Below are 57,671 nucleotides of genomic sequence, written 5' to 3' on the forward strand. Positions count from 1 at the left end.
ACAGCAGCGTGATCCGCACCTTGCGGGTGACGCCACCGGCCACGGAGTACTCGTGCGGCCCGGCGCCGCGGATCACCGGCTGGTCGACCGAGCCGTTGTCGGTGGTGATCCGGATCCGGGTCGGCGGCCAGCCCACCCGCAGGTCGTCCACCATCTCCAGCTGCACGGAGTTCACCAGCCGCGGGGTGTCCAGCTCCACCTCGAGCCACTGGCCGATCGGCCCGGTGAACGACGACGAGTGCCACGCCGTGCGCGGGTCGCCGTCGATCGCCGCGAACGGCTGGTGCGAGGGGTCGGAGCCGCCGAAGGCGTCGGCGAACGACGCCGCCGTCGACGCCGTCACCGAGCGGATGCCCCGGTAGGCGGCCACGGTCTGGTGCTCCTGCCCCGGGAAGGGCAGCAGGTCGCCCGCCGCGCGCTGCTGGCGGTAGGCCTCCCCCGCGGTCAGGGTCTGGCTGAGGTTGTCGCGGACGCCGCCGACGTTCCGCTCGGCCCGGCGCAGGCCGTCGGTCACCAGCCGCGGCCCGCCGGGCGACCCGCCGTCGCCGGTCAGCACCGTCGGCGTCGCCGGGTCGAGCTGCCCCGAATCGATCAGCGGCAGCAGGTTCTCCGGGCCGCCGCTGACCGTCGGGACGTCCGTTGTGGACGTCGCGGTGGCCCGTGGCACCGGCTTCCGCACTTCGTAGACTTCGAGGGGCCCGAACGCGGCCGCCTTGGCGATGCCCGGCGAGCCGGCCAGCCCGGCGCGCAGGGTCGCGACGGGCGGGGCCGCGGTGCGTTCGCGGTCGATGTCGTTGCGCAGCAGCAGGAACCGGTAGCCGGACCGCGCGAGCAGCGCGGCCAGGCCGGGATCGCCGCGGCCGTCGGCGAGCGCCGCGTCGACCGAATCCATCAGCCGGGTGTTCCCCTCGGACCCCAGCGGCACCTGGTTGCGGACCGCCCACGGGCTCCGGGCGATCGCCTGCGCGGGCTCGTCGACCGTGCGGCCCCAGTCGTACTCGCCGAAGCCGGTGGCCGGCAGCAGCAGCGTCCGCGCGTCCGGATCGGCCTTGGCGACGTAGCCCATCGCGTCGTACCAGTAGCCGGGAACCGCGTCCCAGCCCGGGCCGGACCGCAGGTTCAGCAGCCACGCCGGTGCGGCCATCACCAGCACCAGCAGCAGGCCGAGCGCGGGCCGCAGGAACCGGCGCACGGACCTGATCCGGACCGGGCTGGAGATGCCGTGCACGAACGCCAGCATCAGCGGCAGCCGCAGCACCGGCTCGAACTTGTGGACGTTGCGCAGCGGCGCGAGCGGCCCGTCGAGCAGGTGGCGGACCTGCTCGGCCAGCGGGCTGTCGAGCGAGCCGACGTAACCGATGGTCAGCAGGGTCAGCCCGGTCACCACGCCGAGCACGAGGAACCGCCGCTCCGGCAGGCCCCGCCGGGTCAGCCCGAACAGGCCGACGCCGGCGACGAGCCCGGTGGCGAGCATCAGCACCGGGTTGTCGATCAGCGACCAGCCGCCGGGCCACCACGGCGTGCCCTGCACGACGTAGGCGACCCACTGGTTGGTCCCGCGCAGCACCTCGAACAGCGACATCGGCGCGGTCGTGTTCGTCGCGGACTCGATGTAGTCCAGGAACGGCAGGCTGTACTCGCCGAGCAGCAGCAGCGGCAGGATCCACCACAGCGTGGCGCCGATGACGAAGACGAACCACCACAGCACGAGTTCGACGTGCGCCCGCGTCCAGCGGCGGGTCAGCAGCCACAGTCCCGGCAGGACGAGGGCCATCACGACCATCGCGCCGTTGACGCCGCCCATGCACAGCACGGCCAGCGCGGACAGCCCGGCGGCCCGCCGCGGCGAGCCGATCGCCCCGGCCCGCACGAGCGGCACCAGCACCCACGGCAGCAGCACCGCCGGCAGCATTTCCGCGGACAGGCCGCCGATTTCGGTCAGCATGCGCGGCGCGAGGGCGTAGCCGAGCGCGCCGATCAGCCGGGTGCGCTCGGTGCCGATCTTCATCGCCCGGGCGAGCAGCAGGGCGCCGCCGAACGCGGCCGACAGCAGCACCGCGCCCCACAGCCGTTGCGCGATCCACGCGGGCACGCCCACGGCCTGGCACAGCGCGAAGAACGGGCCCATCGGGAAGAGGTAGCCGTACGCCTGGTTCTGCAGCTCCCCCGCGGTCGCTTGGGGGTTCCACAGGTGCAGGGCGCGCCCCAGGAAGGCGATCGGGTCGACGGCGAGGTCCAGTTTGGTGTCGAACGTCGTCTTCCCCGGCATCTGCAGGAACGACAACGTGGTCAGGGCCAGCACGATCCAGGTGCTGGGCCGGCGTAGGAACGCGCCCACCGAGAACTTCCGGGCGCCGCCGGAGGGCGGGGCGTCGTCCCGGGTCCGTTCGCGGGTGGCGGTTACCATCCGGTAGATACTAAGCCGAAACCTGGCTACCATGTGCCGACGATTTTCCCCGGCCCCCGACTTCCCTGGGCAGGTGCGCCATAAACACCGAATTGAGCACGGACGGCTTCGCCGACGCGTGGGCACTGGCCGAGCCGGTCAAGGGCTGGATGACGCGCGCGCAGGGCGAAGCGCTGTGGCAGGCCGCGTGCCGCCTCGAAAAGGGTGACGTCGTCCTGGAAATCGGCAGCCACCAGGGCCGATCCACGATCGTGCTGGGCGCCGCCGCCCGCACGGTGGGGGCCACGGTGATCGCCGTCGACCCCTTCGTGGCCGGCCGGCTGTTCGGCGGATCGCCGACGCGGCAGCTGTTCGAGCGCAACATCCGGCGGGCCGGGCTGGACGACGTCGTCGAGCTCGTCGCCGGTTACAGCACGAAACTGCGCCCTGACTGGACTCGGCCCATACAGCTGCTTTACATCGACGGCAAGCACGACTACTGGACCTACACCGACGACCTGCGCTGGTCGGCACACCTGCCACCGGGGGCGGAAATCCTGGTCCACGACTGTTTTTCCTCCATCGGCGTCACGCTCGGCACGATCGCGAAGGTCCTCTTCGGACGGCGCTACACCTATCTGGACCGGGCCACGTCGCTGGCGCGGTTCCGGCTGGCGCCACCGTCCACGGCGGACCGGATCCGGGTGCTGGCGCAGCTGCCGTGGTTCCTGCGCAACGTCGTGCTCAAGGTGCTGCTGCGCCTGCGGTTGCGGCCGCTGGCCCGGCTGCTGGGGCACGACAGCCCGTACGACCCCTACTGAGTCACCGGCTTCCCGACCTCGACCCTGGGAACGCACACGGGCGCGCCCGGGCTCGACAGCTGCACGCCGATGTGGTCGAACAGCCCGTCCACCGGCAGGTACAGCGAGTGCAGCCCGGCCTGGAACCACACCGGCGTCCGCTCGACCAGCCCTTCGCCGCCGTCGCGGGTGAAGTAGTCGATCTTCAGCAGGTGCCTGCCGAGCAGCGGTTTGTCGAGCGGGACGCTGACCGGCGTTTCGCCGACCGTGTACCCGCAGTCCGGCACCGGTCCCGGCGCGCCACGGGACTCCACGGCCACGCCGGTGATCAGGTGCGGCGTGCCGGTGGCGTCGAGCAGGTGCATGCGGTTCGTCGGCTGGTCGAAGTGGGTGCCGGGGACCAGGCCGGCGACCCGGGACGCCTGCGAGTCCGCGCCGAACCACTCGTGGACCACGTCGTTCGGCACGAAGTTGTCGTAGAAAACGAGATCCGGGTCCTCCGCGACGGCCGCCCGCACGTTTCCGAGGTACTGCCCGGAATGGTCGAACCGCATCGCGGGGGCGAGCCGGGAAAACCCGGCCACGGAACTGGCGAGCAGAAGCACGCACACGATTAGGGCGATCGGCCGTTCCCGCTTGCCGCCGGACGGCGCAACCCCGCCTGGCGGCAGGAAGGCGAACGCTCCGCACAGCGCGGCCACGAAGGCCAGCTCGGCGAGGTACCTCGGGTCGTCACCGGCGGCCGGGCCGACTTCGCGCAGCCGCGTCGCCGCCAGCAGCCCGACGTCCACGGCGAGCAGCAGCCCGAGCAGCGCCCACGCCCGCCAGGCCCGGCGGCCGCCCACGCGCGCACCGGCCACCACCAGCGCCAGCGCGGCGGCGAACAGCAGGACCACGACCGCGAACGGCGACGGCGCCCAGGTCGCGCCGGGCCCGGGCCCCGACCACGGGCCGCCGGCCAGCCCCGGCAGGAAGGTGTCGCCGAGCATCCGGCCGGTCAGGTCGGCGACGGTACCGGCGGTCATCGGCGGGCCGCCGGGCGTCACCTGGCTCGACGTCAGCGCGAGGTAGCCCACGACGAACGCGGCGAGCAGCGCCGCGTGTCCCGCCCAGTAGCGCCACCGGTCCCGGAAGGACTGTCCGAGCAGGACGGTCACCCCGGCCAGCAGCACCGGGACCACCACGGTCTTTTCGTAGAACGCGAACCCGAAGAGCGTCCAGGCGAACGTGCCGATCCGCCACTGGCCGCCTTCGCGCAGGTAGCGGACGTGCCAGTACAGGGCGCCGGCGGCCGCCAGCACCACCGGGACGATCTGGGAGCCGTACGCCCACCACAGCGTCGGGGTCAGCAGCAACGTCGACGCCGTGAACACGGTGAACGGGATCAGGATCGCCCAGCGGCGGCCGAAGCAGCGCACCAGCAGGCACCAGAACAGCACCGTCGCCGCGGCCCGCATCAGCAGCAGCGGCGCCATCATGAGCGGGAAGTTCAGCGGCGCCCACCACGTCAGCACCGCCGCCAGGAAGAACCCGCCGGGCATCAGGTGCCCGTGGTAATCCTGGAAGAGGTAGCCGAGGTCGAACGGCCCGGCCAGGGCGGCCCGGTAGGTCATCACGAAGTCGTCCTGCGCGAAGTTCCCGTGCAGCGCCGCCCACGCGTGCAGCGCGAACGGGAGCACCCCGGCGACGAACGCCGCGAGCACCAGCGCGGACGGTCTTCGGGTCACCCGTGGCGCGGGCTTTTCGATCTCCACCAACACGGGGATTCCTCACTTCTTGCAGGCGGGCGGCTGGCACATGAGCTTGCTCAGTGCCTGGTAGAAGACGTCGGAGATCTTGCGCGGGTCGGGCGTGGTGAAGGAGTCGCCGCCGGTCGCGGCGGAGATCTGCTTCAGCTCGCTCGAATCGATGTCCGGCCCGATGCCGATCCCGATCACCGGCAGCGGTTTCCGCGGGTCCTGCAGCCGGCCGAGCTCGGCGAGCAGCCCGGGCAGCCCGATCGAGTCGTCGTCCTCGTTGCGGCCGTCGGTGAGCACGACGACGACGTTGATCCGGCCGAGCTGCCAGCTCTGCCGGGCGTTCTGGTACGCGGCGAGGATCGAGTCGTACAGCCCGGTCGCGCCACCGGGCTTCGGCTTCACCGCCTGCAGCGTCGCCACCCCGCCCGCGGCCAGCTGCTCGGCGATCGACCGCATCGGCAGCAGTTCCTTGTAGTCCTTCGCGCCGTCCAGCTTGGTCGAGAACAGCCAGAGGCCGATCTCGCTGGTCGGCTTGAACAACCCGAGTCCCTGCGTCGCGGCTTCGAGCGTGAGCGACATCCGGCTGCGGCCGGTGCCGGGCACGGTGGCGGCCATCGAGCCGGACACGTCGAGCAGCACCTGGACGCGGGCGCTGAGGTTCGCCCCGGCCCAGGCCTGCAGCACGCCGTACATCGCTTCGGGCGCGGGCGGCCCGGCCGGGCGCGGCGCCGCGTCGGTGCGGGTGTCGCGCGGCCGGTCGCCGAGCAGCTGACCGGACGGCGTCCGGAACCCGCCGTCCGCGAACGCCTTGGTGGCGGTCTGGTCCAGCAGCAGGCGCAGGAACCGCTCGGCCGCCGAACGCGAGGCTTCCGAAGCCCGCGGCAGCACGACGTACGGGTAGTCGAAGCTCGGGACGCCCGCGGCGGGATACGCGGCGACGAGCTTCTTCGCCAGCACAGACTGCTCCGACGCCGGCCACGCGGTGTACGGCTGCTTCACCGCCGAGAGCGTGCGAATCTCCTCGGTGAACGCCGCCGCCGGATCGGGCGCGTCCTTGGTCAGCTGCTGCAGACCGATCAGCGCGCCGATGGCGGCCGGGTCCCGGCCCGGGTCGGGCAGGCCGACCGGGCTCCGCGCGAGGACGTCGGCCCAGGACGGCGACTTCGCCGGCCAGCCGGCCTGCTTCGCGACGTCTTCGGTCAGCGCCAGCACCACCGGCGAGCTCGCCACCGGCTGGCCGGACTCGGGGAGGTTCCACGCGCCGCCGTCGCGGGCCTGCAGCAGCCAGGTGCTCGACTCCGGCACCCAGACGTCCGGGCCGTTCGCGCCGTTGGCTTCGAGGGCGGTCGCGGTGGCCGTCGACGGGCTCGCGGTGACCTCGACGGTGTAGCAGTCCCGCTCCGGGACTGTCTTGGCGAGCTCCGCCAGCACCGGCGCGATGTCCGGCGCGGCGGTGACGTGCACCGGCGTGGTGGTGTCGCAGCCGCCGCCGGCCAGCCGGTTCTTCAGGTAGTCGACCCCGGCCCACGCGAGCAGCGCGACCACCAGCAGCGCGCTCAGGACGACGACCCGCGCGTCGATCCGCCGGGCCCGCGCCGGGTGTGCCGCCAATGCACGTCCTTCCCTCATGAGGTGCTGGCAGCTTGCCAGCCGGGTGGGCGGGAAGCCAGTACCGGAAACGGAACGTGACCATCGGTGCGTGAGCCTGCGGTGAAGGAATGGCGGAGTGCCATCGTTTCGGTGAGCCCCTCACGCGGGCGGCAGGGCTCGGCACAGCGCGTCGATGGCCGCGGGGTAGGCGTGTTCGGGTGGGGTCGCGTAGCCGACCACCAAGCCGTCCATTGTGGACATCGAGCTGTCCGGGTGGCGGAAGGCGGCCAGGCCGTCGAGCGCCAGTCCCTGCCAGGCCGCGGCTTTCAGCGCGGCTTTCTCGGTGCCCGGCGGGAGCCGCAGCACGGCGTGCAGGCCGGCGGCGATGCCGGTGGGCGTCACGTGCGGGGCCCGCTCGGCGAGCGCCGTCACCAGCTGGTCTCGCCGGCGACGGTAGCGTCGGCGCATCCGGCGGACGTGCCGGTCGTACGCCCCCGACGTCAGGAACTCGGCCAGGGTGAGCTGGTCGAGCACGCCCGCCCACGCCTCGCGTTCGCCTTTCGCGGCGAGCACGGGGTCCACGAGGTGCCCGGGCAGCGCCAGCCAGCCAAGGCGCAGCGCGGGCGAGAGGCTCTTGCTGACCGAGCCCACGTAGACGACGTGCTCGGGGTCGAGGCCCTGGACCGCGCCGACCGGCTTGCGGTCGTAGCGGAATTCGCCGTCGTAGTCGTCTTCGAGGAGCACGCCGCCGGTCGCGCGGACGTGCCCGACGACCGCCGCGCGGCGGTCGTGGTGCAGCGGGCCGCCGGTCGGGAACTGGTGGGCGGGCGTCAGCAGCACCGTCGGGACGTCGAGGTCTTCGACACGCGCGCCGTGTTCGTCCAGGGCCAAGGGGATCGTCCGCACGCCGGCGGCGGCGAAGATCGAGCGGTGGAACGCGAGACCGTAGGACTCGACGGCGAGCGGACCGCGCAGCACGGCCGGGAACAGCAGCCGCAGGGCGTGGGCGAACCCCGAGCACACGACGATCCGCTCCGGTGCCGTCCGCACGCCCCGGGCGCGCGCGAGGTACTGGGCGAGCGCTTCCCGCAGTTCCGGGCGGCCGCGCGGATCGCCGGGGCCGAAGGCGTCGTGCGGCGCCACGTTCAGCGCGCGGCGGGCGGCGGCGAGCCACTCGGTGCGCGGGAACGACGTCGCATCCGGCTGGCCCTGCCGGAGGTTGTACACCGGTTTCGGGGCCCCCGGCGCCTTTTTCGGGATCCGGACCGGCTTCAGCGGCTCGGCGCGCTCGGCGACGCGGGTGCCGGAGCCCTGGACGGCGGTGAGCCACCCTTCGGCGACCAGCTCGGCGTAGGCGTCGGCGACGGTGTTGCGGGCCAGGCCCAGGTCGGCGGCCAGTGACCGGTAGGGCGGCAGCCGGGTGCCCGGGGCGAGCCGTCCGGCGCGGACGGCGTCCCGCAGCGCGGCGATGAGCGCCGCCCGCTTGCCGCCGGGCGCCAGCTCCAGGTGCAGGTCGCGGTCCCCGGAATTGACCCAGTCTGCTGCCACGGAAATGCACCATACATGTGGGTCAAACCGGCCGTAGATTTCTGGTCATGACGAACTCCCGCATCAACTTCGCCAAGACCGCCCCGAAGGCCTTCAAGGCCCTGATCGGCTTCGACGCCGCCGCTCGCGCCGGGCTCGACCCGGCACTGGTCGAGCTGGTCCAGATCCGCGCGTCACAGCTCAACCGCTGCGCGTACTGCCTGCACATGCACACCTCGGACGCCCGCAAGGCAGGCGAAAGCGAGGAGCGGCTGCACATGGTCGCGGTGTGGCGCGAAGCAAGCAGCTTCTTCAGCGCGAAGGAGCAGGCGGCGCTCGCCCTGACGGAGGCGGTGACGCAGATCGCGGGCGGCGTCCCGGACGACGTCTACGCCCGCGCGGCGGCGGAGTTCGAGGAGGCGGAGCTGGGGCAGCTGCTGGCGCTGATCTTCACGATCAACACGTGGAACCGCATCGCCATCACGACGGCGAAGGTCCCGGGTACGGACGAGCGCGTGGCCCGGTGACCCTGGTGCGGGCAGTCGTGGTGGCTGTCCGCACCGCCCCCGATCTCCGGGCTGGGTGCGGTACCGCGGCATCTCCGGGCTAGGTGCGGTACCGCGGCACGTCGTCGTGCCCGTGCAGCAGCAGGTGTACCGGGTGGGTCACCTTGGTCTGCTGGGGTAGCAGGCTCAGTTCGAGACGCAGCACCTCGCCGAGCGAACGGGCCAGCACACCGTCGACCCAGATCCGACGGGTCTCGCGCAGAAGCCGGGCCCGCAACCGGTCCAGCCGGGCCTGGGTCAGGTCGGCGCGGCCCGCCGGCCTGGCGCGGATCTCCCACACGACGTAGGAGCCGGTGGCGACGAGACCGACCAGCGCGCGCAAGACGCGCCGACCGCTCACCGGATCTCCCCACCGAAGCCGATCTTCTTCCCCATCTCCCGGAGCGGCCGTGACGGTGTGTGCGGCCCCGTGACTGAGCGAGGCGGATTGTCGATTGACCGGAAAGCTGCGTCAATCGCCCGAACGGGCATCCGCGGCGACGCGGAAGGACCACCATCCCCCTCGGTGATGGTGGTCCTTCCGCTTCCCGATTTCAGTCCGCGAGGGCGAGCAGGTCCTCCTGCGCCACGACCGGCTCCTCGGCCGGCCGCTTCCGGGCGACCAGGCCGCTGATCGCGATCAGCAGACCCAGCACCGCGATGCCGGTGACCACGCTCAACGCCGGCGTCAGGCCGGTCAGCAGCGCCGCCGGTGAGGCTTCGCGGCCGCCGTTGGCGGTCAGGACCGCCGTCACCACCGCCAGGCCGATCGCGCCGCCCACCTGCAGGGACGTGTTCAGCAGACCGCCCGCCAAGCCCTGCTCGCCGTCCGAAATCCCCGCCGTCGCCTGGATGTTGAGCGACGAGAACGCCAGCGTGAAGCCGATGCCCAGCAGGATCATGCTCGGCAGCACCGAACCCCAGTAGCCCGAGTGCTCGTCGATGCGCAGGAACAGCGCGTAGCCGATGACGTGCGAGACCACGCCCGCGAAGATCGTGCGGGGCGTGCCCACCCGGTCGATCAGCGGCTCGATGCGCGGGGAACCGAACGCCACGATCAGCGCCGCCGGCAGGAAGCCCAGCGCCGTCTGCAGCGCCGACCAGCCCAGCACCCGCTGCAGGTACAGCATCACGACGAACTGGAAGCCGATGTAGGCGCCGAAGAACAGCGCGCCACCGAGGTTGGCGCGGGCCAGCGGGCCCGAGCGCAGGATGCCCAGCCGCAGCAGCGGGTGGCGGCTGCGCTTCTCGATGACCACGAACGTCACCAGCAGCGCCAGCGCGACGGCGAACGTGATCAGCGTGCGCGGGGCCGCCCAGCCGATCTCCGGCGCCTCCACCACGCCGAACACCAGCAGCAGCGAGCCGGCCGCGCCGGTGATGGCGCCCGGGAAGTCGTACCCCTTGCCTTCCTCGGCGCGGTACGACGGGATCAGCTTCCACGCCGCCACCAGCGCGACCAGCGCGATCGGGGCGGGCAGCAGGAACGTCCAGCGCCAGCCGACCTCGGTCAGCAGGCCGGAGAACACCAGGCCGGCGGAGTACCCGCTCGCCCCGAACACGGCGAAGATGCTGATCGCCTTGTTGCGGGCCGGGCCCTCCTGGAACGTCGTGGTGATGATGGACAACGCGGCCGGCGCGGTGAAGGCCGCCGCCAGGCCCTTGATGAACCGGCTCGCGATGAGCAGCGCGCCGTCGTCGACGAGGCCGCCGAGCAGCGAGGCCAGCGCGAACACGGCGACCGCGACGAGGAACACGCGGCGGCGGCCGAGCAGGTCGGCGGTGCGGCCGCCGAGCAGCAGCAGGCCGCCGTAGCCGAGCACGTAGCCGCTGACGACCCATTGCAGCGCGTTGGTGGACAGGCCGAGGTCGGCCTGGATGGCCGGGAGCGCGACCCCGACCATCGACACGTCGAGCGCGTCGAGGCCGATCACGATCGAGACGGTGAGCAGGACACCCCAGAGACGTGCGTCCCACCGCGTTGAAGAGGTGGACAAAGACACGGAAGAGCTCATGGCGGCGACAGTACATGCACACGCATCTAATGTCCAAGCATTTAATGCGTTTGCATCTGATGCCCGTGCATGCTAGGTTGGTCGCCGTGAGCGATGTCGCCGAGAAGGAACTGGTCCAGGAGTGGCATGACCTGCTGGCCCGCTACTCGGCCGTGTTCGGCAAGCTCGAGTGCCGGCTGCAGGAGCGCCACGGCATCGGCGCGAACGAGTTCGAAGCCCTCGAACGGCTCGCGACCTGCGACTTCAAGTGCCGTTCGGCCGATCTGATCAGCACGATCCACCTCAGCCAGAGCGCCACGTCCCGGCTGGTCGCCCGCCTGGAGAAGGAGGGCCTGGTCGAGCGCGCCCTGTGCGAGGTGGACCGGCGCGGCATCTTCGTCACGATCACCGACGCCGGCCGGGAGAAGTACCTCGCGGCGAAGCAGACGCACCGCGAGGTACTCCGGGAAACCCTGCGCTAGCTAGCCCACCGGGCCTTCCACGGCCTTGACTTGGAGCTGCCGCTGGCCACCGGCCGCGCCGGTCACCGTCAGGGTGAGCTGGTCGCCGGGGTGGTGGGTGTCCATCACGTTCGTCAACGACGTCGCCGAGTCGGTCGGCCTGCCGTCGATGGCCGTGATCACGTCCCCGGCCACTAGGCCACCCTTCTGCGCCGGCCCGCGCTGGACCACCTCGCGGACCCGGGCCCCGCCCTGGCCGTCGGTCACCGAGACCCCGATGAACGCCGTCTTCCCGATGTGGATCTTGTCGGACGCCTGCCCGGCGACGATCTTGTGGGCGATGTCGATCGCCTGGTTGATCGGGATCGCGAAGCCCTGTCCGGCGCCGCCGCTGCGGCGCCCGTTCAGCTGGTAGCCGGTCGATGCGGCCGTGTCGACGCCGATGACCTGGGCGTTCGCGTTGACGAGCGGGCCGCCGGAGTCGCCCGACTCGATGTTCGCCCGCACCTGGATGAGCCCGGTGAGCTGCTCGGACGACCCGCTGGACTCGTCCGAGGCGGTGATCGCCTGGTCCAGTGCCGTCACCGTGCCCGGCGCGGGCACCGGGTCGCCGCCGCGGCCGCCGGCGTTGCCGAGGCCGAGGATCTGGTCGCCGACCTTGACCGTCGACGAGTCGCCGATGGCCGCCGTGGGCAGCCCGGACGCGCCCTGCAGCTGCAGCACGGCCACGTCCTCGGTGCGGTCGTAGCCGACGACTTCGGCCTTGTAGGTGTCGCCGGTGCCGATGCTGGTGACCTTGATGCTGGTCGCGCCCGCCACGACGTGGTTGTTGGTCAGCACCTCGCCGTCGGCGGTGAGCACGATGCCGGTGCCCGCCGCGGCCGCGCCCTGCAGGCCCAGCTCGGTGTTGATGTTCACGATGGCCGGGTTGACCTTCGCCGACACGGCGTCGACGTCGAGCACCGTCTTGGCCTCGCTGGGCTGCCCGGAGAAGCCGAAGTTCTGGTTGCCGCCCGCGGTGGGCGCGTTCGCCCCGGAGATCAGGTGCCCGATCCCGAGCCCGGCGACCACGGCCAGCGCGATCGCGACGACCGCGACGGTCAGCGCGCGCAGCGGGTGGCGCCGGCGCGGCGGCGGCTGGTAGGCGGGCGGCGGGTAGGCGTAGGCCGGCTGCGGGTAGGGCTGCTGCTGGTACGGCGGGTACGGCCGGCCCCACTGGTCACGCGGCTGCTCCTGGTGGCCCTGCTCCCCGGGCTGCCGGTAGAAACCCTGGTCCTGGGGCTGCTCGTAGTAGCCGTGGTCGTGCGGGTAGCCGTTGCTGCCGTAGTACTCCGGCGGGTACCCGCCCTGGCCGTAGCCGTACGGGTACTCGCCGCCGCGTCCTCGGTCGTACTCGCTCATGCACAGCTCCAGCTCTCGACAAGCCTCCGGCTCGTCCCAGGAAACGCCCCTTTCCTGAGAATTTCCTGGTGCGCTTCCGTGGACTTGCTGTGGATTGCCCGCTCGAGAGCCGGGGCCGAGCCGACGTGACCGACGTTACGCCGGCCTCACCGCCGGATCCGCTCCATGCCGGGGTCGACCAGTGGCTCGGCGGCCACGGTGGCGGCGACCCGGCGGCCGAAGTACCCGATTTCCACGCTGCCGCCGATCTCCGCCGACGCCGGGAGCCACGCGTAGGCGATCGGCCGCCCGACGGTGTACCCGTACGCCGCGCTCGTGACGTACCCCGAGGCCACGCCGTCGACGAACACCGGCTCCTTGCCCAGCACGACCGTGCGGCCGTCGTCGATCGTCAGGCACCGCAACCGCCGCGACGCCGTGTCTTCGCTCCGGCCTTCGATGGCGGCGCGCCCCAGGAAGTCCCCCTTCGCCGGACGTACGGCGAAGGCCAGCCCGGCCTCGTACGGGTCGTGCTCGGTGGTCATGTCGGTGCCCCACAGCCGGTAACCCTTCTCCAGCCGCAGGCTGTTGAACGCCGCCCGTCCGGCCGCGATGACGCCGAGGGGCTGCCCGGCCGCCCACAGCGCGTCCCACAGCCGCAGGCCGTTGTCCGCGCTCGTGTAGATCTCCCAGCCCAGTTCGCCCACATAGGACAGTCGCATCGCGACGACCGGGACACCGGCGATCCTCGCGTGCCGCGCCCGGAAGTACTTCAAGCCGGTGTGCGAGAAGTCCTCGCCCGAGAGCGGCTGCACGAGGTCTCGCGCCAGCGGCCCCCAGACGCCGACGCAGCAGGTGCCGCCGGTGATGTCCCGGACCCGCACCCCGGCCGGCGCGTGCTTGACGAAGTGGTCGACGTCGATGTTGCCGTTGATGCCGACCTGGAACACCTCCGGCTCGAGCCGCGCGACCGTGACGTCACTGCGGATGCCACCGGCGGTATCGAGCATCAGCGTGTAGGTCACCGAACCGACCGACTTGTCCAGCTGGTTGGTGGTCAGCGACTGCAGGAACTCCAGCGCCCCCGGCCCGCTGATCTCCACGCGCTTCAACGGCGTCATGTCGTACAGCGCGACGCCGTTGCGCGTGTGCCACGCCTCGGCTGCCGCGATCGGCGAGTGGAACTGCGCCGACCACGCGTCCCGCGCCGGCGGGAGCCAGTCGTGGGGCAGCCGCTTCAGCAGCGGCGCGTTGGCCTCGAACCAGTGCGGCCGCTCCCAACCGCCCGCTTCCAGGAACACCGCACCCAGCTCGCGCTGCCGCGCGTGGAACGGCGTCACCCGCAGGTCGCGCGGCGACAGCTTCGGCTGCAGCGGGTGCAGGATGTCGTAGACCTCGACGAAGTTCTGCTGCGCCGTCTCGCTGACGTACGAGGGCGCGAGCTGGACCTCCTCGAAGCGGTGCACGTCGATGTCGTGGGTGTCCACTTCGGAATGCCCGTCGACGAGCAGTTCCGCGACCGCCTTCGCGATGCCCGCCGAGTGCGTCACCCAGATCGCCTCGGCCAGCCAGAACCCGCGGACGTCGGCCGACTCGCCGACCAGCGACTGGCCGTCCGGGGTGAAGGAGAAGATGCCGTTGAAGCCCTCTTCGACCTTGGTCCCGCCCAGCGCGGGCAGCAGCAGCTTGCTCTCGTCCCACGACGGCGCGAAGTCGTCCTCGGTGAAGGGCAGCATCGACGGCATGGCGGTCCCGGTCACCGAATGGTCCAAAGTGGACTCGTCCACCGGCATCGGGCGGTGGGCGTAGGAGCCGATGCCGATCCGGTCGACGTGCTCGCGGAAGTAAAGGTCCTGGTCCTGGTGGCGCAGGATGGGGAGGCTCGCCTCGACCTCCTCGGTGTTGTGGCCGACGAGCTCCGCGACCTGCCCGGTCTTCACGTACTGGTGGGCCAGCGGCAGCAGCGGCACGTCCATGCCCACCATCGCGCCGATCTCACGGCCCCAGAACCCGGCGCACGACACGACGACGTCGGCCGGGAAGTCACCCTGGTCGGTCCGGACGCCGGTGACGCGCCCGCCTTCCTGCAGGACATCCGTCACCCGCGTGGCCCCGATGAACCGCGCGCCCCGCGAAGTCGCGCGTGAAGCCAGCACCTCGACGGCCTTGGCCGCCCGCGCGAGCCCGTCGGTCGGCACGTGCAGCGCCCCGAAGATCCGCGACTCGTCCAGGAGCGGCCAGCGCTCGACACATTCGGAAGCGTCGATGAGCGAACCGGGCACGCCCCAGGACGTCGCCCAGCCGTGCTTGCGTTTGAGGTCCTCCCAGCGGGCCGGGGTCGTCGCGACCTCCATCCCGCCGACCTGGAGGAAGCAGTCCAGCTCCTTCAGCTTCGAAACGGTGTAGCGGGCGAAGTCCGTCATCGCCTTGGAGGGGTTCGTCTGGAAGACGAGCCCGGGCGCGTGCGAGGTGGACCCGCCGGTGCGCGGCAGCGGGCCCCGGTCGAGCACGGTGACGTCGGTCCAGCCGCGGGCGGTCAGCTCGTCGGCGAGGTTCGCGCCGACGATGCCGGCGCCGATGATCACGACCTTCGGTGCACTCATGGCGGAACTCCTTCTACCGGAACACAACAGTGCTGTTGCCGTTGAGCAGGACGCGGCGTTCGCAGTGCCAGCGCACCGCGCGGGAGAGGGCGAGGGCTTCGGCGTCGCGGCCGACGGTCACGAGCTCGCGCGGCGAGTACGTGTGGTCGACGCGCTGCACCTCCTGCTCGATGATCGGGCCCTCGTCGAGGTCGGGGGTGACGTAGTGCGCGGTCGCGCCGACGTACTTGACGCCGCGGTCGTAGGCCTGGTGGTAGGGCTTGGCGCCCTTGAAGCCGGGCAGGAACGAGTGGTGGATGTTGATCGCGCGGCCTTCGAGCTTCTGGCACAGCTCGTTCGACAGGACCTGCATGTACCGGGCGAGCACGACCAGGTCCGCCTCGTACACCCCGACCAGGTCGAGGAGCCGCTGTTCGGCCTCCGGTTTGGTCTCGGGCGTCACCGGGACGTGCACGAACGGCACGCCGGCCGCCTCGGCCATCGGCCGCAGGTCCTCGTGGTTCGACACGACCACCGCGATCTCGGCGCCGAGGCCGCCCGCACGCCAGCGGAACAGCAGGTCGTTGAGGCAGTGCCCGAACTTCGACACCATCACGAGGATCCGCGGTGGCGTGCCGTCGGAGAACTCGAACTCCATGCCGAAGTCGCCCGCCACCGGGGTGAACGCGCGGGTCAAGTCGTCCACAGTGGCCTGTTCGGTGCAGGTGAAGGACGTGCGCAGGAAGAGCGAGCCGCGGACGTCGTCGTCGAACTGCTGGTGCTCGACGATGTCGCAGCCCTGTCCGACGAGGAACGTCGTGACGGCGTGCACGATGCCGGAGCGTTCCGGGCACTTGAGGGTCAGGGTGAAGGTCACGAGACGTACTCCAGGCTCGCGTCGGCCAGCCAGGCCGTGAAGTAGTCCGAAAAGGACTGCCGCACGAGGATCGTGTAGCCCTCTTCCCGGACCATGAGGACGATCCCGGTGCGCGCCAGCAACGTCTGGACGCAGGTACCCGGCGGCGAGACCTCCAGGTCGATCGAGCACCCGTGGGCCAGCACGTCGGTCGCGTGGGACCCGCTGAGCCGATAGACGTTGCGCTGCGCCGAGACGTCCACCACGGCGTCGCATTCACCGGAAAGGGCCGCCTCCAGCTCGGCTTGGCGGCCGGGCTCGGCGAGCACGAGGTACTCGTCGGGGCCCATCCAGAGGATGTCGACCCCGCTGCCGCTGGTGAAGGTGCACGGGCCGGGCAAGGGGACGCCGAGGAGCGACTCGCCCTCGCGGAGGCGGACGGTGAGCTGGGTGCGGAGCTTCTCTTCGGCGATGTCAACCGTCACGGCGGGCTCCTTCCTTGTCGAAGAGCACGGATTCGGTCACGGTCACCGGCACCACCTGGTCCCCGACGGGCACGTACAGCGTCTCGCCGATCCGCTCCCGGCCGGAGCGCACCAAGGCGAGGGCGAACGTGCGGCCGAGGGCGGCGCTGTCGTAGCTGGAGGTGACGTGGCCGAGCATCCGCACCGGCGGCTCCGGCACGACCTCGGCTGTGTTCGATGCGCCCTCGGCGGTAAAGAGTGCCTCGGGCGAGATGATCTGCGAGCCTTCGGGCAGCAGCACCGCCGGGTCGATCGGGAGCAAACCGACCAGGTGCTTGCGGTCGGGGCGGTTGTTCTCGGCGCGGGCGAAGGAGCGCTTGCCGATGAAGTCGGCCTTCTTCTTCGACACCGCCCAGGACATGCCGAGGTCCTGCGGAGTGACTGTGCCGTCGGTGTCCTGGCCGATGATCGGGTAGCCCTTCTCGGCCCGCAGGACGTGCATGGTTTCGGTGCCGTACGGCGTGACTCCTTGGTCCACTACGGACTGCCAGAGCGCGGGCCCGTGCCACGACGGGACGTTGATCTCGTACGCCAGTTCGCCGGAGAAGCTGATCCGGCAGACACGCGCCTGAAGACCGGCGACTTCGGCGTCCTGCCAGGTCATGAACCCGAAGGCCTCGTTCGAGACGTCCAGGCCCGGCGCCAGGCGGCCGAGGACCTCCCGCGAGCGCGGGCCGACCAGCGGGATCGTGGCCCAGTGCTCGGTCACCGACGTCGCGAAAACCCGCAGGTGCGGCCACTCCGTCTGGAGCCACTCCTCCATCCACTCGAGGATCTTCGCCGCGTTGCCGGTGGTCGTGGTGACCAGGAACCGCTCCTCGCCGACGCGGATCACCGTGCCGTCGTCGAGCACCATGCCGTCGACGCCGCACATCACGCCGTAGCGGATCCGGCCGACCTTCAGGTTGCTCATCATGTTCGTGTAGAGCATGTCGAGGAACCAGCCGGCGTCCGGGCCCTGGACGTCGATCTTGCCGAGCGTGGAGCCGTCCATGCACGCGACGTCGTTGCGGGCCGCCCGGCATTCGCGCCGGACGGCGTCGTGCATCGACTCGCCGGGCCGCGGGTAGTACCACGGCCGCCTCCACTGGCCGACGTTCTCGAACTCGGCGCCATGCCCGACGTGCCACGGGTGGATCGTCGTGACGCGCACCGGGTCGTGCAGCTCGCCGCGGTTCCGCCCGGCCAGCGCGGCGAAGGACACCGGCGTGTACGGCGGCCGGAACGTGGTCGGGCGCCGGTCGGCGAGGTCGACGCCGAGGGCTTCGGCGGTGATGCCGGCGGCGAGCATGCCCGACGTCTTGCCCTGGTCGTGCGCGGTGCCGATGGTGGTGTAGCGCTTGACGTGCTCCAGCGAGCGCAGCCCGGCGCCGGTCGCGCGCAGGACGTCGGACACGGTCGCGTCCCGCTGCTGGTCTACGAACCGGGTGTCCACTTCGGACTCCGGCGCGGGCACCTGCCAGAGCACCTTGGTCTCCGGCAGACCTTCCCCCGCGGCCGCGCCGACGACGGTCACGTTCGGGAGGTCACCGGCCGGGACGTAGGCGCCCAGCCGAGGGTCGTAGCGGAGGGTGCCGCGAGCCTGGCTGTAGAGGTGCACCACCGGGTTCCAGCCGCCGGAGACGAGCAGCAGGTCGCACTCGACCCGCTCGCCCTGCGTCTCGCCCAGTTTCGCGACGTGCGCGGCGGTGATGTGTTCATCGCCGTCGGTCCCGATGACGCCGTAGCCCTCGCGGGCGTCGACGATCCGCACGATCTCGGCCCCGGCGCCGGCCAGTTCGGAGGCGGCGTCGAGCGCGGAGTCGTTGGTGGTGAACACGACCACCCGCCGCCCGGCGAGGACGCCGTAGCGGTTCAGGTACGTGCGCGCGGCACCGGCGAGCATGATGCCGGGGCGGTCGTTGTCCGGGAACACGATCGGCCGCTCGTGGGCGCCGGTCGCGATGACGATCCGCTTCGCCCGGATCCGCCACACCCGCTGCCGCGAGATCCGCTCCGGCGCCGCGGGCTCGCCCCGGCGCTCCAACGCCAGCACGAACCCGTCGTCGTAGACGCCGAACGCCGTCGTGCGCGAGAGGAACCGGACGCCCTCCGGAGCTTCGCCGCCGGGCTGGTCGTCCACGAGCAGGACCCGGCCGGAAGCGGCGGCCGCGGCGGCGCGGCCGGCGGGACCGGCACCGATCACCAGGACATCGCAGTGCGCGTGCTTGGCGTCGTACCGCGCCGGGTCCGGTTCGGTGGCGAGCCGGCCCTGACCGCGCAGGCCACGGGCTTCGAGGCCGTCGTACAGCTCGACGGTGGTCGCGCTGAGCATCGGCTCGGGAAACGGCTTTTCGATCTGCACCAAGGCGTTCGAGTCCTCGACACCGGCGCCGACGATCCCGCGCGGCCGGCCGTACTTGATGCTGGTGGCGACCCGGTGGATGCCGTTGGCCAGCAACGCGGACGCCAGGGTGTCGCCGAGGTAACCGGTCAGCTCGCGGCCGTCGAAGGTGAACTTGAGCGGGATGCCGGAGAGCCGGGTCATGAGAGCACCGGCCTGGGCTCGTCGAGGCGGTAGACCGCCAAGAGGTCGTGGGTGCGGGTGTCGCGAACGGCGTTGAACCACCGGCGGCAGCCCGCCGAGTGGCTCCAGCGCTCAGCGAACGGCCCGCTCGGGTTGTCGCGGAAGAAGACGAACTTCGCCCACTCCTCGTCGGACAGCGCCGAGGGGTCCGCCGGGTAGGCGAGGTGCGCCTGGCCGCCGTAGTGGAACTCGGCTTCCTCGCGTGGCCCGCACCAGGGGCAGGGAATCAGTTGCATCGGGACTCCTGCTTTCGAATGATTCAGTGCGCGACGGCGGCGGCGCCGTGCTCGTCGACGAGGGCACCGGTGGTGAACCGGTCGAGGGCGAAGGGCTCGGCGTACTCGTGGGGTTTGCCGCGCGCGATGGTCTGCGCGAAGACGTCCCCGACGCCGGGAGTGGCCTTGAAGCCGCCGGTGCCCCAGCCGCAGTTGAGGAACAGGTTCTCCACCGGGGTCAGGCCGATGATCGGCGAGGCGTCCGGGCTGGTGTCGACGATCCCGGCCCAGGTCCGCAGCAGGTGTGCCCGCGCGAACACCGGGAACAGCTCCAGCGCGGCGGCCATCTGCTGCTCGATGATGTGGAACGAGCCGCGCTGGCCGTAGCCGTTGTAGCTGTCGATGCCGGCACCCATCACGAGTTCGCCCTTGTGCGCCTGGGAAACGTAGACGTGCACGGCGTTCGACATGACGACCGTCGGGTGGATCGGCTCGAGCAGCTCGGACACCAGCGCCTGCAGCGGGTGCGAGGTCAGCGGCAGGTCGAGACCCACCATCTTCGCCAGCACCGAAGTGTGCCCGGCCGCGCACAGCGCCACCTTGTTCGCGGCGATCCGGCCCCTCGACGTCTCGACACCGGTGACCCGGCCGCCGCTCGTCGTGATCCCGGTGACCTCGCAGTTCTGGATGAGGTCGACGCCCATCCCGTGCGCGGCGCGGGCGAAGCCCCAGGCCACGTAGTCGTGCTTGGCGATCCCCGCGCGCGGCTGGAAGGTGGCGCCGAGCACCGGGTAGCGGACGTCCGGGGAAGTGTTGACGATCGGGCAGATCTCCCTGACGCCGTCGGCGTCCACCCACTCGGCGTCGATGCCGTTGAGCTTGTTGGCCTCGACGCGGCGGACGCTGTCGCGGACGTCCTGCAGGCTGTGCGCCAGGTTGAGCACCCCGCGCTGGCTGAACAGGATCGGGTAGCCGAGGTCCTCTTCGATGCCTTCCCACAGCTTGAGGGAGTGCTCGTAGATGCCGGAGCTTTCGTCCCAGAGGTAGTTCGAGCGGATGATCGTGGTGTTGCGGGCCATGTTGCCGCCGGCGAGCCAGCCCTTCTCCAGCACGGCGACACCTCCGATGCCCTGTTTGGCCAGGTAGTACGCGGTGGCCAGGCCGTGCCCGCCGCCGCCCACGACGACCACGTCGTAACTCTTGCGAGGCTCGGGGTTGTCCCAGAGGAAGTCCGGGTGCTCCGGCAGATCGGTCATCGAGCGTCCTCCGAGGACTGGTCGACTTCTGATATATCAATCGTCGATGTAGGCTAAGCGCCATGCACCCGCAGGTCAATCCCCCGTCGCTGGCCGAACAGGCGTACCTGTTCGTCCGCGATCGCCTGGTCATGCTGGACATCCCGCCGGGCTCCCCCATCAACGAAGAGGAGCTCGGCACCGCGCTCGGCATGGGCCGGACGCCGATCCGCGAGGCGCTGAAGCGGCTGGAGTCCGAACGCCTGGTCGTCGCCTACCCGCGGCGCGGTACGTTCGCCACCGACGTCAACATCTCCGACCTCGCCCACATCTCCGAGGTCCGGCGCACCCTCGAACCGATGGCCACGGCCGCCGCGGCCGAGCGCGCGACCGCGGCCGACCGGGCCACCCTGACCGAGCTGCGCGCGCAGCTGGACGCCGACGTCCCGGGCGAGGACAACGCGGAGCTGCTGCGCACCGACCTCGCCCTGCACCGGGCGATCTACCGGTGCGTGCACAACCCGTTCCTCGAGGACACGCTGATCCGGTACGACAACCTGGCCACCCGGATCTGGTGCGTGTTCGTGCCCCGGCTGTCCGGGATGGCCGGCCACGTCGACGAGCACGTCCCGCTCCTCACCGCGATCATCGAGGGCGACGCCGAGAAGGCGGCCGCGCTGACGCATGCGCACGTCACCGGGTTCGAGGCCGCCATCCGGGCGTTGATCTAGGCCAGCCTCGCCCGGACCCAGTCGTGGAACGCGCCGATGTGGTGCTCGCTGGGCACGAGCACCCCGCCGTTGGCGTAGGAGCGCGAGTCCATCGCCAGCTGACAGCGTTCGCAGGCCTCGAAGTCCTGCAGGTTGACGCGGTGGAACAGCTCGACCGAGCGGCTCAGGTCCTTGCCGGATTCGACCACTTCGGGCAGGTAGAGCCAGTCGCAGCGGACCAGCGTCCGGTCCGGCGCCAGCGGGAACATCCGGTGGATGATCACGTGGTCCGGGACGAGGTTCACGAAGACGCCCGGTTTGATGGTGATCGCGTAGTACCGGCGATCCTGGGCCTCGGTGACACCGGGGAGGCGGTCGACGCCTTCGCTGCCGTCGACGGTGAAGCCCTTGATTTCGCCGCCGAACTCGGCGCCGTGGCCGACGTAGTACTGCGCGGCGTAGCCGTCGGCGAACTCCGGGAGCACCTCGGTGAGCTCCGGGTGGATCGTCGCGCAGTGGTAGCACTCCATGAAGTTCTCGATGATCTGTTTCCAGTTGGCCTTCACGTCGTATTCGATGCGCTTGCCCAGCGCCAGGCCGTCGATGCCGTAGGCGTCGATCTCGGTCGGCCCGCCGAGCCGCTCGGTCACCGCCCCGATCACGGTCTCTTCGAACGACGGCGGCTCGTCCGCCAGGCAGACCCAGGCGTAACCCAGCCACTCGCGCAGGTGGACCCTGGTCAGGCCGAACTCGACGCGGTCGACGTCCGGCATGCCGGTGAGGTTCGGGGCGGCGATCAGCTTGCCGTCGAGGCCGTACGTCCAGGCGTGGTACGGGCACTGGAAGGCCCGCTTGACCGTGCCGCTTTCCGACGTGCACAGCCGGGCGCCGCGGTGGCGGCAGACGTTGAGGAACGCGTTGAGCTGCCCGTCCCGGCCCCGCGAGACGAGCACGCTCTCCTTGCCGATCTGGACCGTCTCGAACGCCCCCGGCCCGGCGAGGTCGGCGCTGCGCACGGCGCAGAACCAGTCCGCCTCGAAGATCTTCGCCTGTTCGGCCGCGAAGATCGCCGGATCGGTGTAGGAGCTGCCGGGCAACGTGGCGAGCAGGCTCGGCGGGAGATCGATTGCGGTCACCGGCGTGGTCCTCTCCGCGGATCAGTTCGGGAGTTGCGCAGAACGCGTCTTGTTGCTCACTCCGGAACAGAGTGACTGCCGCCCCGACCGCCTGTCAACCGGCTCAGGCCGGCGGTCCCTCGATCGCCCGCCGGAACAGCGTTTCGATCTCTTCGCGCGTCGGCCGGGGGTCGGCCAGGGCCGCCTGCATCAGCAGCCCGCAGAACAACCCGGCCAGCAACCGCCCGGTGAGCGGGTCGGTCCGGGAGCCGAAGAACGCGATGAGCGCTTCGTCCCAGGCCGCGCTCGCCTTGCGCAGCGCGGGCCGGTGCAGGGCCGCGACGTACAGGTCGTACTCGACCACCGTGTCCCGGTACTGCTCGTTGATGTAGCCCATCACCAGGTCGGCGAGGGCGGCGGCGAAGTCGGCGTCCGGCGGCAGCGCCGACTCCCACTCCTTCAGCGCGTGGACGTTCCGCTCGGCGGCCTCGTGCAGGGCGACCTCCAGGAGGTCGTCCAGGGTCGCGAAGTGGTAGGTCGTCGAGCCGAGCGGGACGCCGGCCGCGGCCGCCACCGACCGGTGCGTGACGCCGTCGATCCCCCGCTGGGCGACGACCTCGATCGCCGCCTTGGCGATCCGCGCCCGCCGCTCGGGGTCGTTCGGACCGCGGCGCCGCGTCGCGCCGGGTTCGTCGTTCGCCATCGAACCCCCTTGTGGACATCTGTACATGTTTCGCGTACAAATGTACGCACTCTCGACGCCGAGCAGCCACTACCGATCCGGGAAGGGCCGCATGTTCGATGTGCTGAACCCCGCCACCGGCCAGGTCATCGAGACCGTGGCCGAAGCGAGCCGCGAGGAGGTCGACGCCGCCGTACACGCCGCGAGACGGGCGTTCGACGACGGCCCGTGGCGGCGGACGACGGCCACCGAACGCGGCGCCCTGCTGCGCCGGACGGCCGAGCTCCTGGTCCGCGACCGCGAGGAACTCGCCCGCACCGAGAGCCTCGACACCGGCAAGACGCTGGGCGAAGGCCGCATCGACGTCGACGACGTGACGAACGTCTTCCGCTACTACGCCGACCTCGCCGACAAGGACGCCGGACGCCTGGTCGACGCCGGCAGCGCGACCGTCGTCAGCCGGATCGTGCACGAACCGGTCGGCGTCTGCGCCCTCATCGCGCCGTGGAACTACCCGCTGCTGCAGATGTCCTGGAAGGTCGCGCCGGCGCTGGCCGCGGGCAACACCGTGGTGCTCAAGCCCAGCGAGGTCACGCCGCTGACCACGATCAAGCTGGTCGCCCTGCTCGAGGAGGCCGGTACGCCGCCCGGCGTCGTCAACCTGCTGCTCGGCGACGGCCGCGTCGGCGCGGCGATGGTCGAGCACCCGGGCGTCGACCTGGTCTCCTTCACCGGCGGCTACGCGACCGGCGAGAAGATCATGACGGCCGCCGCGAAGGGCGTCCGCCGGATCGCCCTGGAACTCGGCGGCAAGAACCCGAACGTCGTCTTCGACGACGCCGACTACGAAACCGCCCTCGACTACGCCCTGATGGCGGCGTTCGTCCATTCCGGACAGGTCTGCTCGGCGGGTGCCCGGCTGATCGTCCAAGATGGAATCCATGACCGGTTCGTCGCGGACCTCGCCGCGCGCGCCGACCGCATCCGCGTCGGCGACCCGCTCGACCCCGCCACCGAAACGGGCGCGCTCGTCTCGGCGCAGCACCGCGCCAAGGTCGAGGAGTACATCGAAAGCGCTCTCAAGGAGGGCGCGACGCTGCTGGCGGGCGGCGAACGACCCGAGGGACCGGAGTACGGAAACGGGTTCTTCCTGCGCCCGACCGTGTTTTCCGGGTGCACCCGGGAGATGGCGATCGTCCGGGAAGAGGTCTTCGGCCCGGTCGTCACCGTGGAACGCTTCACGCACGAGGCCGACGCGATCGCGCTGGCCAACGACACCGAGTACGGGCTCGCCGGAGCCGTGTGGACGTCGGACGCGTCCCGCGCCCAGCGCGTCGCCGGGGCCCTGCGCCACGGCACCGTGTGGATCAACGACTACCACCCCTACCTGCCCCAGGCGGAGTGGGGTGGTTTCGGCAAGTCGGGCATCGGCCGCGAACTCGGGCCGTCCGGGCTGGCCGAATACCAGGAGAGCAAGCACATCTACCAGAACATCGATCCCGTTCCGCAGCACTGGTTCAAAGGCTGATCCCTCCCCCACCCACCACGTGAGGACGTTGCCATGACCACTCAGGAAAAACCGGCGGGCGGGGGGCCTGCTGCCGACGACTCTTCCGAACTCGAGAAGTTCGGTTACCGCCAGGAACTCGAGCGCTCTCTCGGGTCGTTCTCCAGCTTCGCCGCCGGGTTCAGCTACATCTCCATCCTCACCGGCGTGTTCCAGCTCTTCTTCTTCGGCTTCGGGTCGGGGGGCCCGGCCTTCATCTGGACCTGGCCGCTGGTCTTCATCGGCCAGTTCGCGGTCGCGCTGTGCTTCGCCGAGCTCGCCGGGCAGTACCCGCTCGCCGGCTCGGTCTACCAGTGGGCCAAGCAGATCGCGAAACCGGCGACGTCGTGGCTGGCCGGCTGGATCATGATCATCGGCGCGATCGTGACCGCGGCGGCCGTCGCGGTCGCCTACCAGATCATCCTGCCGCAGGTCTCGACCGCGTTCCAGATCGTCGGCAGCGACGAAGACGCCGGCCTGACGTCGACGCCCGGCGGCGCGCAGAACGCCATCATCCTGGCCCTGGTGCTGGTCGTGTTCGCCACGATCGTCAACATCATCGGCGTCAAGCTGATGGCGAAGATCAACAACTTCGGTGTCGCGGTGGAGCTCGGCGCGAGCATCCTGCTGGTGATCGCGCTGGCCATCCACATCAAGCGCGGCCCCGGCCTGGTCTTCGACACCGCCGGCACCGGTGAGGGCCAGTCGTGGGGCTACCTCGGGGCGTTCCTGGTGGCGTCGCTGATGAGCGCGTACGTCTTCTACGGCTTCGACACCGCGGGCTCGCTGGCCGAGGAGACCACCCAGCCGCGGCGGCACGCGCCCCGCGCGATCCTGCGCGCCATCACCGCGGCGTTCATCGTGGGCGGGCTGATCATGCTGTTCGGCATGATGGCCGTCGGCGACCTGAGCGCCAAGGAGCTCAGCACGTCCGGCATGCCGTACCTGCTGAAGAGCACCCTCGGCGAGGGGCTCGGCGACGCGTTCCTGATCTGCTCGGCGATCGCGATCACCGTCTGCTGCCTCGCCGTGCAGACCGCCGCGATCCGGATGACCTGGGCGATGGCCCGCGACGGCCGGCTGCCGTTCAGCAACGCGATGGCGAAGGTGTCGCCGCGGTCCAAGACCCCGGTGCTGCCCGCGCTGCTCACCGGCGGCCTCACCGTCGTCGTGCTGCTGATCAACCTCGGCAACCAGCGGGCGTTCTTCATCCTGACCTCGACGGCGATCATCCTGTTCTACATCCCCTACCTGATGGTCACCGGTCCGATGCTCGTCCGCCGCCTGCGCGGGCACTGGCCGCGCCCGGAGCACGGCCCGTACTTCAAGCTGGGCCGCTGGGGCACGCTGGTGAACCTGGTCGCGGTGCTCTACGGCGCGGCCATGACGATCAACCTGATCTGGCCGCGGGCCGAGGTCTACGGCTCCGACCACTGGTACTTCCAGTGGGGCGCGGTGATCGTCACCGCGCTGATCGTGATCATCGGTGCGATCATGCTCTACGTCCGGCGGCGCACCTGGGGCTCGGCCCACACGAGCCCCGAGCACATGCCCGACGCGACCCCGGATTCCCTGCCCGGTTAGGAGGACGCATGAGTTCCGAAACCTACGACTTCGTCATCGTCGGCGGTGGCTCGGCGGGCTGCGCGCTGGCGAACCGGCTCTCGGCCGACCCGTCGAACAAGGTCCTCGTCCTGGAGGCGGGCCGGTCGGACTACAAGTGGGACGTCTTCATCCACATGCCGGCCGCGCTGACCTTCCCGATCGGGTCGAAGTTCTACGACTGGGGCTACCGCAGCGAACCCGAGCCGTACATGAACCGGCGTCGCATCTACCACGCGCGCGGCAAGGTGCTCGGCGGGTCGTCCAGCATCAACGGGATGATCTTCCAGCGCGGCAACCCGATGGACTACGAGCGCTGGGGCGCCGACCCCGGCATGTCCACTTGGGACTACGCGCACTGCCTGCCGTACTTCAACCGCATGGAGAACTGCCTCGCCGACGCGCCGGACGGGCAGTGGCGCGGCCACGACGGGCCGCTGGAGCTCGAGCGCGGGCCGGCGTCGAACCCGTTGTTCAACGCCTTCTTCGACGCGGCCGAGCAGGCGGGCTACCCGCGCACCGACGACGTCAACGGCTACCGGCAGGAGGGCTTCGCGCCGTTCGACCGGAACGTCCGGAAAGGACGGCGGCTGTCGGCGGCCGGTGCGTACCTGCACCCGGTGCTGGACCGGCCCAACCTGACGGTGAAGACGCGCGCGTTCGTGTCGCAGATCCTGTTCGACGGCACCCGCGCGGTCGGCGTCGAGTATTCGCAGAGCCGGGGCGTGCCGGGCGAGGTGTACGGCAAGGAGATCATCCTCTGCGGCGGCGCGATCAACAGCCCGCAGCTGCTGCAGCTCTCCGGCGTCGGGAACGCCGCGGAGCTGGAGAAGCTCGGCATCGACGTGGTCAAGGACCTGCCGGGCGTCGGCGAGAACCTCCAGGATCACCTGGAGGTGTACATCCAGTACGCCTGCAAGCAGCCGGTGTCGATGCAGCCGTCGCTGGCGAAGTGGAAGCGGCCCTACATCGGTGCGCAGTGGCTGTTCCTGCGGTCCGGGCCGGCCGCCACCAACCACTTCGAGGGCGGCGGGTTCGTCCGGTCCAACGACGAGGTGAAGTACCCGAACCTGATGTTCCACTTCCTGCCGGTGGCGATCCGCTACGACGGCTCGGCCCCCACGGAAGGGCACGGCTACCAGGTGCACGTCGGCCCGATGTACGCCGACACCCGCGGCTCGGTGAAGATCAAGTCGACCGATCCGCGGGAGCACCCGGCGATCAAGTTCAACTACCTGTCGACCGAGACCGACCGCAAGGAATGGGTCGAAGCGGTGCGGGTGGCGCGGAAGATCCTCAACCAGAGCGCCCTGGACCCGTACAACGGCGGGGAGATCTCGCCGGGGCCGTCGGTGGAGACCGACGAAGAGATCCTCGACTGGGTCGCCAAGGACGCCGAAACCGCGCTGCACCCGTCGTGCACGGCCAAGATGGGCGTGGACGAGAAGTCCGTCGTCGACCCGCAGACCATGCGGGTGCACGGCACCGAGGGCCTGCGCGTGGTCGACGCGTCGGTGATGCCCTACATCACCAACGGCAACATCTACGCCCCGGTGATGATGACCGCCGAAAAAGCCGCCGACCTGATCCTCGGCAACACCCCGCTGGCCCCCGTCAAGCTGCCGTTCTACCGGCACGGGGAGAACTAGCCCGCACGCCGACGCGCCCGTGCCGCCATCCCCGGTACGGGCGCGTCGGCGTGCCCGGGATACCCGTTCTCCGGTAACGGAAACTACCGGGGCGTACCCCCTTGACGCACCTCTCCGGCGGATTCAGACTTGTTGCGTATCGCAGTGAAAGTTCCCCAATGCGCAACTTTATCCGGAGGCGTCATGATTCGCGCGTGCACGGTGGACGAGCTGCCCCCCGGTGAGTCCGTCCGGATTCCCGGGTCGCCGGCCATCGCGGTGTTCCACACCGAGGCGGGCGAGCTGTACGCCATCGACGACACGTGCACCCACCAGGACGCCTCCCTCGCCGACGGCTGGCTCGAAGGCTGCTTCGTCGAGTGCCCGCTGCACGCGGCGCTGTTCGACCTGCGCACGGGCATGCCGACCTGCCTGCCGGCGAAGGACCCGGTGCGCACGTACACCGTGGTCGTCGACGAAGGCGTCATCTACGTCCGGGGCGTGGCCGACGAGGACGCGGCGTGAAGCGCATCGCGGTCGTCGGCGCTTCGCTCGCCGGGGTCCGCGCGGCGCAGGAGCTGCGCGCACAGGGGTACGACGGCGGGATCGTGCTGATCGGCGCCGAGCCGCACCTGCCCTACGACCGGCCGCCGCTGTCCAAGGGCTTCCTGGCCGGAACGGCGTCGCGGGAGTCGCTGGACCTGCTCGACGCTGGCGACCTGGCGTCGCTGGCCCTGGACTTCCGGCTCGGCGTCCAGGCCACGGCGCTGGAACCGGCCAGCCGGCGGGTGCTGCTTTCGGACGGCACCTCGGTGCACGCGGACGGCGTCGTGATCGCCACCGGTGGCCGGGCGCGCACGCTGCCGGGCTTCGAGGGCGCTTTCGTGTTGCGGACACTCGACGACGCAGTTGCGCTGCGGTCCGCGCTGGTGCCCGGGGTGCGCGTGGCGATCGTCGGGGCCGGGTTCATCGGGGCCGAGGTGGCCTCGACCTGCCGTTCGCTGGGCCTCGACGTGGTCGTCCTGGAAGCTTTGGCCGCGCCGCTGGCGCCGGTGCTGGGCCCCGCACTGGCCGAGGTGTGCGCCCGGCTGCACCTCGACCACGGCACGGACCTGCGCTGCGGCGTCCAGGTCGCGGGCCTTTCTCCGGCGGGCGTCTCGCTGGCTGACGGCTCGATGATCCCGGCCGACGTGGTGGTGACCGGCGTCGGGATGGACCCGGCGACGGAGTGGCTGGCCGGGTCGGGTTTGAAGGTCGGCAACGGCGTCCACACGGACGAAGGACTGGTCACTTCGCTGCCGCAGGTGGTGGCGGTCGGGGACGTGGCCCGGTACGCCGGACGGCGGCACGAGCACTGGACGAACGCGTCGGAGCAGGCACCGGTGGCGGTGGCCAACCTCCTGGCCGGGCACACCGCGCGCACGTACACCCCCAGCGGCTACGTGTGGTCCGACCAGTATGCGGGCACCTTGCAGCTGGCCGGGCACCCCCGCCCGGACGACTCGCTGGCGTTCGTGGAGGGCGACCCGTCGTCGGGCTCGTTCGTGGCGACGTTCTCCCGTGCCGGCTCGACGACCGGGGTCTTCGCCCTGAACAGCGCGAAGCTGTTCACCCGCTGGCGCCGGCAGGCCCTGCGCCGCCCGGAGTTTCAACCGGCGGTTCAAGGATAAGCTTCAGGGGCATGGAGCTGACTCTCGACGAGCTGCGGTCGTTGACGGGCTGGGCCGCCGACTGCGCGGCGCGGACGTTGCCACTGATCCCCCACGACCCCCGCCCGGCGGCGGCCATCGCGGCGGCGCGGGAGTTCGCCGCGGGCGGCCCACGCACGAAGGCCCTGCGCACGGCGGCCTGGGCAGCACTGGCGGCGGCGGGCTCGGCTCCCGACCCGGCGGCCGCGGCGGCCGCCCGCGCAGCGGTCGGCGCGGCAGGAGCGGCTTACCTGCACCCGTTGGAGTCCCCGCACCAGGTGAAGCACATCGTCGGCCCGGCCCAGCAGGCCGCGCTGGCCCGCGAACTGGCGGGCGGCTCCGCCGAGGCGGAGATCGAGTGGGCCCTCACCCACGCCCCTGCCGAGGTCCGCACCCTCCTGAACCGCTTCCCACCCGGCAAACCCGGCAAAACCCGCCTGGGCGAGCTGCACCGCAGCCTGGAAACCGCCCTCCGCGCCAATGCCTGAAGGGGGCATCACCCGTGTCTGCAGAGGCATCTCGCGTGCTTGAAGAGGCATCACTCATGATACCCCTCTGAACACGCGTGATGCCCCTCTGAACACGCGTGATGCCCGGCGGATCACGGGCTACAGGGCGAGGTTGTCCAAGTCCGATTCAAGACGAGCACGCCAGGTCCACCGCCGCTCGGTGGTGTCCGCCCCCTCGCCCGCCGGCGCCCCCAGCGGCAGGGCCGGATCGACCACCCCGAACGTCACCCGGTACGCCAGCACCGACGCAGCCGTCCGGATCCACGCGTCACCCGACGTGCCCGCCGGTGGCGCCACCCCCAGCGCATGCCCGAACCACGTAGGCAGCAACGCGTTCGAGCCCAGCGCGTCCGTGATCCTGGTCCGCAGCCGCACCTGCAGGTCGTGCCACGCGCGCTCGGCCCGTTCCAGCTGCGGCACCACCCGTGCCTCGACCGCGTCGGCCTCGCGCAAGGCCAGCCGAGCCTGGTCGGCCGCCGAGACCGCCGCGGGGATCTCCTCGTCCAGCAACGTCCGGCGCCGCGTCGACAACGCCCGCAACGACGACTCCGCGTCACCTCGGGCGCGCGAAGCACGGTCGGTCGCGGCCAGGACGCCGATGACGTCCAGCAGGTCGGCATCGCACCGGGAAAGCGCCGACCGCACCGCGTCCAGGTGCGCGATCTCCTCCGCGTACCTGGCCCGCTGCTCCTTCGTGACGAGCTCCTTGTGCAGGTCGTCCCAGCGCGCCGCCTCCGCCGCGAGCGCCCGGGTCTCCGCGCCGACGTCGTCCAGGTTCACCTGCGGGACGCCGTCGGACACGCGGACCGCGCGCTCCAGAGCCTGGACCTGCTGCTGCAGCCGGTCCAGCCGCCTGCCGAGCAGGTCGAGCCGGTCCTCCTGGCCCGGCGCGCCGCCGCCGGCTTCGAGCCGCTCGGTCAGTTCGGCGACGTCCTGACCCAGGCGTTCGTCGGCTTCGCGCAGCCCGTCGACCGCCGCGAACAGCTCGTCGAGGTCGCGCCGCGCCGGGTCGGCGGCGTCCGGGTAGCCGAACTCCTGCGTGAACTCGGGATCGTCGCCGTAGGTCGCGTATCCGTGGCTCACGGGATCCGGCTTTCCCGCCACAGCAGCGCGATCGTGCCCGCGGCACCCAGCGCCGCGAGGACCGTGCAGACCACCGCCCCGGACCACGGAAGCAGGGCGAGAACCAGCGCCACCGCCGTCACGCCGCCGGCCCACGCCGCCCGCGTCCGCTCGCGGATCACCGCCCCGGCCCGGCGGACCGGCGCGAAGCCGACCCACAGCCCCGCGCCGAACAGCGGCACCAGGACCAGCAGCCAGACCGGCGGAAGCACCTCGAACAGCACCAGCGCCGCGGCGACCAGCGGCGCCAGCACGGGCGCGGCCGCGAACCAGACGACCGCGCGCTGCGTCGCCGCGTGCCGGGACTCGAGCTCGGCGTCGGCGAGCCGCTTCCTGGCCTCGTCGAACGCCACCTCGGCGTCGAGCAGCCGGTGGGCCGTCGCCACGAGCTCGTCCATCGCCTCGACGTCCCCGGGCGGGGTCGCGAGCCCGTCCCGTAGGTCCTGCTTGAGCCGGGCGACGCGCCCCTCCGCGAGGTCGCGGTCGTGCTGGGCCGGTGTCGTCACGCGACCACTTTAAGTGCCGCCACCGTCACCACCGGCCAACTCGGCCGGGTGAGTCGTCAGAGGTCTCCGAGTGCGGTGACCGGCGACTCCACGCAGTCGGCGACGAACCGCAGGAACCCGCCCGCCGTGCCGCCGTCGCAGACGCGGTGGTCGAAGGCCAGGGTCAGCTCGCAGATCTTGCGGGCCACCAGTGCGCCGTCGACCACCCACGGCCGGTCGATGATCCGGCCGATGCCGAGGATCGCCGCCTCCGGGTGGTTGATGATCGCGGCCGAGCCGTCGACGCCGAAGACGCCGTAGTTGTTCACCGTGAAGGTGCCGCCGGTGAGGTCCGTGGGCGCGAGCTTGCCCTCCCGCGCGGTGCGGGCGCGGTCGCCGATCGCGGCGGACAGGTCCCGGGTGGACAGCGCCCCGGCGTCCCGCACGACCGGCACCACCAGCCCGCGGTCGGTCTGCGCGGCGAACCCGAGGTGGATCTCGTCGAGCAGGACGATCTCGTCGCCCTCGACCCGCGAGTTCAGCTCCGGGTACCTCTTCAGCCCCGCGACGGCGAACCGCGCGATCAGCCCGAGCAGGCTGACCGGCCGGTCCGACTTCGCGTTCAGCGCGGCCCGCGCGGCGACCAGCCCGGTCGCGTCGACGTCCACCCAGACCGTGGCCTCGGGGATCTCGCGCCGGGAGGTCGAAAGCTTGTCGGCGACGGCCTTGCGCACGCCGGTCAGCGGGATCCGGCGGCCATCGGTCTGCTTCAGCGCCGCTTCGACGTCGGCGCGGCGGATGATGCCGTCCGGCCCGCTCGGGGTGAGCTTCGCGAGGTCGATCCCGTTGTCCGACGCCAGTTTCCGGACGAACGGCGAGATCACGCCAGGCTGCTTCGGCCGCGTGGGCGCCGTGGCGCTCACCGGGCGCCGGGCCCGCTTGCGCCGGGTGGTGGGCGCGGTGCCGTATCCGATGAGGACGTTCCCGCTGCCGGAAGACGTCGTGACGCCGGGCTCGGCGAACCCGCCGACGGTGAGCAGCGGCGCCCCGACCGGCAGCAGCTGGCCCGGCTCGCCGTGCAGCGCGGACACCACGCCGGCGAACGGCACCGGCACCTCGACCGCGGCCTTCGCCGTCTCGACCTCGACGACGACCTGGTCGACGTCGACGGTGTCGCCGACCTTGACCCGCCAGTCCACGATCGCCGCCTCGGTCAGGCCTTCGCCGAGGTCCGGCAGCAGGAAGTCAGGCACCGGCCACCACCGGCGTGTCGTCCCACTGCAGGCGGGCGATCGTGTCGAGGATCCGGTCGACGTCGGGCAGCATGTGCCGCTCGAGCTTCGGCGCCGGGTACGGGATGTCGAGCCCGGTGACCCGCAGGACGGGCGCGTGGAGCTGGTGGAAGCACTGCTCGGTGACGCGCGCGACGACCTCGGCGCCGTAGCCGCCGAAGCCGGCCGCCTCGTGCACGACGACCGCGCGGCCGGTGCGGCGGACCGACGCCGTGACGGTCTCGTCGTCGAACGGCGACAGCGATCGCAGGTCGACGACCTCGACGTCCCAGCCCTCGTCCTTCGCCGCCTCGGCGGTTTCCAGCGCGGTGGCGACCATCGGGCCGTACGCGATCAGCGTGACGTCCTTGCCGTGGCGCCGGACGACGGCCCGGTCCATGCCGGGGCCGGAGCGGGTGAAGGTGACCTCTTCGCTCGACCAGTAGCGGCACTTCGGTTCGAGGAAGATCACCGGGTCGGGCGATTCGATGGCGTCGCGGAGCAGGTCGTAGGCGTCCTGCGCGGTGCCCGGCGTGACGACGCGCAGGCCGGGCGTGTGCGTGTAGTAGGCCTCGCTGGAGTCGCAGTGGTGCTCGACGCCGCCGATCCCGCCGGCGTAGGGCACGCGGATGACCATCGGCAGCGACAGCGCGCCGCGGGTGCGGTTGCGCAGCTTGGCGACGTGCGAGGTGATCTGCTCGAACGCCGGGTAGGCGAAGGCGTCGAACTGCATCTCGACGACCGGCCGGAAGCCGCCCATCGCCATCCCGACGGCGAACCCGACGATGCCGGACTCGGCCAGCGGGGTGTCGAAGCAGCGGTCCTCGCCGAAGTCGGCGGTGATGCCGTCGGTGACGCGGAAGACGCCGCCGAGGGTGCCGACGTCCTCGCCGAACACGAGGACGCGGTCGTCGTCCTTGAGGGCGTCCCGCAGGGCCGCGTTGAGCGCCTGCGCCATGGTGGTCGTCATCAGGCCTCCAGTTCGGCTTCGAGGGCGGCCCGCTGGAGTTCGAGCTGGCGGGTCGGCTGGGCGTAGACGTGGTCGAACAGCGACAGCGGGTCGAGCTCGGGCTCGGCGTTCAGGGTGTCGCGGACGGACTGGGCGAAGACCTCCGCGTCGGCCGCGAACTGCTCGATTTCGTTTCCTTGCAGCAGGTTCTCGTTCTCGAGGAAGGTTTCCAGCCGCTTGAGCGGGTCGGCTTCACGCCACTTCGCGACTTCTTCGGCGTCGCGGTAGCGGGTGGCGTCGTCGGCGTTGGTGTGGGCGTCGATGCGGTAGGTGTGGGCTTCGACGAGCACCGGTCCCTTGCCCGCGCGGGCGTGCTTCACCGCGTCGTCGAGGACGGCCAGGACGGCGACGGCGTCGTTGCCGTCGACCTGCTCCGAGCGCATGCCGTAGCCGATGCCCTTGTACGCCAGCGCTTCCGCGGCGCTCTGCTTCTCGAAGGGCACCGAGATGGCGAAGCGGTTGTTCTGCACGAAGAACACGACGGGCGCCTGGAAGACGGCCGCGAAGTTGAGCGCCTCGTGGAAGTCGCCTTCGCTGGTGGCGCCGTCGCCGATGAGCGCGAGCGCGACGGCGTCTTCGCCGCGACGCTGCATCGCGTGCGCCAGCCCGGCGGCGTGCAGAGTCTGCGTCGCGAGCGGAGTGCACTGAGGGGCAACGCGCGTCTCGACGGGGTCGTAGCCGCAGTGCGCGTCACCACGAAGGAGCGTCAGCACTTCGCCCGGCTTGAGGCCGCGGGCGACGAGGGCGACGGAGTCGCGGTAGGTCGGGAAGAGCCAGTCCTGGGCTTCGAGGGCGAGCGCGGCGGCGACCTGGCAGGCCTCCTGGCCGGCGCTGGAGGGGTAGACGGCGAGGCGGCCCTGCTTGGTGAGCGCGGTCGCCTGCACGTCGAACCGGCGGCCCAGGACCATCAGCCGGTAGGCCTCCTTGAGCCGTTCGGCCGAGGGTTCGCCATACCCGCCGTGCCCGTCGGCCCGGCTCCCGTCTTCGGCGACGAACCGCACCGGGGTAGCGGACGGCAGCAGGGTCTCCGAAGACACGACAGCCATGACGCGCACCACCTCTCCCAGACATATGATGCTGAAATGGTGGTTCCCGGCGGTGTTGTGTTCAAGGGTTGGCGAAAATGAGCGACAAACGGTCTCCCAGCGCATCATCTCATGACCAAACGTCCACAGGTGTCCTGGCTCACGGGGCGCTCCCGGGACGAACGGTCCCGGCCCTGGACGACGTCGACCGGGCGATGCTGGCGGAGCTGTCGGCGGACGGCCGCCTGGCGGTGCGCGCGTTGGCGGAGCGCCTGCACATCTCGCGGACGAACGCGTACGCGCGCTTGGAGCGCCTGCTGTCGGAGGGGGTGATCACGGGCTTCGGCGCCCGGATCGACCCGCGCCGGGCGGGCCTGGGCACGTCGGCGTACATCATGGTGACGGTGGAGCAGACGTCGTGGCGCACGATGGCGACGGACCTGCACGAGATCCCGTACGTCGACCACGTGGCCCTGGTCGGCGGCGACTTCGACATCCTGCTGCTGGTCCGGACACCGGACAACTCGACCCTGCGCGACGTGGTCCTGGAGCGGCTGCAGGCGCTGGAGGGGGTGCGGTCGACGCGGACGTGGCTGATCTTCGAGGAGCTGCCGGGCTCGGTGCTGAGCTGATCGGCTCAATCGAGGTCCTCGTACTCAGGCCGCGGTTTCCACTCCGGTGGGGCGTACGGGACGCCGGCCGAGGTGCAGCCGACGAACCGGACGTCCTCGCTGAACGTCACCTGCTTGAAGTCGGCGATCCCGCCGAACTCGACGTTGATGAACCACCCGTCCTTGGCGAAGGTCACCTCCACGAACCGGGCGTCGCGCCCGAAGTCCACTCCAGGTAGGTAAGCCGCATCCGCGAAGGCCGCGCGAGCAAAGTCCGCACGACCGTCGAACGCGGCCTCACTGAAGATGACCTTGCCGGCGAACCTGGTCTTCTCGAACCGCGCGTCGCGCTGGAACCGGGCGCCGCGGAACACCGTCGCCCCCAAGAAGGTCGCTTCGTCGAACCTCGCGTCAGCGAGGAACGTGACGCCGTCGAACCGGGTGCTGTCCGAGAACTCCGCCTCCGCGAACCAGGCTTCGCCCTCGAAGACAGCTTCGTCGAACCGAGTGCTGCCCCGGAACTTGATCCCCAGCAGGAGGGTCTGCCCGACGAACCTGGCCCCCGCGAAGTTCGCGTTCCGCAACGAGCAGTCGTGAAACTTCAGGTCGATCAACACGGCTCCGCGAAGATCGAGATCGAGATCCGGCCAGAACCGGGCCCGATCGGGCCCGGACGGCGACAGGTGACCGGTGAGAATCTGCTGCGCGGTCATCCGCACCTCCCGCTCTTCCCGGCAGGTGCGATACCGGTCCCGGTCGCCTCCTTCGCCCGGCGGGTCGTACGGCATGCGCAGGTAGGCGCTGACCACGTTGACGATGGTCTGCCGATGCGCCGGATTGTCCTGTGCCAGCCTCTCCAGCGCGTAAAGCCCGGCCAGCCGGACCGGCGCCTTCTCGGCGCCGAGCTGCTCGACGGCCTTGAGGTAGAGATCGCTGATCCGCCGCTCCGCGGCGTCGTGGCGGGCATCTTCGTTGGCCTGCTCGCGCAGCAGGAGGTCGTGGCGCTTCGTGGCCAGATCGTGTTCGGCCGTCTGCTGCCGCCGGGCAGCGAGCAGCAAGGCGATGAACCCGCCCGCACCGAGCACGATCGTGCCCACGGTCCGGACGCTTTCCAGCCGGGCCCTGTCCGCGTCCGTACCCCGCCCGTACAGCGACAGCAACACCCAGCACGCCGCCGCGGCGAGGAAGACCAGGACAACCGCCGATACGGCGATCGTCCGGTTCGAGAGCAGCCGGTTCGCCCCCTGACCATCCCCCATCCACCCAGGATGGCAGTTCTGTCGGCGCACCCGGGAAGTTCACCCGGTCGGCCCTGGGCCCGACGCCGCACAGACAGACGCTGGCCCGGATGCCGCGCAACTCGCCCCGGCAGGACCTGGCTGATCTTCGAGGAGCTGCCGGGCTCGGTGCCGAGCTGAGCCGGGCCGACCGGGCAAAAGCCTTGCCCGCCGGCGCTCTTGACGTTCGACACCGGGCCCGATAAGGGTGGGCCCACCACCGAGCGACTCTTAGTTTATGTCGGGAATTAACAGGCGCTCCAAACAATCGAAACACTTGACTGCCTCCCAGTCGCCCGGTGAGGATCGGCCGGTCCGCCGTTCATCGCAGAATGGACCAGACCCATGGCCAGTAGATCCCGCGCGTGGTCACGCGCGCGCCGAAGTTCGCTCGTCACCCTGGTGAGCCTGAGCCTGCTGGGCGGGGTCGCCCAGGCGACCCCCGCCCAGGCCGCCGAACCGCCGCAGCCCGTCATCGGCCAGCCCGCCAAGGACAAGGACGGCTGCGCCAAGATCGAGAAGAGCCTGCCGACCCTCGCGGACTGGCCGAAGGTCGACAGCCGGCTGAAGGGGAAGGCCGGCGACGAGCAGCGGATCGCCGAAATCCTCAAGGGCATGACCCTGGAGGAAAAAGTCGGGCAGATGACGCAGCCCGAGATCGCCGCCATCACCCCCGACGAGGTCCGCCAGTACGCCATCGGCTCGGTCCTCAACGGCGGCGGCTCGTGGCCGGGCGGGAAGAAGTACGCCACCCAGCAGGACTGGCTGAACCTCGCCGACGCCTTCTGGAACGCCTCCAAGACCAGCCGCACGAAGATCCCCGTCATCTGGGGCATCGACGCCGTGCACGGCAACAACAACGTCTACGGCGCCACCGTCTTCCCGCACAACATCGGCCTCGGCGCCGCGCACGACCCGTGCCTGGTGCGCGACGTCGCCGGCGCCACCGCCCGGCAGATCCGCGCCACCGGCCAGGACTGGGCCTTCTCGCCCACCCTCGCCGTCGTCCAGGACGACCGCTGGGGCCGCACCTACGAAGGCTTCTCCGAAGACCCGCGCATCACGCGCTCCTACGGCTTCGAGGCCATCAACGGCCTCCAGGACGGCGCCACCAAGCGCATCGGCTACAACGGCGTGATCGCCACCGCCAAGCACTTCATCGGCGATGGCGGCACCATCAACGGCCAGGACCAGGGCGTCAACCCCTCGCCCGAGGCGGACATGATCAACATCCACGGCCAGGGCTACTACGGCGCGCTCGCCGCCGGCTCGCAGACCGTGATGGTGTCGTTCAACAGCTGGACCAACGCCGACCTCGGCATCAACGAGGGCAAGCTGCACGGCAGCGACAAGGCGCTGAACCAGATCCTCAAGGGCAAGATCGGCTTCGACGGCCTGGTCGTGTCCGACTGGAACGGCATCGGCCAGGTCACCGGCTGCACGAACTCCTCGTGCCCGCAGGCGATCAACGCCGGCATCGACATCGTGATGGTGCCGAACGACTGGAAGGCGTTCATCACCAACACCGTCGCCCAGGTGCAGAGCGGCCAGATCCCGATGTCGCGCATCGACGACGCGGTCACCCGCATCCTGCGCGTGAAGCTGCGTGACGGCCTGTTCGAGTCGCAGAAGCCGTCCGACCGTTCCTACGCGAACTCCGACGAGGCGCTGAAGGACAACTGGCTGGCGCGTGACGCCGTCCGCGAGTCGCAGACGCTGCTGAAGAACAACGGCAACGTGCTGCCGCTCAAGCCGGCGTCGAAGGTCCTGGTGGTCGGCAAGAGCGCGGACAACATCGCGAACCAGACCGGCGGCTGGACGCTCAGCTGGCAGGGCACCGGCAACACCAACGCCGACTTCCCCAACGCCACGTCGATCCTGACCGGCATCAAGCAGAACCTGGGCGACGCGAACGTCACCTTCGACGCCACCGGCAACGTCGACCCGAAGGGCTTCGACGCGGTCATCGCGGTCATCGGCGAGACGCCGTACGCCGAGGGCGTCGGCGACCTGACCCGCAAGTCGCTCGAAGCGGCGCGGCTCTACCCCGAAGACCTGGCCGTGCTGGACAAGGTCAGCGGCAAGGGCACCCCGGTCGTCACCGTCTACGTCGGCGGCCGCCCGCTGTACATGAACAAGGAGATCAACCGCTCCGACGCGTTCGTGGCCGCGTGGCTGCCCGGCACCGAGGGTGGCGGCGTCGCGGACATGCTGGTCAAGGGCAAGGACGGCACCGGCTACCAGGGCACGCTGAGCTACTCGTGGCCGAAGAGCGCGTGCCAGTCGCCGCTCAACCCGTGGTCGCCGAACTACGACCCGCTGTTCAAGCTCGGCTACGGCCTGAAGACCGGGCAGCGCGCCACGGTCGGCCCGCTGGACGAGACCCCCGGCCCGGCGTCCTGCACGTCGACCGGCGGCGGCGGGACCGCGACCGAGGACCTGGCGATCTTCGACCGCACCGACGTGCCGCCGTACACGAGCCAGATCGGCTCGGCGGAGAACTGGGGCGGCACGGTGATCGGCCCGGACGGCACGGCGGCGCACACCGAGATCAACGTCGTCCCGACGGACGTCAACGTGCAGGGCGACGGCCTGAAGGCGACCTGGACGGGCGCCGGCGCGGCCCAGCTGTACATGCAGAACACGGCGGGCACGAACGACCTGCGCGGCTACCTCAACGCGGACGCGGCGCTGGAGTTCGACACGACCGTGCAGCAGGCACCGGCCAACCGGACGGTGATCAGCATGCACTGCGTCTACCCGTGCTTCTCCGAGGTGAACGCGACCAAGCTGTTCACGGATCTGGCGGGCGGCCCGAAGACGACGGTGAAGATCCCGGTGTCCTGCTTCGACAACGGGCTCGACTTCGAGCACATCAACACCCCGTTCCTGGTGTACACGGACGGCACGTTCCAGGCTTCGTTCGCGAACGTGAAGTGGGTACCGAACGGGGCGAAGGATCCGGACGCGAGAACCTGTTCGAGCTTGACCTGACGGCGACCGGGCCGGGAGCACTCCGCTCCCGGCCCGGTTCGTTTCCGGCACGATGAAGGAGTGACCCTCGCCGACGAACTCCTCCATGTCCTGGCCACCTGGTCTCCGCTCGAAGCGACCTACGTCGGCGTTCCCGGGTACGACCACGCACTCGCCGACCCGAGCGAAACCGGCCACGCACGCCTCCGTGCGGAAGCCGCGGACATCCTCGACCGAGCCCGCGCCTCCACCGACCTCGACCGCGTGACGCTGGGTGTCGTCGTCCAGCAGGCCGAGGCGCTCATCACCCGGATCGACACCCGCCTCGTGGAGATCACCCTCGCCGACCCCCTGTACGCCGTCGGCATGTCCCACCTGGCCTTCCTGCCGCAGCTCGAGCCCGCCGGCGCGCAAGCCCGGGAAGACTTCCTGGCCCGGCTCGCCGCCTTCCCCGCCTTCTACGGCGCCCTCGCCGAACGCCAACGCGACGGGCGGCCGCCCGTCGACCGCATGGCGCGGAACGCGATCGGCTTCCTCGACCGGTTCCTCGCGCAGGACACGCCCTTCCCCCAGGAGCTCGGTGCGCGCCGCGACGAGCTGGTCGACAGCGAAGTGCGGCCGGCGCTGGCCCGCTACCGCGAGTTCCTCGCCACCGAAGTCGCCGGGCACGGCCGGTCCGACGACCAGCCCGGCCTCTGCTGGCTCGAAGACGGCGAAGCGCACTACGCCGCCTTGGCGCGCATGCACACCACCACCGACCACACCCCCGAAGAGCTGCACCGGCTGGGGCTCGAAGCTCTGGCGGAGCTCGACGCCGAGTACGCCGAGCTCGGCGGCCGCGTGTTCGGGGTGACTGACCCGGCCGAGGTGCGCCGCCGGCTCCGCAGCGACGAAAGCCTCCGCTGGCGGGACGCCGAGGACATGCTCGAAACCGCCCGGAACGCCGTCGCCCGGGCGACCGCCGCCGCGCCGGGCTGGTTCCCGCGGGTGCCGACGGCCGAGTGCGTGGTCAAAGCCGTGCCGGAGGCCGAAGCGCCGGTCGCCGCGGCCGCGTACTACCTGCCGCCCGCGCTCGACGGTTCGCGGCCGGGCGTCTACTTCACCAACACCCACGACGTGCACACGCGCGACCGGTTCATCGCCGAGACCGTCGCGTTCCACGAAGCCGTGCCCGGCCACCACTTCGCCGAATCGCTGGCCCAGGAGCTGCCCGGGCTGCCGAAGCTGCGGCGGATCGCGCTGGTCACCGCCTTTGACGAAGGCTGGGCGCTCTACACCGAGCGGCTCGCGGACGAGATGGGCCTGTTCTCCAGCGCTCTGATGCGGCTCGGCATGGTCGCCGAGGACTCGGTCCGCGCGGCCCGGCTGGTGGCCGACACCGGCCTGAACGCCCGGCGCTGGACGCGGGAGCAGTGCGCCGGGTTCCTGCGCACGCACACCGTCCTGTCCGAGGTCGAAGTGCAGTCCGAGACGGACCGGTACATCGAGGAGCCCGGCCAGGCACTGGCCTACCTGACCGGGCGGCGGGAGATCCAGCGCCTGCGCCGGTTCGCCGAACAGGCCCTCGGGGACGCCTTCGACCTCAAGGAGTTCCACGGCGTCGTGCTCGGCAGCGGGAAACTGCCGCTCAAGGTGCTGGACGACGTCGTCCGGGCCTGGGCCGGCCACGCCAAGGTATGAAGATCCGGTCAGGATGCGGTGACCACGCTGTCAGGACGCCTACCCTCGACGCCGTGTGCGCACGTGTACTGGTCGCCGAGGACGACGCGAAGCAGGCCGAGGTCCTCCGGCTCTACCTCGAAAGCGAAGGCCACACCGTGGTGCTGGCCCCGGACGGCCGGGCGGCGCTCGACGAGGCCCGGCGCGACCGGCCCGACCTGCTGGTCCTCGACGTGATGATGCCGAAGGTCGACGGTCTCGACGTCTGCCGGATCCTGCGGCGGGAGTCCGACGTCGCGGTGCTCATGCTCACCGCGCGCGCCACCGAGGACGACCTGCTGCTCGGCCTCGACCTCGGCGCGGACGACTACCTGACCAAGCCGTACAGCCCGCGCGAGCTGATGGCCCGGGTCCGGACGCTGCTGCGGCGGACCGCCGGCCGCCGCGAGCCGCCCGACACCGCGTTGCGGGCCGGCGGGCTGCGGCTCGACCCGGTGCGGCACGAAGTGTCGGTCGGCGACCGCCCGGTGGACACCACACCGGGCGAGTTCCAGCTGCTCGAGACGCTGATCCGGCAGCCCGGCCGGGTGTTCACCCGCCGCCAGCTGCTGGAGCTGACCCGCGGCGACGACCGGTTCGTCAGCACCCGGATCATCGACGTCCACGTGCTCAACCTGCGCAAGAAGCTCGAACCGGACCCACAGAAGCCCGTCTACCTGCGGACCGTGTTCGGCGTCGGCTACAAGCTGACGGCGGAAGATGACAAGTAGCCCGAGGCATTCATCTCAGCGGAGGGCGCGCTTCCCCCGCCGGCGCAGCCTGGTCGTCCGGCTCACCGCCGTCTCCCTGCTCATCGCGCTCGCCTCCATCGCGGCCACCGCGTGGCTGGCCGTGCAGACCACCACCCGGGCGATCCAGCAGGAGCAGGGCCAGGCGCTTTCCGGCGACGCGACGATCTACACCGAGCTGCTCGGCTTCGCCGCGGTGAACCACACGTGGGACCAGGTCGGGCCCCGGCTGCGGGCGCTGTCGGAGCAGACCGGCCGCCGGGTCGTGGTGACCACCCTCGACCGGCGCGTCCTGGGCGACTCCGGCGGCGCGCCGGTCACCCTGCCGGTCAAGGCGACCGCGTCGGTCGACCCGCTGCACGTCGACCCGGTGCTGCTGCCCCAGGCCGGGACGAGCGGCATCGACCCGCGCGCGGTCGGCCCGTTCAAGCTGCCGCCGTCCGAACGCGAGGAACTGACCGTGCTGGCCAGGAAGGCCGCCGCCTGCCTCGCCTCGCTCGGCCTCCCCGGCCAGGTGCAGGACTCGCCGAGCGGGCGGCCGCTGCTCACCGGGCCCGACCCGCTGTCCGCCCGCTACTACGCGGGCAAGTGCCTGCTCTTCGAGCTGGCCGAACCGACGCCGACCGAGCAGGTCGCGCTGACGAGCCTGAACGAGGCCGTCAACCGCTGCCTGCAGACCCAGGGCGGCGGAGAGGTGAAACTGGACCTCGACCTGCAGGCCCGTGACGTCCCCGACCAGCGGCCCGCCCAGGCCTGCCTCGACTCGGCCCGCCGCGAGCAGCTCACGCCGTACGTCGCGCCGCCCGCGTTGCTGTTCACCCTCGGCCCGGGCGGCTCGCCGCTGCCGACGTTCACGCTGTCGCAGGAGAACCTGACCCGGATCCTCGCGGTGACCGGCGGCGTGCTGGTGCTGGCCGTCGCGCTCACCGCGCTCGTCGCACGGCGGCTGTCCCGCCCGCTGCGCGCGCTGACCGAGGCCGCGCAGCAGGACCGGCCGGCCCCGGTGCGGTCCCGCGACGAGGTCGGCTACCTCGCCGCGGCGTTCAACGACCTCACCGCGCGGCGCGAACGCATCGAGGAGCAGCGCAAGGCGATGGTCGGCGACATCGCGCACGAGCTGCGCAACCCGCTCAACGTCATCCGCGGCCGGCTGGAGGCCGCCGAAGACGGGCACCTGCCGTTCGACCGGGCGCTGAGCGCGTCGCTGCTGGAGGAGACCGTGCTGCTGCAGCACATCGTCGACGACCTCCAGGACCTCGCCGCGGCCGACGCCGGGCAGCTGCGCGTGCACCCCGAGCCCCTCGACGCGGCGGAGCTGGCCGGCCAGGTCGCCGCCGCGCACGCCGACCGCGCCGCCGCGGCCGGGGTCACCCTCGCCGTGGACGCCACCGGCGACTGCGCCCTGGAGGCCGACCCGGTGCGGCTGCGCCAGATCGTCGGCAACCTGGTGACGAACGCGATCCGGCACACCCCGCCCGGCGGCCGGGTGACGATCCGCGTCTCGTCCACCGTGGACGAAGTGACGCTCGCCGTGGCGGACACCGGAACCGGCATCGCCGCCGAGGACCGGCCCCACGTGTTCGACCGGTTCTGGCGGGCCGAGAAGTCCCGCAGCCGCCAGACCGGGGGCAGCGGGCTCGGCCTCGCCATCGTGCGCCACCTCGTGCAGGCCCACGGCGGCACCGTCACCGTCGAGTCCGCAGTGGACGTGGGCTCGACGTTCACCGTCCGGCTGCCGCGGCTCGTGAGTGGTAAGTCGGGTTAGAACCCTAATTGCCACTCACGACAGCGGGAGGCCGGCGTAGTTCTCGGCCAGCTCGGTCTTCGCGGCCGTCGACGTCACCGTGCGGTGGAGCTGGGAGAGCTGGAGCTGGGCGTCGAAGTCGTCGCCGTGGCGGTGCAGCATCGAGGTCATCCACCACGAGAAGTGCGTGCAGCGCCAGACCCGCCGCAACGCCGTCTCCGAGTACGCGTCCACCAGCCGGTCGTCGCCGCGGAAGGACGCCGTCAGCGCCCGGGCCAGCAACGCGACGTCCGCCACCGCCAGGTTCAGCCCCTTCGCCCCGGTCGGCGGCACGATGTGGGCCGCGTCCCCGGCCAGGTAGAGGTTCCCGTGCCGCATCGGGGTGGTCACGAAGCTGCGCATCGGGAGCACGCTCTTCTCCGTGATCGTCCCCGTCTCCAGCGTCCACCCCGGAACGCCGAGCCGCGTCGACAGCGCCGTCCAGATCCGGTCGTCGCTCCACTGCGCGATGTCCTCGTCCGGGGTCACCTGCAGGTAGAACCGGCTCACCCGCGGCGAGCGCATGCTGTGCATCGCGAACCCGTCCGGGTGCCAGGCGTAGATCAGCTCGTCGGTCGACGGCGCGACGTCGGCCAGCACGCCCAGCCACGCGAACGGGTAGGCCCGCTCCCACACCTGCGGCTCGGGGACCGACCCACGGCTCGGCCCGTGGAAGCCGTCGCAGCCGACGACGGCGTCCGCGTCGATCCGCCGCGCGACCCCGTCCGAGTCCAGGAAGGTCACGGACGGCTTCCCGGTGACGTCGTGCAGCGTGACGTCGGTGGCCGAGTAGTACGCCGCGCGGCCCGCCTTCTCCCGCGCCGCCATCAGGTCCTTGGTCACCTCGGTCTGCCCGTAGACCGTCACGGACCGGCCGATGAGGTCGGTGAAGTCGACGTGGTGCCGCTCCCCCGGCGACTGCAGGTAAATGCCCCGGTGTTCCATGCCCTCGACGTCCAGCCGGGCACCGAGGCCGACCTTCCGCAGCAGTTCGACCGTACCCGCCTCGAGGATGCCGGCGCGGATGCGCGCCTGGACGTACTCCGCGGTCTGCCGCTCGAGCAGCACCGAGTCGATGCCTTCGAGCCCGAGCAGGTGGGACAGCAGCAGCCCGGCCGGGCCGGCGCCGACGATGACGACCTGGGTGCGCACTGGAGAACGTCCTTTCCCGCGGGAGAGCCCGAGCATGGATCGGCGGCCCCGCCGGCCACTACGGCATTCTCATTCAGTGAGAGGAATTCCCCATCGCCCGCGAGATCCCGCGCGCCGCGGCCCGCAGCGCCGGGATCTGCGTCCGCGCGTTGCGGTCGTTGGGCACGATCACCGACAGCGCGGCGACGACGGCCCCGCCGGGCCCCCGCAGCGGGACGGCGATGCCCGTCGTCTCTTCGTCGATGAACCCGGCGCAGAACGCGTAGCCGGTGCGCCGGACGTCGGCGAGGAACCGGCGCAGTCGGCCCGCGTCGGTCAGCGTCGTGCGGCGGAAGGCTTCCAGCGGACCGGCCAGCACCTGCTCCTGCAGCTCGGCGGGGGCATGGGCGAGCAGCACCAGCCCGGACGACGACGCGTGCAGCGGCAACCGGCCGGCCACCCGCGTCACGTTGACGACCGCCCCGGGCGCCGAGAGCCGCTCGACGAACAGCACCTCCCGGTCCTCCAGCACGGCGAGCTGGGTGTGGTGCCCGACGACGGCGTGCAGGTCCTCCATGAACGGCATCGCGGCTTCGCGCAGCCCGAGCGTCGGCGACGCGCGGGACGCCAGCTCCCACAGCCGGACGCCGACGCGGACCCGCCGGTCGGGATCGCGCCGCAGCCACCCGTGCCCGACCAGCTCTTCCACCAGCCGCGACGCGGTGGCGACGGGCAGGTCCGCCCGCCGGGCGATGTCGGTGACCCGCAGGGCGGGCGTGTCCGGCCCGAAGGTCTCGAAGATGCGCACGACACGGCGGAGCACGGACTCGCCCTGCGCCGGTTTCACCACGTCAGCAGTGTGCCCCACCCGCGCGGCGGGGCACACTGCCCGCGTCAGGGGAGGGCGTTCAGGAACGGCTCGTGGCTGTTCTGGAACTCCCAGCCGTAGTACTTGTCCCAGTTGACCGACCACGTCATCAGCCCGCGGAAGTTCGGCGACGTCCCGCCGCGCAGCGTGTACGAGCCGCAGCCACTGCCCTTGACCAGGCAGTTCACCGCCGTTTGGACGTCGGCGGGTGAGGTGTAGCCGTTGCCCGCGCTGACGGCGGCGGGCAGCCCGATCGCGATCTGGTCCGGCCGCAGACCGGGGAAGAACTGCCCGGTGTTCGCCACGCTGAAGCCGGCTTTGAGCATGTCGGTCATCGCGATGTGGAACTCGGCGCCGCCCATGTTGTGGTACTGGTTGTCGAGCCCCATGACCGGCCCGGAGTTGTAGTCCTGGACGTGCAGCACGGTGAGCGAGTCCCGCAGCGCGTGGATGACGGGGAGGTAGGCGCCGGTCCGCGCGTCGCCGGCGCTCGTACCGCCGTAGAACTGGTAGCCGACCTGCACGAAGAAGGTTTCCGGAGCCATGGTGAGCACGAACCCGGAGCCGTAGCGGGCCTTGAGCGACTTGAGCGCGGAGATCAGGTTGACGACGACGGGCGTGGTCGGGTTCCGGAAGTCGGTGTCCCCGGCGTTGAGCGACAGCGAGTGCCCTTCGAAGTCGACGTCGAGCCCGTTGAGGCCGTACTTGTCGATGATGGCGGAGACGGAGCTGACGAACTTGTCCCGCGCGGCGGCGGTCGTCAGCTGCACCTGGCCATTCTGCCCGCCGATGGAGATGAGGACCTTCTTGCCCTGCGCTTGCTTGGCCTTGATGGCGGCGACGAAGTCGGCATCGCTCTCGACGTTCGGGCATTCGCCGACGGGACACCGGGTGAACCGGATGTCCCCGGAGGTGACGGAGGTGGGTTCCCCGAAGGCAAGATCGATGATGTCCCAGGCGGCGGGGACGTCGGCCATCCGCACGTAGCCGGAGCCGTTGGCGAAGCTGGCGTGCAGGTACCCGACGAGGGCGTGCTTGGGCAGGCCGGTATCGACACAGCCGGTGGTGGTCGCACTGACGACGGCGCTCTTCACCGACTCGCCGGCACTGTTGTAGGCGGCGACGGTGTAGCTGTGGGTGGTACAGGAGGCGAGCCCACTGACGGTGGCACTCGTTCCGGTGACGTCGGCAACGACGGAGGAGCCTTCGTAGACGCGGTACCCGGTGACGGTCCCGGCACTGGCGCCCCAGCTCAGGGCGATGGAGCTGCTGGTGACGGCGGTGACTTGCGGAGTGCCGGGAGAGGTGGGGGTACCGGGGGTGTTCCCACCGGGCCCATCGAGGACGACGTCGTCGGCGTAGTAGGTACCGGCGCCGTACCAGCCGTGGAGGTAGAGCTGGGCGGAGGTCTGGTTACCGGTGGTGAAGCCGAGCTGCAGCTGGTTGTAAGCGGCGGAATTCCCGGACCACGTGGAGGGACCACCGGTGATCCCGAGGTAGACGGGGTTACCGCGCACCCAGGCGGAGACGGTGTAGGTGGTGTTGGGCTGAACGGAGACGGTCTGGGAACACTGCGCGTAGTCGGCACCGACCGGAGTACCGGCGAGAGCGTGACTGCCGGAGTGGACGGGGCCGGCGACAACGGCGGCGTTGGCACAGGTCCAGCCGGAGAGAGAGCCGGCTTCGAAGCCGGGGTTGGCAAGAAGGTTGGCCGCGGCGGCGGGGACGGCGAGAACCCCCGAGAGCGCGAGCACCAGGGCGGCGAGGGTGGCAGACAATCGGGAGCGCCTCATCGGGTCCTCCAGTCAGCGAGAGACCCTAATTGTCTGGACCAATGTACGAGTTGTCCAGACCAAGAGGAGGGGTATTCCCTTCAGAGCGGCCGGATCACCGCCCAAGACAAGCCACAGGCCCCGGCCACACCCCCTGCCGACCCGATCGGCGGAACCACCACCAGAAAGATCAGGCCCAGATCGCCGAAACCCTCAACTCCTCACAAGCTCCTCGGCCACCAGCCGAGTCCGCCCCGCCCCAGCCCGGTCGACAACCAGAACACTCCGCCACCCAACCGGCGCCCGCCCACCGAGCAACTCCTCCCGCCACTTCCCCACCCGCCGAACATGCCGGGCGAAAGACCGGGCCCGCACAACCCGCCCCCGGCTCACCTGCCCCGCCAGCGCCACCTCCGCCGGCACGTCCAAGAACAACAACCGCACCGACCGCCCGCTCACGAAACCGACCACCGCGAGCAGGCCCCGGGTCGACGCCCGCGTCGACGGCTCGTGGACCACGACCGGACCGTCCTCACCGAGCGCCCACCGGACGATCCGCGCCCGGTGCCACGCGTGGACCGCCGGCCGGTACCACCGGTAGGGCACCGCCGGCAGCATCGCGCCGAGCCGCTCCCGCACCTGGTCGGAGTCCAGCACCGGCAGACCGGCCGCGGCGTGCCGGAGCATGGTCGTCTTCCCCGCCCCCGGCAGCCCCGCCACGACGAGCAGATCACGCCGGCCCAGCTCGATGACAGTCATGCCCAGGCCAACGTCCCGGCAAAGGTAATGGTTCCTTTACCATGTGCTCACACACAGTGACCGACAGCCACCTGTGCACCGAAGACCACCCGGCCGGAGCACCGGTTGTCACCCGCCGTGCCACGTGTCACTCCATCGCCTGAAAACCCATGCACGACAAGGCATCCGACACCGGAACCGCTTCGGGTGAAGATCGTCTCAACCCCTTCCCGGCGTCCGGAAAATCCCTATCTTCTGAAAGGGACGCTCCGTGAGAACAGGGGAAACTCGTCATGACCCAGTCGCTGGAACTCCCGGTCCAGGAATTCTGTCTCGATTGGACGCTCACGGGCGACGAAGGCGCCCGGGTCGGGATCAGCCTGTCCGGGCAGGTGTCCTTGCTGGACAACAACCGGTTTTACAAGATCGACGGCGTCGTCTACGTCACCGAGGGCGGCGAGGACATCCGCGCGGTCGGCAACCCGCGGATCTCCGTGCGCCGCAACGGCGTCGAGAAGACCGGGCGGCAGTGGGGCTGGGAGATGTGCTCGGCGCGCAAGAGCCTCGGCGCGTTGAACACGATGGAAGGCTACTTCGTCCGCACCGGCTACTGGGCGCCCGCCGACCGCGCCATCCAGCTGAGCCTCTGCGCCGAGCAGGGGTGGAGCCGGCGCAAGAGCTACAGCCCGCACGTCACCGTCCGGATGGTCGACTGACCACTGTGGACGCCCGGCGCCGCGCGGCCGCGACGACCAGCCCGGCCGCGACGGCGCCCGCCACCGCGCACCCGGCCCCGAATCCCGGCGACGGCTCGTGCACGCGCAGCACCGACACGCACAGCCACACCGCGGCGCCGAACAGCAGGCCGAGCACGGGGCCGCCGGCCGCCGCGCCCCGCCAGCGGTGGCCGTTGCGGATCGTCCGCAACCCCGATTCGAGGTAGGCGAGGGCGAACAACGCCAGGATGAGGCTGCCCGCGCCCATGGCGCTGGCCAGCGGGTGCTGGCTGGTGAGCAGGGTGAACGTCTGCGTGGCCGAACCGGTGCGCACATCGGCGGTGACGGCGCCCCCGACGATCCACCGGGCGATCGCCGGCAGAGTGAGTTCGGCGGTGAAGCCGTTGCCGTCGGGCTTGGCCTGGGTGGTCGCGGACCCGAGCGGAATCCCGGCGGCGGAGAGATCGAGCGCCACCGGGCCGGGATTCCCGGGCCCGGTGAGAACGAGCGGCTTGCTGAGATCCACCTCGACCGGCGCCGAGACCGGTGAACCCCCGAGCTGCAGCGCGCCGGACGGCTGGTGCGCCAGCCGGACGGGGTTGAGCAGGGCGAGCACGACGAGCACGGTCGCCGCGGCCGCGGCGGCCAGCCGCAGCCACACCACAACGGCCTGGGAAGCACCGGCACCCTCGGCACCGATGGCGCCGCCAGGCCTGCCTGCTCCGGCCACCCCGGCGCCGCCTTCGCCACCAGGCCAGCCCGCTCCGCCCCCGCCCGTGCCGCCGGGCCACCCGGTGCCCTCGGCGCCCGGCCCGGCCTTCCCGTCAGGCGCCCCGACCAGCGTGGCACCCGGCCGCGCCACCGGGCGCGTCCTCGCTTCCGCCGGTGGCGCCGGTGCGGTCGCCGAGTTCAGCCCCGCGATCACCCGGGGCGTCAGGTGCAGCACCGGCACCCCGGACCGCTCCAGCCACCCCGCCCCGTACGCCGCCGTCGCGGCCGCCGCCAGGTCCGCCGCGAACGACTCCGCCTCCCGGTACCGCGCGTCCAGCTCGCGGGCCAGGCTGCGCATCACCACCACCGCGATCGGGGCCGGCACCCCGGAAATCGGCTGGGGGTCGGTGAACATGTGCTGGCGCATCATGCTGATCGCGCCGCGGGTGTTGTCGAACGGCAGCCGGCCCGACAGCAGCTCGTAGAGCACCGTCCCCGCCGCATACACGTCGGCCGCCGGGCTCAGGGCGTTGCCCATCGCCTGCTCGGGGGCGATGTACGCGGGCGTTCCCAGGATCTCGCCACCGTGCGTGACCAGCGTGGCACCCTCGCTGATCACCCGGGCGATGCCGAAGTCCGCCACCTTCACCACGCCCTGCGTGCTGAACAGCAGGTTCCGCGGCTTGACGTCGAGGTGCAGCACGCCCGCCCGGTGCGCCGCGTGCAGCCCGGCCAGCATCGCCAGGCCGATGGCGCACGCCTGCTCGCCGCTGACACCGCCGCCGTGGAAGCGGCTGTGCACCGTGCCGCCGTCGAGCCGCTCCATCACCAGCAGGTGCTCGCGGCCGGTGCGGACGTAGTCGTACACCGGCACGATGTGCGGGTGGTCCAGGCTGGCCAGCACCCGGGCTTCGCGGTCGAAGAGCTCACTGCTCGCCGCGTGGTTGAGCACGTCCCACGGCAGCTGCTTGATCGCGACGCTGCGCCCCAGCGTCCGGTGGACGCCGGCGAACACGACCCCCATGCCGCCCTCGCCGATCGATTCCCCGATGTCGTACTGCGGCAGGGCGGCGACCAGCTCGGCCGGTGCGCTCATCGGGTGAATTCCTGCGTGGACGGGACCGGCAGCCGGACGGTCTCGTCACTCCCGGTCACCGCCGGCGGGGCCGGGTGCGGGGTCAGGTAGCCGAGCACGAAGGCGATCGCCGCCGCGCCGAGCACCACCGGGATCTCGACCGCGGGCTCGGGCGGGACCAGGCGCAGCACCGACAGGCTGATCACCGCGACCAGGCCGGTGCCGAACCCGGCGGGCAGGAACCGCACGCCGCGGCGCCAGCGGTTGGGCGCCAGCCGGTGCCGGGCCAGCGCCAGCAGCGCGGTCGCCCAGGCGAGGATCGTCAGCACGAGCATCGCCAGGCCGAAGACGCCGTAGACCGACCAGAAGGAGCCGCGGACGTCGGCGACCGTGGTCGCCTCGCCGAGCGTGCCGCGCCCGGAGTCGAGCAGCTCGACCGACGACGGCAGCAGCCCGGTCGCCTGCCCGGCCAGGTCACCGAGGTCGAGGACGAACGTCCGGGACACCGAGCCGCGGGCCGGCACCTCGAAGGGCGCGGTCGTGTCGTAGGCGAAGAACGTCAACGCGAGCGCGACGCCCGAGAGCCGCACGCTGCGGACCTTCACCGGCGCGGCGCCGGGGTTGGTCGCCACGACCTGGAGTTCGACCTGCTTCGCCGGATCGATCGGGACGGTGGCGTCCTCGATCGGCCGCTTGTCGATCGACACCTGCAGCCGCAGCGAGCCGGAGTCCGCGGAGGCGGGTGGGGCGCCCAGCAACATCGCGCACAAACCCAACGCAACCCCCGCCGCGATGACACGTCCCATTGGGCATCCCCTACTTGCTTTACCGACTGGCCTGGAATGCTACAGCGAGCACACACCGGGGAGGGACGTCCCAATGCGATTCGTGGTTCGGCTGTTTTTCGGCGCCGTGGCCGGAACGTTGCTTCTGCTCGCGGCGGCGGGCACGGGTGACGCACAAGTTCCGCCGTCGGTTGGTTTGAAACCGTCGAGCGGGCCGGCGGGAAGTTCGTTCACCATTTCCTGGAACGGTTTCCCGACCTGCCGGATCCTCAATTTCTCCTGGGCGGGCTCGGCGCTCGGCTCGAAAGTGGCCCCGGCGTCCAGCGGGCAGTTCGACACCGCCGTCCCCACCTCCGCGAAGCCGGGCTCCTACACGGTCACCGCGACCTGCTCCAGCCAGCCGCAGACCGCCAGTGGCACGTTCGTCGTCACCGGGGTCACCACCACCACGCCCACCACCACGCCTCCGCCGCCGGTGACGACCACGCCGCCCCCGCCGGTGACCACGCCGCCGGCCCGGCCGGGCACCACCACGACCCCCGCCACCCCGAAGACCACCACGCCGGCGCCGACCACGACGACCCCGCCGCCATCGTCGACGTCGACGACCCCGACGGACACGCCCGGCAGCCCCACGACGGCCACCACCGCGCCGAAGCCCGGCGAACTGGTGCTCGACCGCCCGAGCATCAAGCCCGGCGAGGCGCTCTCCGCCTCCGGGCGGGGGTGCCTGCCGAGCCGGATGGTGACGCTGACGTCCGACGGCACCGAGGTCGGCACCGCCTACACCGACGACTCCGGCGCCTTCACCGCGCCGGTCGAATTCACCCGCATCGAGGCCGGGCGGCACACCGTGATCGCCGAGTGCGGCGTGCGGCTGACCGGCGCCGTCGACCAGGTGGTGACCCGCTCCTCCAGCGGACAGACCGGCACGCTGATCGTCCTGGTGTTCTTCGTCCTCGCGAGCATCACGGTGATCCGCTTCCGATGACTCCCGGTTGACATGCACCCTCCCGGCTGCCTATCGTCAAAAGGCAGCCGGGAGGCTGCATATCGACGGGAAGGCGCGATGGACGAGGTCTTCAAGGCGCTGGCCGACCCCAGCCGCCGTCAGCTGCTGGACGTGCTCAACGAGCGCAACGGCCAGACCCTGCGCGAGCTGTGCGCGGGGCTGGACATGGCCCGCCAGTCGGTGAGCAAGCACCTGGCCGTGCTCGAAGCGGCCGGGCTGATCACGACCACCTGGCGCGGCCGGGAGAAGCTGCACCACCTCGACGCAGGCCCGATCAACGCGATCGCCGAGCGCTGGATGACCCGCTACGACCGGCGGCGGGCCGGCGCGCTGGCCGATCTGAAACGAGCACTGGAGTCCGCACCGATGAACGATTTCGCGTACACCACCTACATCAACACGACACCGGAGAAACTCTGGCAAGCGCTTACCGACCCGGCGTTCACGAGCCGGTATTGGGGTGTCTCCTTCGAAACCGACTGGAAACCGGGCTCGCCGATGACGTGGGGCGAACGCGGCGCGAAAACGGGCGATCCCGAACAGGTCGTCCTCGAATCGGAACCCCATCGCCGACTTTCCTACACCTGGCACACATTCACGGCGGATTGGGCGAAAGCGAACGGCGTCGACGAGGAAACGCTCGCGAAACTGCAGCAGGAGAGCCGAAGCAAAGTGACGTTCACCATCGAGCCGCACGGGGAAATGGTGAAGCTGACCGTGCTCCACGACGGTTTCGACCCCGGCAGCACGACGCTGGAGATGTGCAGCCAGGGCTGGCCCGCCCTGCTGTCCAGCCTGAAGACGCTGCTGGAGACCGGCGCGCCCCTGCCGTGACCTGGCCAAACCGGTCGAACGTCCCGAACAAGACAGATCTGGCGCACCAGATACGTCTGAATTCTCCCTCTTTTGTGTTCGGCCGGCTGAAGTCCGGGTGAACTTCCCTCTTTCGATCGGATCCGATGCGGTTTTGCGGGCGTTAGGCTCGCATAATCCGTGACCGGTGATGGTCCGATCGAGTGACGGGAGAGTGCGCGTGCCGGGGTCAGTGCGAACCCGCTGGATCGTGGTGGCCGTGGTCGTGGCCGCCGCGGCGGGCGCCGTCGTGGCGTTCTGGCCGGACGGCGCGGCCGCCGTCGACCCCGAGATCGCCGTTTCGCGCTCGGCGTGCGGCACCGGCTGGACGGATCCGAAGCCGGGGCCGCAGACGTTCCGCCTGCACAACACCGGGTCGGTGACGGCCGAGGTCGACCTGATCGACCCGGCGACCGGGGTGATCTACGGCGAGGTCGAGGGCCTCGGCGCGGCGACGACCCGGCCGTTGCAGGTGAACCTGGGCAACGGCAGCTACGCGTTCCGCTGCCTGCCCGAGGACGCGGGCGCGATCGTCGGACCCGCCGTGCGGATCACCGGCGGCGCCGAGCGGACCGGGCCGGGCGTCGCCCCGGTGACGCACGACGACCTGCTCGGGCCGCTGAAGGCGTACCAGCAACACGTGCTGACGGGGCTCGGCGAGCTGGTGGCGAACACCGGCGCGCTGAAGAGCGCCGTCCACGGCGGCGACCGCGCGGCGAGCCAGGCGGCGTGGCTGACCGCCCACCTGACGTACGAGCGGCTGGGCGCGGCCTACGACGCGTTCGGCGACTCCGACGGCGCGCTCAACGGTACGGCCGACGGCCTGCCGGACGGCCCGGCCGACCCGGGTTTCACCGGTTTCCACCGCCTGGAGCAGGGCCTTTGGCACGGCGAGGACCTGGGCGGGCTCGCCGCCGTCGCCGACCGGCTCGACACCGATGCCCGCGCCCTGCAGACGTCCTTCGCCGACAGCCAGGTCGACGGGAACGACCTCGGGCTGCGCGCGCACGAGATCATGGAGAACACGCTGCAGTTCGAACTGACCGGCCGCACCGACTACGGCAGCGGCACGAACCTGGCCACGGCCCGCGCGAACCTCGACGGCACCCGCGCGGTCCTCGACGTGCTGCGGCCGCTGCTGACACCGAGGTACCCGGACCTGTCCAAGGTGGACAGCTGGCTCGACCGCACGCAGAAGGCACTGGACGCGGCCCACCACCCGGACGGCGGCTGGATCCGCCCGGCCGAGCTGAGCCGGGAGCAGCGGCAGAAGCTCAACGCGGACGTGAGCGAGCTGACGGAGTTGCTGGCCCCGATCGCGGCGATCGCCGAGCCGAGGAGGGTCTCGTGACCAACCTTCCCCGCCGGTCCTTCCTGCGCCGGGCCGCGATGGGCGCGGGCCTCACCGTCGCCGCCGGGGCCGGGCTGGGCGCTTCCTCCGCCACCGTCACCGACGGCAGCTCGCCCGTGCCCTTCCACGGCCCCCACCAGGCCGCCATCCTCCGCAAACCGCCGGCCCAGACCGTCGTCGCCTCCTTCGATGCCGTCGCCGAGTCCAAGGCCGAGCTCGCCGACCTCTTCCGCGCGATCACCGAGCGGGCGCGGTTCCTCACCTCCGGCGGGGCGCCCGCCGCGCTCGGGATCACCGCGCCGCCCGCCGACTCCGGCGTTCTCGGGCCCGTCGTGCCCGGCAGCGACCTCGGCGTCATCCTCGGCGTGGGCGCGAGCCTCTTCGACGACCGGTACGGGCTCGCGAACCTCAAGCCCGCCAAGCTGAAGCCGATGACGACGTTCCCGAACGACGCTCTCGACCCGGCCCAGTGCCACGGCGACCTCAGCCTGACCCTGTCGGCGAACGACACCGACACCGTCCTGCACGCGCTGCGGGACATCGCGCGCGCCACCCGTGGCGGCATGCAGCTGCGGTGGAAGCTCAACGGCTTCAGCTCACCGCCGCGCCCGGACGGCGCGCCGCGCAACCTGATGGGCTTCAAGGACGGCACCGCCAACCCCACCGGCTCCGAAGTAGACAGTCTGGTGTGGACGACGGGCGAGCCGGCCTGGGCCGCAGGCGGCAGCTACCAGGTCGTCCGGCTGATCCGGATGCTCGTCGAGTTCTGGGACCGGGTTTCCCTGGCCGAGCAGGAGAACATGTTCGGCCGCCGCCGCGACACCGGCGCCCCGCTCGACGGCACGCAGGAGACCGACGTCCCCCGGTACGCCGACGACCCCGTCGGCACCGTCATCCCGCTGACCAGCCACATCCGGAAGGCGAACCCGCGCACGCCGGAGACCGACGCCAGCCGGATCCTGCGCCGCGCGGTGAACTACGACCGCGGCATCGACAGCAACGGCAACCTCGACATGGGCCTGCTGTTCGTCTGCTACCAGCAGGACCTGGAACGCCAGTTCGAGGCCGTCCAGACGCGCCTGGCCGACGAACCACTGACCGACTACATCTCCCCGTTCGGCGGCGGCTACTTCTTCGCGCTGCCGGGCGTCACCGGCCCGGACGACCACTTCGGGCGCGCCCTGCTCGCGTGAGCGATCCCCACCACGAAAGGAACTCCACTGTGGACAGAAAGACCCGGCGGCGACGTCGCGGCCTGCTCGGCGCCGGCGCCCTCGCCTCGGTGGCCGCGCTGGCCGTCGTCACCGGCTCCGCGGCGACCACCGCGGACGCCCAGCCGCTGAACCTGTTCCCCGCCCACTGGATCCCGACGTCGACGCCGATCAAGCACGTCGTCGTCATCTTCGGCGAGAACATCTCGTTCGACCACTACTTCGGCACGTACCCGGACGCGGCCAACACCGACGGCACCCCGTTCACCGCCGCGCACGGCACCCCGAAGGTCAACGGCCTGGACCACCAGCTGCTGACCGACAACCCGAACGCCTACAACCCGAAGCGGCTCACCCCCCAGCAGGCACTGACCTGCGATCAGAACCACAACTACGGCGCCGAGCAGGCCGCCTTCAACGGCGGCAAGATGGACAAGTTCGTCGAGAAGACCGAGACCGACAAGTGCACCGGCCAGCCGATCCTGTTCGGCGAGCCCGGCCTGGTGATGGACTACTACGACGGCAACACCGTCACCGGCATGTGGAACTACGCCCAGCACTACGCCCTGAACGACAACTCGTTCAACACGGTGTTCGGCCCGTCCAGCCCCGGCGCGATCGACCTGATCTCGGGCAACACCCACGGTGTGCAGGCCGTCGACCCGGTGACGCACGAGCCGGTCAGCGACGCCTACGCCGTGCAGTCGCCGGACTCCGGCGGCATCGGCACGATGATCAACGACCCGGACCCGGCGTGGGACGACTGCTCGGGCAAGAACCACACGAGCAAGGACAACCTGGCCACGATGCACGGCCGCAACATCGGTGACCTGCTCAACCAGCGCCGCGTGACGTGGGGCTGGTTCCAGGGCGGCTTCCGCCCGACCGGCTCGGCCAACGGCTACGCGGTGTGCGGCCAGACCCACCAGAACATCGGCGGCAACGCGGTCGTCGACTACAGCCCGCACCACGAGCCGTTCCAGTACTACCCGTCGACGGCGAACCCGAAGCACCTCCCGCCGTCGTCGGTGCAGGCGATCGGCCAGACCGACCGCGCGAACCACCAGTACGACATCGCGGACTTCAACGACGCGCTCCAGGCCGGCTCGATGCCCGCGGTCAGCTTCCTGAAGGCGCCGGAGTACCAGGACGGCCACGCGGGTTACTCGGACCCGCTGGACGAGCAGCAGTTCGTCGTCAGCGAAATCAACCGGATCCAGCAGTCCCCGGACTGGAAGTCCACGGCGATCGTGCTGGCGTACGACGACTCGGACGGCTGGTACGACCACCAGAAGTCCCCGATCCTCAACGGCTCGCACGACGCTTCGCAGGACCAGCCGGTGTGCACGGCCAAGGCGACGACGGTGGGCACGTACGCGGACCGCTGCGGCTACGGCCCGCGCCTGCCGCTGCTGGTGGTTTCGCCGTTCAGCAAGGTGAACCACGTCGACCACACGCTGACGGACCAGACGTCGGTGCTGAAGTTCATCGAGGACAACTGGTTCACCGGCCGGATCGGTGACTCCTCGTTCGACACGCGCGCCAATTCGCTCAACGGGATGTTCG

General features: G+C 71.1%; 49 protein-coding genes (2 of these 49 cut by a window edge). 21 read left to right on the forward strand and 28 right to left on the reverse strand.

Annotated features, from left to right (window positions below; all coding sequences use genetic code 11):
• Positions 1-2,407, reverse strand: partial view of an alpha-(1->3)-arabinofuranosyltransferase domain-containing protein gene (locus ACWED2_RS00285; RefSeq protein WP_449688245.1) — the 5' portion only. Its footprint begins 1,604 nt before the window's first position; only the first 2,407 of its 4,011 coding nucleotides appear in the window; it begins with the start codon at positions 2,405-2,407; its stop codon lies beyond the left edge, outside the window.
• Positions 2,408-2,499: 92 nt separating this feature from the next.
• Between ACWED2_RS00285 and ACWED2_RS00290 the strand changes: the two genes are divergently transcribed.
• Entirely contained in the window at positions 2,500-3,207 is a 708-nt protein-coding gene (locus tag ACWED2_RS00290) for a class I SAM-dependent methyltransferase (RefSeq protein WP_449688246.1), read from the forward strand.
• Here ACWED2_RS00290 and ACWED2_RS00295 read toward each other — a convergent pair.
• The 3 genes from ACWED2_RS00295 to pdxR form a co-directional block, all read right to left on the reverse strand.
• On the reverse strand, positions 3,201-4,943 hold the full coding sequence (locus tag ACWED2_RS00295; RefSeq protein WP_449688627.1) for a hypothetical protein: 1,743 nt from the start codon (positions 4,941-4,943) through the stop codon (positions 3,201-3,203). The genes ACWED2_RS00290 and ACWED2_RS00295 overlap by 7 nt on opposite strands.
• Before the next feature lie 12 nt (positions 4,944-4,955).
• Positions 4,956-6,554 carry a substrate-binding and VWA domain-containing protein gene (locus ACWED2_RS00300; protein ID WP_449688247.1) on the reverse strand — a complete coding sequence of 533 codons (1,599 nt, stop codon included), beginning with the start codon at positions 6,552-6,554 and terminating at the stop codon, positions 4,956-4,958.
• A 120-nt stretch (positions 6,555-6,674) separates the two neighbouring features.
• Positions 6,675-8,063: a MocR-like pyridoxine biosynthesis transcription factor PdxR gene (gene pdxR / locus ACWED2_RS00305; RefSeq protein ID WP_449688248.1), complete on the reverse strand. Its 1,389-nt coding sequence runs from the start codon at positions 8,061-8,063 to the stop codon at positions 6,675-6,677.
• A 47-nt stretch (positions 8,064-8,110) separates the two neighbouring features.
• Between pdxR and ACWED2_RS00310 the strand changes: the two genes are divergently transcribed.
• On the forward strand, positions 8,111-8,569 hold the full coding sequence (locus tag ACWED2_RS00310; RefSeq protein ID WP_449688249.1) for a carboxymuconolactone decarboxylase family protein: 459 nt from the start codon (positions 8,111-8,113) through the stop codon (positions 8,567-8,569).
• Between the two features lie 79 nt (positions 8,570-8,648).
• On the opposite strand, the gene ACWED2_RS00315 is transcribed toward ACWED2_RS00310, so the two are convergent.
• Positions 8,649-8,948, reverse strand: a complete 300-nt coding sequence (locus ACWED2_RS00315; RefSeq protein WP_449688250.1) for a hypothetical protein — start codon at positions 8,946-8,948, stop codon at positions 8,649-8,651.
• A 193-nt stretch (positions 8,949-9,141) separates the two neighbouring features.
• Positions 9,142-10,602, reverse strand: a complete 1,461-nt coding sequence (locus tag ACWED2_RS00320; protein ID WP_449688251.1) for an MFS transporter — start codon at positions 10,600-10,602, stop codon at positions 9,142-9,144.
• Between the two features lie 86 nt (positions 10,603-10,688).
• On the opposite strand from ACWED2_RS00320, the gene ACWED2_RS00325 reads away from it, so the two are divergent.
• Positions 10,689-11,063, forward strand: coding sequence for a MarR family winged helix-turn-helix transcriptional regulator (locus tag ACWED2_RS00325; protein WP_449688252.1), 375 nt, complete (start codon positions 10,689-10,691; stop codon positions 11,061-11,063).
• On the opposite strand, the gene ACWED2_RS00330 is transcribed toward ACWED2_RS00325, so the two are convergent.
• The 7 genes from ACWED2_RS00330 to ACWED2_RS00360 form a co-directional block, all read right to left on the reverse strand.
• Complete coding sequence (locus ACWED2_RS00330) at positions 11,064-12,443, reverse strand: S1C family serine protease (protein ID WP_449688253.1); 1,380 nt, start codon at positions 12,441-12,443, stop codon at positions 11,064-11,066.
• Between the two features lie 146 nt (positions 12,444-12,589).
• Entirely contained in the window at positions 12,590-15,025 is a 2,436-nt protein-coding gene (locus ACWED2_RS00335) for a GcvT family protein (protein WP_449688254.1), read from the reverse strand.
• A gap of 13 nt (positions 15,026-15,038) precedes the next feature.
• Entirely contained in the window at positions 15,039-15,881 is an 843-nt protein-coding gene (gene purU / locus ACWED2_RS00340) for a formyltetrahydrofolate deformylase (RefSeq protein ID WP_449688255.1), read from the reverse strand.
• Positions 15,878-16,345 carry a sarcosine oxidase subunit gamma gene (locus tag ACWED2_RS00345; RefSeq protein WP_449688256.1) on the reverse strand — a complete coding sequence of 156 codons (468 nt, stop codon included), beginning with the start codon at positions 16,343-16,345 and terminating at the stop codon, positions 15,878-15,880. Before ACWED2_RS00345 ends, purU begins: the two co-directional genes overlap by 4 nt.
• Entirely contained in the window at positions 16,335-18,911 is a 2,577-nt protein-coding gene (locus ACWED2_RS00350; RefSeq protein WP_449688257.1) for a 2Fe-2S iron-sulfur cluster-binding protein, read from the reverse strand. The genes ACWED2_RS00345 and ACWED2_RS00350 overlap by 11 nt, the downstream gene beginning before the upstream one ends.
• Entirely contained in the window at positions 18,908-19,186 is a 279-nt protein-coding gene (locus tag ACWED2_RS00355; RefSeq protein WP_449688258.1) for a sarcosine oxidase subunit delta, read from the reverse strand. The genes ACWED2_RS00350 and ACWED2_RS00355 overlap by 4 nt, the downstream gene beginning before the upstream one ends.
• A 23-nt stretch (positions 19,187-19,209) precedes the next feature.
• Positions 19,210-20,421, reverse strand: coding sequence for a sarcosine oxidase subunit beta family protein (locus ACWED2_RS00360; protein ID WP_449688259.1), 1,212 nt, complete (start codon positions 20,419-20,421; stop codon positions 19,210-19,212).
• 62 nt (positions 20,422-20,483) lie between these two features.
• Here ACWED2_RS00360 and ACWED2_RS00365 point away from each other — a divergent pair, with 62 nt between their 5' ends.
• Positions 20,484-21,131, forward strand: coding sequence for a GntR family transcriptional regulator (locus ACWED2_RS00365; RefSeq protein ID WP_449688260.1), 648 nt, complete (start codon positions 20,484-20,486; stop codon positions 21,129-21,131).
• Here the strand turns inward: ACWED2_RS00365 and ACWED2_RS00370 are convergent.
• Both ACWED2_RS00370 and ACWED2_RS00375 read right to left on the reverse strand, forming a co-directional pair.
• Complete coding sequence (locus tag ACWED2_RS00370; protein ID WP_449688261.1) at positions 21,128-22,246, reverse strand: aromatic ring-hydroxylating oxygenase subunit alpha; 1,119 nt, start codon at positions 22,244-22,246, stop codon at positions 21,128-21,130. The genes ACWED2_RS00365 and ACWED2_RS00370 overlap by 4 nt on opposite strands.
• 103 nt (positions 22,247-22,349) lie before the next feature.
• Entirely contained in the window at positions 22,350-22,928 is a 579-nt protein-coding gene (locus ACWED2_RS00375; protein WP_449688262.1) for a TetR/AcrR family transcriptional regulator, read from the reverse strand.
• 91 nt (positions 22,929-23,019) lie between these two features.
• Here ACWED2_RS00375 and ACWED2_RS00380 point away from each other — a divergent pair, with 91 nt between their 5' ends.
• The 6 genes from ACWED2_RS00380 to ACWED2_RS00405 all read left to right on the forward strand — a co-directional run bounded on the left by ACWED2_RS00380 (position 23,020) and on the right by ACWED2_RS00405 (position 29,859).
• Positions 23,020-24,435: an aldehyde dehydrogenase family protein gene (locus tag ACWED2_RS00380; protein ID WP_449688263.1), complete on the forward strand. Its 1,416-nt coding sequence runs from the start codon at positions 23,020-23,022 to the stop codon at positions 24,433-24,435.
• Positions 24,436-24,468: 33 nt separating this feature from the next.
• Positions 24,469-26,037 (forward strand): amino acid permease, encoded by a 1,569-nt coding sequence (locus ACWED2_RS00385; protein WP_449688264.1) that lies wholly within the window; start codon positions 24,469-24,471, stop codon positions 26,035-26,037.
• Positions 26,038-26,045: 8 nt separating this feature from the next.
• Complete coding sequence (betA, locus tag ACWED2_RS00390) at positions 26,046-27,704, forward strand: choline dehydrogenase (protein ID WP_449688265.1); 1,659 nt, start codon at positions 26,046-26,048, stop codon at positions 27,702-27,704.
• Positions 27,705-27,887: 183 nt separating this feature from the next.
• Positions 27,888-28,208 (forward strand): bifunctional 3-phenylpropionate/cinnamic acid dioxygenase ferredoxin subunit, encoded by a 321-nt coding sequence (locus tag ACWED2_RS00395; RefSeq protein WP_449688266.1) that lies wholly within the window; start codon positions 27,888-27,890, stop codon positions 28,206-28,208.
• Entirely contained in the window at positions 28,205-29,353 is a 1,149-nt protein-coding gene (locus tag ACWED2_RS00400) for an NAD(P)/FAD-dependent oxidoreductase (RefSeq protein WP_449688267.1), read from the forward strand. Before ACWED2_RS00395 ends, ACWED2_RS00400 begins: the two co-directional genes overlap by 4 nt.
• 11 nt (positions 29,354-29,364) lie before the next feature.
• Positions 29,365-29,859, forward strand: coding sequence for a putative immunity protein (locus ACWED2_RS00405; RefSeq protein ID WP_449688268.1), 495 nt, complete (start codon positions 29,365-29,367; stop codon positions 29,857-29,859).
• Positions 29,860-29,979: 120 nt separating this feature from the next.
• On the opposite strand, the gene ACWED2_RS00410 is transcribed toward ACWED2_RS00405, so the two are convergent.
• The 5 genes from ACWED2_RS00410 to pdhA are packed head-to-tail and all read right to left on the reverse strand — an operon-like array spanning position 29,980 to position 34,813.
• Complete coding sequence (locus ACWED2_RS00410) at positions 29,980-30,963, reverse strand: hypothetical protein (RefSeq protein ID WP_449688269.1); 984 nt, start codon at positions 30,961-30,963, stop codon at positions 29,980-29,982.
• Positions 30,960-31,508 (reverse strand): hypothetical protein, encoded by a 549-nt coding sequence (locus ACWED2_RS00415; protein ID WP_449688270.1) that lies wholly within the window; start codon positions 31,506-31,508, stop codon positions 30,960-30,962. Before ACWED2_RS00415 ends, ACWED2_RS00410 begins: the two co-directional genes overlap by 4 nt.
• 56 nt (positions 31,509-31,564) lie before the next feature.
• Positions 31,565-32,740, reverse strand: a complete 1,176-nt coding sequence (locus tag ACWED2_RS00420) for a dihydrolipoamide acetyltransferase family protein (RefSeq protein WP_449688271.1) — start codon at positions 32,738-32,740, stop codon at positions 31,565-31,567.
• A complete protein-coding gene (locus ACWED2_RS00425; RefSeq protein WP_449688272.1) occupies positions 32,733-33,728 on the reverse strand; it encodes an alpha-ketoacid dehydrogenase subunit beta in 996 nt (331 codons plus the stop codon). Before ACWED2_RS00425 ends, ACWED2_RS00420 begins: the two co-directional genes overlap by 8 nt.
• A complete protein-coding gene (gene pdhA / locus ACWED2_RS00430) occupies positions 33,728-34,813 on the reverse strand; it encodes a pyruvate dehydrogenase (acetyl-transferring) E1 component subunit alpha (protein WP_449688273.1) in 1,086 nt (361 codons plus the stop codon). Before pdhA ends, ACWED2_RS00425 begins: the two co-directional genes overlap by 1 nt.
• 134 nt (positions 34,814-34,947) lie before the next feature.
• Between pdhA and ACWED2_RS00435 the strand changes: the two genes are divergently transcribed.
• Entirely contained in the window at positions 34,948-35,424 is a 477-nt protein-coding gene (locus tag ACWED2_RS00435) for an Lrp/AsnC family transcriptional regulator (protein WP_449688628.1), read from the forward strand.
• Positions 35,425-35,429: 5 nt separating this feature from the next.
• On the opposite strand, the gene ACWED2_RS00440 is transcribed toward ACWED2_RS00435, so the two are convergent.
• Positions 35,430-36,662, reverse strand: a complete 1,233-nt coding sequence (locus ACWED2_RS00440) for a pentapeptide repeat-containing protein (protein WP_449688274.1) — start codon at positions 36,660-36,662, stop codon at positions 35,430-35,432.
• Between the two features lie 420 nt (positions 36,663-37,082).
• Here ACWED2_RS00440 and ACWED2_RS00445 point away from each other — a divergent pair, with 420 nt between their 5' ends.
• Genes ACWED2_RS00445 through ACWED2_RS00460 form a run of 4 tightly spaced genes read left to right on the forward strand, consistent with a single transcriptional unit; the run spans position 37,083 to position 43,865 of the window.
• Positions 37,083-39,674, forward strand: a complete 2,592-nt coding sequence (locus ACWED2_RS00445; RefSeq protein WP_449688629.1) for a glycoside hydrolase family 3 protein — start codon at positions 37,083-37,085, stop codon at positions 39,672-39,674.
• Positions 39,675-39,734: 60 nt separating this feature from the next.
• The gene (locus ACWED2_RS00450) at positions 39,735-41,333 is read left to right on the forward strand and encodes a DUF885 domain-containing protein (RefSeq protein ID WP_449688275.1); all 1,599 of its coding nucleotides are present in this window, start codon (positions 39,735-39,737) and stop codon (positions 41,331-41,333) included.
• Between the two features lie 53 nt (positions 41,334-41,386).
• A complete protein-coding gene (locus tag ACWED2_RS00455) occupies positions 41,387-42,082 on the forward strand; it encodes a response regulator transcription factor (protein WP_449688276.1) in 696 nt (231 codons plus the stop codon).
• Complete coding sequence (locus ACWED2_RS00460) at positions 42,072-43,865, forward strand: sensor histidine kinase (protein WP_449688277.1); 1,794 nt, start codon at positions 42,072-42,074, stop codon at positions 43,863-43,865. The genes ACWED2_RS00455 and ACWED2_RS00460 overlap by 11 nt, the downstream gene beginning before the upstream one ends.
• 15 nt (positions 43,866-43,880) lie before the next feature.
• On the opposite strand, the gene ACWED2_RS00465 is transcribed toward ACWED2_RS00460, so the two are convergent.
• The 4 genes from ACWED2_RS00465 to ACWED2_RS00480 all read right to left on the reverse strand — a co-directional run bounded on the left by ACWED2_RS00465 (position 43,881) and on the right by ACWED2_RS00480 (position 48,413).
• Entirely contained in the window at positions 43,881-45,035 is a 1,155-nt protein-coding gene (locus ACWED2_RS00465; protein WP_449688278.1) for a 4-hydroxybenzoate 3-monooxygenase, read from the reverse strand.
• Positions 45,036-45,108: 73 nt separating this feature from the next.
• Entirely contained in the window at positions 45,109-45,861 is a 753-nt protein-coding gene (locus tag ACWED2_RS00470; protein ID WP_449688630.1) for an IclR family transcriptional regulator, read from the reverse strand.
• A gap of 47 nt (positions 45,862-45,908) precedes the next feature.
• Positions 45,909-47,660 carry a chitinase gene (locus ACWED2_RS00475; RefSeq protein ID WP_449688279.1) on the reverse strand — a complete coding sequence of 584 codons (1,752 nt, stop codon included), beginning with the start codon at positions 47,658-47,660 and terminating at the stop codon, positions 45,909-45,911.
• 207 nt (positions 47,661-47,867) lie between these two features.
• Positions 47,868-48,413: an AAA family ATPase gene (locus ACWED2_RS00480; protein WP_449688280.1), complete on the reverse strand. Its 546-nt coding sequence runs from the start codon at positions 48,411-48,413 to the stop codon at positions 47,868-47,870.
• Positions 48,414-48,685: 272 nt separating this feature from the next.
• On the opposite strand from ACWED2_RS00480, the gene ACWED2_RS00485 reads away from it, so the two are divergent.
• The gene (locus ACWED2_RS00485) at positions 48,686-49,108 is read left to right on the forward strand and encodes a hypothetical protein (protein WP_449688281.1); all 423 of its coding nucleotides are present in this window, start codon (positions 48,686-48,688) and stop codon (positions 49,106-49,108) included.
• Here the strand turns inward: ACWED2_RS00485 and ACWED2_RS00490 are convergent.
• The 3 genes from ACWED2_RS00490 to ACWED2_RS00500 all read right to left on the reverse strand — a co-directional run bounded on the left by ACWED2_RS00490 (position 49,086) and on the right by ACWED2_RS00500 (position 52,447).
• Positions 49,086-50,915 carry a serine/threonine-protein kinase gene (locus ACWED2_RS00490; RefSeq protein WP_449688282.1) on the reverse strand — a complete coding sequence of 610 codons (1,830 nt, stop codon included), beginning with the start codon at positions 50,913-50,915 and terminating at the stop codon, positions 49,086-49,088. The two genes, ACWED2_RS00485 and ACWED2_RS00490, sit on opposite strands and share 23 nt — an antisense overlap.
• On the reverse strand, positions 50,912-51,700 hold the full coding sequence (locus ACWED2_RS00495) for a hypothetical protein (RefSeq protein ID WP_449688283.1): 789 nt from the start codon (positions 51,698-51,700) through the stop codon (positions 50,912-50,914). The genes ACWED2_RS00490 and ACWED2_RS00495 overlap by 4 nt, the downstream gene beginning before the upstream one ends.
• A 348-nt stretch (positions 51,701-52,048) precedes the next feature.
• Positions 52,049-52,447, reverse strand: a complete 399-nt coding sequence (locus tag ACWED2_RS00500) for a hypothetical protein (RefSeq protein ID WP_449688284.1) — start codon at positions 52,445-52,447, stop codon at positions 52,049-52,051.
• Here ACWED2_RS00500 and ACWED2_RS00505 point away from each other — a divergent pair.
• The 5 genes from ACWED2_RS00505 to ACWED2_RS00525 all read left to right on the forward strand — a co-directional run.
• Positions 52,422-52,670, forward strand: coding sequence for a hypothetical protein (locus ACWED2_RS00505; RefSeq protein WP_449688285.1), 249 nt, complete (start codon positions 52,422-52,424; stop codon positions 52,668-52,670). The genes ACWED2_RS00500 and ACWED2_RS00505 overlap by 26 nt on opposite strands.
• A gap of 78 nt (positions 52,671-52,748) precedes the next feature.
• On the forward strand, positions 52,749-53,525 hold the full coding sequence (locus ACWED2_RS00510) for an ArsR/SmtB family transcription factor (protein WP_449688286.1): 777 nt from the start codon (positions 52,749-52,751) through the stop codon (positions 53,523-53,525).
• A 211-nt stretch (positions 53,526-53,736) separates the two neighbouring features.
• Entirely contained in the window at positions 53,737-54,894 is a 1,158-nt protein-coding gene (locus tag ACWED2_RS00515; protein ID WP_449688631.1) for an EfeM/EfeO family lipoprotein, read from the forward strand.
• Positions 54,891-56,087: a Dyp-type peroxidase gene (locus tag ACWED2_RS00520; protein WP_449688287.1), complete on the forward strand. Its 1,197-nt coding sequence runs from the start codon at positions 54,891-54,893 to the stop codon at positions 56,085-56,087. Before ACWED2_RS00515 ends, ACWED2_RS00520 begins: the two co-directional genes overlap by 4 nt.
• 29 nt (positions 56,088-56,116) lie before the next feature.
• Positions 56,117-57,671: the 5' portion of a phospholipase C gene (locus tag ACWED2_RS00525; RefSeq protein WP_449688288.1), read on the forward strand. Its footprint extends 68 nt past the window's final position; the window shows 1,555 of its 1,623 coding nt (coding positions 1-1,555); the start codon lies at positions 56,117-56,119; the stop codon falls past the right edge of the window.

It is taken from the genome of Amycolatopsis sp. NPDC005003, from assembly GCF_053600695.1.

Bases quoted from the DNA above. Each gene is read 5' to 3' on its own strand.
- ACWED2_RS00405 (WP_449688268.1), top strand. From the start codon at position 29,365: ATGGAGCTGACTCTCGACGAGCTGCGGTCGTTGACGGGCTGGGCCGCC.
- ACWED2_RS00300 (WP_449688247.1), bottom strand. From the start codon at position 6,554: ATGAGGGAAGGACGTGCATTGGCGGCACACCCGGCGCGGGCCCGGCGG.
- ACWED2_RS00395 (WP_449688266.1), top strand. From the start codon at position 27,888: ATGATTCGCGCGTGCACGGTGGACGAGCTGCCCCCCGGTGAGTCCGTC.
- ACWED2_RS00355 (WP_449688258.1), bottom strand. From the start codon at position 19,186: ATGCAACTGATTCCCTGCCCCTGGTGCGGGCCACGCGAGGAAGCCGAG.
- ACWED2_RS00510 (WP_449688286.1), top strand. From the start codon at position 52,749: ATGGACGAGGTCTTCAAGGCGCTGGCCGACCCCAGCCGCCGTCAGCTG.
- ACWED2_RS00425 (WP_449688272.1), bottom strand. From the start codon at position 33,728: ATGACGACCACCATGGCGCAGGCGCTCAACGCGGCCCTGCGGGACGCC.
- ACWED2_RS00365 (WP_449688260.1), top strand. From the start codon at position 20,484: ATGCACCCGCAGGTCAATCCCCCGTCGCTGGCCGAACAGGCGTACCTG.
- ACWED2_RS00480 (WP_449688280.1), bottom strand. From the start codon at position 48,413: ATGACTGTCATCGAGCTGGGCCGGCGTGATCTGCTCGTCGTGGCGGGG.
- ACWED2_RS00505 (WP_449688285.1), top strand. From the start codon at position 52,422: ATGGTGACGCTGACGTCCGACGGCACCGAGGTCGGCACCGCCTACACC.
- ACWED2_RS00495 (WP_449688283.1), bottom strand. From the start codon at position 51,700: ATGGGACGTGTCATCGCGGCGGGGGTTGCGTTGGGTTTGTGCGCGATG.
- ACWED2_RS00335 (WP_449688254.1), bottom strand. From the start codon at position 15,025: ATGAGTGCACCGAAGGTCGTGATCATCGGCGCCGGCATCGTCGGCGCG.
- ACWED2_RS00330 (WP_449688253.1), bottom strand. From the start codon at position 12,443: ATGAGCGAGTACGACCGAGGACGCGGCGGCGAGTACCCGTACGGCTAC.
- ACWED2_RS00440 (WP_449688274.1), bottom strand. From the start codon at position 36,662: ATGGGGGATGGTCAGGGGGCGAACCGGCTGCTCTCGAACCGGACGATC.
- ACWED2_RS00375 (WP_449688262.1), bottom strand. From the start codon at position 22,928: ATGGCGAACGACGAACCCGGCGCGACGCGGCGCCGCGGTCCGAACGAC.
- ACWED2_RS00320 (WP_449688251.1), bottom strand. From the start codon at position 10,602: ATGAGCTCTTCCGTGTCTTTGTCCACCTCTTCAACGCGGTGGGACGCA.
- ACWED2_RS00460 (WP_449688277.1), top strand. From the start codon at position 42,072: ATGACAAGTAGCCCGAGGCATTCATCTCAGCGGAGGGCGCGCTTCCCC.
- ACWED2_RS00350 (WP_449688257.1), bottom strand. From the start codon at position 18,911: ATGACCCGGCTCTCCGGCATCCCGCTCAAGTTCACCTTCGACGGCCGC.
- pdhA (WP_449688273.1), bottom strand. From the start codon at position 34,813: ATGGCTGTCGTGTCTTCGGAGACCCTGCTGCCGTCCGCTACCCCGGTG.
- ACWED2_RS00310 (WP_449688249.1), top strand. From the start codon at position 8,111: ATGACGAACTCCCGCATCAACTTCGCCAAGACCGCCCCGAAGGCCTTC.
- ACWED2_RS00490 (WP_449688282.1), bottom strand. From the start codon at position 50,915: ATGAGCGCACCGGCCGAGCTGGTCGCCGCCCTGCCGCAGTACGACATC.
- ACWED2_RS00380 (WP_449688263.1), top strand. From the start codon at position 23,020: ATGTTCGATGTGCTGAACCCCGCCACCGGCCAGGTCATCGAGACCGTG.
- betA (WP_449688265.1), top strand. From the start codon at position 26,046: ATGAGTTCCGAAACCTACGACTTCGTCATCGTCGGCGGTGGCTCGGCG.
- ACWED2_RS00385 (WP_449688264.1), top strand. From the start codon at position 24,469: ATGACCACTCAGGAAAAACCGGCGGGCGGGGGGCCTGCTGCCGACGAC.
- ACWED2_RS00360 (WP_449688259.1), bottom strand. From the start codon at position 20,421: ATGACCGATCTGCCGGAGCACCCGGACTTCCTCTGGGACAACCCCGAG.
- ACWED2_RS00485 (WP_449688281.1), top strand. From the start codon at position 48,686: ATGACCCAGTCGCTGGAACTCCCGGTCCAGGAATTCTGTCTCGATTGG.